Source organism: Paenarthrobacter histidinolovorans (assembly GCF_014647595.1).
Taxonomy (GTDB): domain Bacteria; phylum Actinomycetota; class Actinomycetes; order Actinomycetales; family Micrococcaceae; genus Arthrobacter; species Arthrobacter histidinolovorans.
Genome location: NZ_BMPM01000009.1, coordinates 1 through 56,050, shown reverse-complemented (window position 1 = coordinate 56,050; position 56,050 = coordinate 1). Strand labels below are relative to the sequence as shown.

Below are 56,050 nucleotides of genomic sequence, written 5' to 3'. Positions count from 1 at the left end.
GCGAATTCGCCCTGACCTTCCCGCTGCTCTCCGACGAAGACCACAAGGTGGCCCTCGCCTACGGCGCATGGGGAGAGAAGCTGGTTGACGGCGAAATCGTCGAAGGCCTGGTCCGCTCCACCGTAGTGCTCGACGGCGAAGGCACCGTGAAGCTCACCCAGTACCAGGTTTCCGCCCAGGGCCACGTCCAGGCGCTCAAGGAAGAGCTGGGCGTCTAACCCTCGCTCACGTTCCCCCCCCGCTTGAACCCGACGCTCAATCACATCCAGCGTGTTTTGAGCGAAACCCTCGGGCACATATCTGAACAAATCCTGTAACGCCCGCTCAACTAAATTGAGCGGGCGTTACGTTTGTCTTTACTAAACGTGACAAATAGCCAGCAGCATTAGTTAATGGAGCCATGGTCTCAACCTCGTCCCCTCGCCATGCTGTCGTCGTCGAAGATGACGCCGACATCCGTGGCCTCCTCGTACTGGTCCTTGAGCAGCTCGACTTCGTGGTGACCGAGGCACCCGACGGGCTCTCCGGCGTCGAGGCCGTCCGCAGGACCAACGCCGAACTCGTGACCCTGGACATCAACCTCCCGGACATCGATGGCATGGAAGTCTGCCGCCGTCTCCGCGAATTTTCGGACGCGTACATCCTGATGCTCACGGCCCGGGCGGACGAAATCGACCGCCTCAACGGCCTGGACACCGGCGCGGACGACTACATCAACAAACCGTTCAGCCCCAAGGAACTCCAGGCCCGCATCCGTGCCCTGTTCCGTCGGGCCCGCACGCCTGCCCCGGCCGCCGAAGACCAGCGCCAGACAGACGAACTCGAACGGGCGGCAGTTGTGCAGCAAAGCCTCCTCCCGCGCGAAACAGTGCGGCTGGACGGATATGACGTCGCTGGTGCCTTCCGTCCGACGCGCAGCGTTGGCGGGGACTTCTACGACTGGTACCAGACCCGCGACGGCATGCACCTGACCTTTGCCGATGCCATGGGCAAAGGAATGGGCGCCGCGTTGATCGCAGCCACCGTCCGTGCCGTGATGCGGTCCGTGGCCGACACACCGGCCATAGACGACGCCTTCGGCTCCGCCAGCCTCACCATCGCCTCAGACCTGGACCAGTCCGGCTCGTTCGCCACGATGTTCCACGCGCGGCTGAACAGTGCATCCGGGAAGCTCAGCTACATCGACGCCGGCCACGGACTCGCGCTTCACATCCCGGCGGAGGGGGCAGCGCAGCGGCTCGTCTCGGCTGGTCCGCCCGTGGGCATCCTGGACGGCCAGCACTGGCCAGCATCCGAACTGGAGTTGGAACCGGGCGATTCCCTGGTGATCGTCAGCGACGGCGTACTGGACGCCCACGAATCCTTGGAGGACTTCGTTCGGAACGTCGAAAAAGCAGCGCGCACTGGCGCTACCTCGGACGATGTCTGCGCCGCCCTTCTGGAGCTGGCACCAGCGGCCACAGCCGAAGACGACGTGACCGCCGTCGTCGTTCGCCGCAAACCTGACGCAACGCACTAGAGCCACAAAGGGGGGGATTGTGACACGTTTCTGGACCCGTTTGATCGTTGTTCTGACAGTGATCCTGGGCATCAACTATGTGGCGTGGCGGTGGATGGCATCGCTGAACTGGGAGGCGTGGTGGATCGCGGTTCCGTTGGTCATTGCTGAAACGTACAGCCTGATTGACGTGATGCTGTTCGGCCTGACGGTCTGGAACATCAAATTCCGCAAGCCGCCACCCCCTGCCCCGGCCGATGCCACCGTGGACGTCTTCATCACCACCTACAACGAGCCCTTGGATTTGGTGATGACCACGGCGCTGGCCGCCAAGAACATCACGTGGCCGCACAGCACCTGGATCCTCGACGACGGCGACCGGCCTGAGATGCGCCAACTCGCCGAATCGAACGGGATCGGTTACGTGACGCGCGGCGCGGACTGGACACCGGACATGCCGCGGCACGCCAAGGCCGGAAACCTGAACAACGCGCTGATGGTCACCTCGGGCGAGTACCTGTTGATTCTCGACGCCGACCAGATCCCCGAGCCGGACATCCTGGACAAGACGCTGGGCTACTTCAACGACGACCTCGTGGCTCTGGTCCAGACCCCGCAGTACTTCATCAACGTCCCCGCCGACGATCCCCTGGGCAGCCAGGCTCCCCTGTTCTACGGGCCCATCCAGCAGGGCAAGGACGGCTGGAACGCCGCGTTCTTCTGCGGCTCCAATGCGATCCTGCGCCGGGAAGCCCTCATGCAGTTGGGCCTGGTGGGCTATGTGAAGGCCACGGAGAAGAGTGTCCGCCGTGCCCTCGCTGCTTCGCGTACCGCCATCAAGAAGGCCCGCCGCTCGGCCGAGGCTGAAAACCCCTTGGTGGAGCAGATGCTCAACGAGGTGGAAGCCGCCACTGCAGCCGCCCAGCAGGAACTCGAAGCCGGCGCGTCCCTCAGCGAAATCACGTACCGGGTTCGCCGCAAGGTGGACGACGCCGTCCGCACCCTGGTGGCCGCCGACTTCTCAGCGCTCCAATCCGACCTCGAAGAAATCGCGGCAATGGAACTCGCCCACGTCGGAGAGTCGGGCGTCACCACTGTGGCGAGTGACGCCGTCGACCGCATGTCCGGACGCGACTGGTCCCCGCTGGGGGCGCTCGAGTCCGTCCACGCCGTCCTGGACGCCATCTCGGTGGAGCGCACCGACGAAGCCCAGCCGATCATGCCCCTGGCCACCATCTCCGTCACCGAGGACATGGCCACCGCAATGCGCCTTCACGGCCTCGGCTGGAAGAGCGTCTATCACCACGAAATCCTCGCCAACGGGCTGGCCCCGGAGGACGTCAAGACCATGCTGACCCAGCGTCTCCGCTGGGCACAAGGCACCATGCAGGTCCTTCTCCGCGAGAACCCGCTGGTGCAGCGTCGGCTCACGTGGGGCCAGCGACTCATGTACTTCTCCACCATGTGGACCTACCTGAGCGGCTTCGCTGCCGTGATTTATTTCGCAGCGCCCATCATCTACCTGACGCTCGGCATCCTCCCGGTAAACAGCATCAGCTTCGACTTCTTCATCCGCTTCATCCCGTTCATGGTGGTAAACCAACTGCTGTTCCTGGTGGCCGGACACGGGATCCCCACCTGGCGCGGGCAGCAGTACAGCCTCGCGCTGTTCCCCACCTGGATCAAGGCCTGCACGACGGCGGCACGCAACGTCTGGTTCGGCCGTCCCCTCGGGTTCGCGGTCACCCCCAAAGCCCGCCAGAGCGGTGGGCCGAGTTGGAGCCTCATCCGGCCGCAAATCATCGTGGCTGTTTTGCTGGCTATTGCGTTGATTGTCGGCCTTATCCGGCTGCTCGCCGGAATGTCCGAGCCCCTGGGCACACTGGTGAACGTGGCGTGGGTTGCGTTCGATCTTGTGGTCCTGAGCGTGCTGGTCAAGGCAGTTTTGTACAAAGGTTTTGTGCCTGAGGATGTTGGGCCGGAGCGCCCCGAGGAAAGGAATGCCGATGCAGTTTAGCTACGAGGTCAAAGACTCCTACGCGGAGGTAAAGAGCGTGGGCCGGCTGAACATGGTGGCCGCGCCCAAACTGCGTGAAGTGGTGGCCGAAGTTGTTGCCGGCGGGTCCAGCCGTGTTGTGGTCAACCTGGCCGGGACGGACTTCATGGACTCCTCCGGCCTTGGCGCGCTTATCGGTTGCCTCAAGGCTGCACGCCAGGCCGGTGGCGATCTGCGGATCGCCGAGGTCCAGCCACAGGTCAAAATGGTTCTGGAACTGACCAACATGGACCGGGTGCTCACGGCCTACCCCACCGCCGAAGACGCGTTCGGCGATGACTGACGTCGTCGCCCGCCGCGGTTTCCACGGGCCCTCCAACGATCAGGCAATTGACGCCATCCACGACGAGCTCGACTCACTGTGGGAGGACGCCTCCTTTGTGCCGGACATGGACCGGATGACCTTCGCCACGGCAGTGATCGAGGCCGCAGCGAACATCGTCCAGCACGCCCTGCCCGTGGCTGAGAAGCCGGTGGAGATCGACGTCGACATCAGCGTCCGGCCGACCCGCCTTATTGCCCGGGTCAGCGCACACAACGCCCGCGAACCCTTTGCCGACGACATGCAGGCCTCGATGCCCGACTCCGAAGCCGAGTCCGGGCGGGGTTTGGCGCTGATCGAAGCGTTGGTGACCACGGTGACGTTCGAACGCCAGGACGGCACGAACACCTGGATCCTGACCCGCGAAACCTGACCGTCCTCCACATCCCGAGTGCTTCCCCGGGTCCCACTCTCACAACTTCGGCTGTTGAGCATCAGCGCGATGTCTCAACCCCTCGCCCAGCGCAACGCGGCGTGAAAGCGGTCGGGGGATTCGCCGTCGAAGGTTCAACGACCGGGATGTGAGCTCATTTCGGTCAGGCTTTGGCGATCGCTTCCTTCAGCGCGCCGAGCACCAGGGTCACCGAGGCACTGTTGGCGTTCGGGCCCATCATGCCGATGCGCCACACAGTGTCGGCGAACTCCCCAACGCCCGAGCCGATCTCCATGCTGAAGTTCTCCAGAAGGTAAGCGCGGACGGCAGCCGAGTTGACGCCGTCGGGCACTTTGACCGTCGTGAGGCTCGGCAAACGGGAGCCCTCGGCGGCAAACAGCTCCAGCCCCATGTCCTGGAGCCCGTGCTGCAAAGCGGCCCCTGCGGCGCGATGCCGGGCCTGAACGTTCTCCAAGCCCTCGGCGAGAATCCGGTCCAACGCGGCCTCAAGTCCCGCGATCATTGTGACGGGCGCGGTGTGGTGGTAGGTCCGGGCCCCGCTGGCCGCGCCAACGTATCCACCAAGCAGGCCGATGTCGAGATACCAGGAGCGCGGGTCCTTGACGCGGCGTTCGAAGGCGCGGTCCGACACTGTGAACGGCGACAGCCCCGGCGGGACGCCCAGGCACTTCTGCGTTCCGGCGTATCCGACGTCGATCCCCCAGTCGTCCGCCAACAGCTCCAGTCCGCCGATGGACGTGACAGCGTCGGTGATCAACAGGGCATCCCCCTTTCCGGCTCCGAGCGCGGCGATGTCGGAGAGAACACCCACGGACGTTTCAGCATGGACAGCCGCGATCACTTTGGGATTGGGGTGAGCCGAAAGCACACGGTCGGCGTCCACAGGCCGGCCCCACTCGTGATCCACGCGAACCACTGTTGCCCCGCAGCGCCGGGCGACCTCGCACATCCGCGCCCCAAACAGTCCGTTGACAGCGATGACTGCCACGTCGCCGTCGGACACTGTGTTCACGAACGCTGCTTCCATGCCGCCGGAACCGGTGGCACTCAACGGAAGCGTGCGCGCGTTGGAGGTACCCCAGACGGTCCGGAGGCCTTCGCAGGTGTGGTCGAGGCGCTCGATAAATACAGGATCGAGGTGACCCAGCACGGGATACGCCAAAGCGGCCATGGCTTCGGGGTAGCAATTGCTCGGGCCGGGACCGAACAGGAACCTGGACGTCAGAATGTCTGGCATGGCGAACTCCTTCAGCTGGTTGAGGTCATTCTGCCCCAGCATGGCAAACGCCGCGAACCAAGGCCGTCCCCGCGGGCTTCCTGGCGCGCCGGACCCTGTCCGTACCCCACACCGCGAGCGCAAGGAAAGCGAAGACCGCCCCGAGCAGGCTGGCACCGGCCCAGCCCCAGGCGTCGAACACCGGCGCTACGGCGGCGGCCCCGGTTGCGCTGCCCACGGAGTAGAACACCATGTAGCTGCCGATGATGCTGCTGGCGGACTCCTCGGCTCCGGCCACGATCATGGTTTGGCTGCTGACATGGACAGCCTGAACGGCGGCGTCCAGCACGATGATTCCGGCTACGAACCACAGCAGCGACCAATCTCCCAGTAACAGGGCCACCCACGAGCCCAGGAGTGCAACGAGGCTCATCCCCGTGACGCGTTGCCCCCAGCCCCTGTCGGCCGCAGCACCGGCCTTGGACGCCGCCAGTATCCCCACCAGTCCCGCGAGTCCGAAAAGCCCAATAACGCTCGGCGGGAGGTTCCAAGCCGGGCTGCCCAGAAGCAGCGACATGCCGCTCCACAGCACCCCGAAGGACGCGAAAAGGAGCATGGTGATGAGCGCCCGGGTCCGGAAGATCGGGTTGCTGCGGGTCAACACCACAACGGACCCAACGGCACGCCAGTAGCGCACCTCGCCTCGGACCCGGTGGTCGGACGGCAGGGCGCGGAAGGCTGCGGTGGCGAGGACTGCCCCGGCTCCGGCTGCGAGGACGTAGACCGCCCGCCACCCCCACAGGTCCGTAAGGCCTCCCGCCACAGTCCGCGCCAGGATAATGCCACTCACGACGCCGGCAGTGACGGTACCGATGTTTCCTCCCCTTTGCGCCGGGGTACTTGAGGCAGCGGTAAAGGCCACGATGGTCTGCACGACGGACGATGCGAGCCCCAGTAACATGAAGCCGACGAGAAGGGCAACCGGAGAGGACGCCAAGGCCACCACACAGGCTCCCGCCGAGGTGGCCCCCACCTGCAGGGCGATGAGTGCGCGACGGTTCACGAGGTCGCCCAGCGGCACTACGAGGACCAGGCCCAGGAGATACCCGGTTTGGGCGGAGGCCACCACCCAGCCCACCCCGGCCATGGGGATTCCCATATCAACCCCGATGCTTTCCAGCAGGGGTTGGCCGTAGTAGAGGTTTGACACCATGAAAGCTGCGACGACGGCGAGCAACAAAAGCAGTCGACGGCTCAGTCCCTGCGTGGCGATGGTCTGAATGTTGCCGTTCATGGAGCGCCCCCACTGGTTGGTTTCAATATGCAACCAAATGAGCCTATGGCAGAATGGTTTCATGTTGCAACCAACCGAAATGGACTGGACGGACCCCGAGTGCCCCGTCGCCAGGGCCGCCGACCTGGTGGGCGACAAGTGGACATTGTTGATCGTTCGGGATTCACTCGACGGCAAACGGCGCTTTTCGGAGTTTGAGAAATCCCTGGGAGTGGCCAAGAACATCCTCTCGGACCGCCTGCGTCTCCTGGTGGAAAGAGGCGTCCTCACCCGGATTCCCAATGAGCGCGGCACGCGGAGTGAGTACGAACCCACGACCGCCGGACTGGACCTGTTCACACTGGTCCTCAGCCTCCGGCAATGGGGCGAGCGCAATGCCTTCGGCACCAACGAACGCCATTCCACCCTGGTCACCCCAGCCACGGGGCAGCCGGTGCCGCGACTGCGCCCTCTGGGCCCCGACGGCAGTGAACTCAAACCCCAAGAGACACTGCTGGTCAAAGTGGGCCATCCGGCAACGTGAAACGCCCACCAGGGTTCCCCGATCCCAAACTGCTAAGGTTACTCACCAACGCCGAAGCCGCCACGATAGGGGACGCAAGTGACGACTGAAGGAAACGAGCCCGCAGAAAAGGGCATACGGGGCGAGGTACACCAAGACCGCTTCGTTGCCGGACAGGACCTTACGCGCTGGAAGTCCCCCGCCGGGCGGACCTTGGCCCGGGGCGCCGAGTGGATCACCGGGCTCCTGGGCCCCTACGCCGCGCTCATCATCACGCTGGCGGTCGGTCTGGGCATCACCTTGACCCTGACCTGGGCATTCGGCGAAGTGTACGAGTCAGTGACTGAAGCGGATGGGGTCGCAGGCTTCGACCACCCCGTTCTTGATGCCGCCAAATCAGTCCGGTCCCCTGCTGCGGACGCGGTCATCACGGCTTACACAAATATCGGCGGCACCGTAGGCATGCCACTCATCGCACTGGGCATCATGATCTTCCTTGCTTTGCGGCGGCATTCCTGGACTCCGGTCATCCTGATGCTCTCGGCCGGCTTGGGGTCGCTCCTGATCACGGTCCTGGGCAAGCCGATCTTCGGCCGGACCCGCCCTGACCTGGCCGACGCGATTCCACCGTACGAGCACTCAGCTTCCTTCCCCAGCGGCCATTCCCTGAATTCGATCGTGATCGCCGGAATTGTGGCGTACTTGATCATCCTGAGGCTCAAGACCACCCGCTCGCGGGTGATCACGGTGGCCATCGCAGCAGTCTTTGCCCTCACCATGGGCTTGAGCCGCGTCTACCTTGGCCACCACTGGCTGACGGATGTACTCGCCGCATGGGCCATCGGCATCGCCTGGCTGGCCCTGGTCATCACGGCCCACCGGCTCTACCTGACGGTGCGCACGCGGCGTCATCGCGAGATAGTCTCTTGACACCGGGCAGGCCACTCGGCTTAACTGAATTACGTATGCTGAAATAACAGTTCCATGATGCGGAAGCTTGAGGCACAAGGCTTCCTCCGGCAACAGCAGGAGTTCCGCATAGCCCACACCATGGATGCCAGCATTTTGCACGAGGATGACAAGCATGGAGCTTGCAGTATTCAACACGGCTGACCGGGACGAGGCCATCAGGACCCTGACCCCCTGCCTGGACATCAGCCGCTGGGTGGAAACCATCGTGGACGCGCGCCCCTACGCCAGCGTCGACGAACTCCTGGGGCAGGCCCAAGGCGCCGCAGAGCCGTTCACCCCTGCCGAGGTGGAGTCAGCCATGGCCCACCACCCCCGGATCGGCGAACGCCCCAAGGCGCAGACCACCGAAGCCGCGATGTCGCGTTCGGAGCAGGCCGGCGTGGATCCCGGCGACAACCAGACCACAGCGGCGCTGGCCGAAGGCAATCGCGCCTACGAGGAAAAGTTCGGCAGGGTCTTCCTGATCCGTGCTGCAGGCCGTAGCGCGCAGGAGATGCTCGCCGCCCTCCAGGAACGCCTCAACCACACCCCCGAAGAAGAAGACACAATCGTGGCCGGCCAGCTGCGGGAGATCGCGTTGTTGCGCCTCTCGGGACTGATCAGCGAAGGAGTCAACGCATGAGCGTTTCACAAGTCACCACCCACATCCTCGACACCGGTTCCGGTCGCCCGGCGGCGGGTGTCGCCGTCGTACTTTACGTCCGCGACGGCGACGACTGGACCTTGGTAGGCAAGGGCGAAACCGACGCAGACGGCCGGATCAAGAATCTTGGCCCCGAGCGGATCCCGGGCGGCGCCTACCGGCTGAACTTCGCCACGGGCGCCTACTACGAAGGACTGGGCACGGAGACCTTCTTCCCGGAAGTGGACCTGAACTTCACAGTTTCCGACGCCGGTGAGCACTACCACGTGCCCCTGCTGCTGAGCCCGTTCGCGTTCTCGACGTACCGCGGCAGCTAAACCCACCGCCGATGTGCCAGATAATGCCAATGTTCCCCGCGAACATTGGCATTATCTGTCACTTGGGTGGAGAACGGTACGCTTGAAGGCATGGCTTCAGAGGACACCACCCCCAATTCCGCCCGTCGCGAGATCACGGTTCGCCGGGCACCCAAGTTCGTTCCCTTCATGATCTTGGGCGCGGTGGTGGGCGCAATCGTGGCTGCGATCATCGCGTACGGACGTCCCGCAGACCCCGCCTTCGATGCGGGCACGGTTTTCGGCTTTTTCCTGATCGTCTGCGCCGGCGGCGGCGTCATCCTCTTCTCGGTCCTGGCCCTGATCCTGGACCGCGTCAGCGTCAAGCGCTCCCAGCGTGCGGTGGTGGAAGCCGTCCCGGATTCGGTTCCGGACGAAGGACCGGAGAACGACGACGTCCGCTAAGTCGGGCCCCCGGCCCGCCTCTTTTGGGGGGAGCCAATGTGAGACACACCGCATTTTCGGGCAGACACGCCTGTTATGTACCGGTTGGCGGGGTCATATAGACCGCGGGGGAACGTACCACGGCCACAACATGAGACAATCGACCAGTGGCACGTGGCGACGGAAAACTTTCTCATGATCTTCTCCCCGGCGAAAAAGGCCCCCAGGACGCTTGTGGCGTCTTCGGGGTTTGGGCTCCCGGTGAAGAAGTAGCAAAACTCACCTATTACGGGCTGTATGCGCTGCAGCACCGCGGACAAGAATCGGCTGGTATTGCTACCAGTGACGGCAAGCGCATCAACGTCTATAAGGACATGGGCCTTGTGTCCCAGGTCTTCGACGAGACAACCCTGAACACCCTCACCGGGCACCTGGCCGTAGGCCACTGCCGGTACTCCACCACCGGTGCAAGCCACTGGGCCAACGCGCAGCCGACCCTGGGTGCGACAGCAACCGGCACGGTTGCCCTGGCCCACAACGGCAACCTGACCAACACCGCTGAGCTCCGGGAAATGATCCTCGAGCGCAACGACGGCCAGCTGACCGGTGAAATGAAGCAGGGAAACACCTCCGACACCGCACTGGTGACCGCTCTCCTCGAGGGCGAAGAGGGCAAGACCCTGGAGCAGACCGCACTGGAGCTGCTGCCCAAAATCAAGGGTGGCTTCTGCTTCGTCTTCATGGATGAAGGAACCCTCTACGCAGCCCGCGATACCTACGGCATCCGCCCGCTGTGCCTGGGCCGCCTGGAGCGCGGCTGGGTTGTCGCTTCCGAACAGGCCGGCCTGGCCACCGTTGGCGCCAGCTTCATCCGCGAGATCGAGCCCGGCGAATTCATCGCTATCGACGAGGACGGCGTCCGTTCCCAGCGCTTCGCCGAGGCAACGCCTGCCGGCTGTGTCTTCGAGTACGTCTACCTCGCCCGCCCGGATGCTGCCATTGCCGGCCGCTCCGTGTACGAGGCGCGTGTGGAAATGGGCCGCCAGTTGGCCCGCGAAAACACCCATGAGGCTGACCTGGTCATCCCCGTTCCCGAGTCCGGCACACCCGCCGCTGTTGGCTACGCAGAACAGTCGGGTATCCCGTTCGCGCACGGCTTCGTCAAGAACGCCTACGTGGGCCGCACGTTCATCCAGCCCTCGCAGACCCTGCGCCAGCTCGGCATCCGGCTCAAGCTCAACGCCCTGGAATCGGTGATCCGAGGCAAGCGCATTGTGGTGGTGGATGATTCGATCGTCCGCGGCAACACGCAGCGCGCCATTGTCCGGATGCTGCGTGAAGCCGGTGCTGCCGCTGTGCACGTGAAGATCTCCTCTCCCCCGGTCCAGTGGCCTTGCTTCTACGGCATCGACTTCGCCTCCCGCGCAGAACTGATCGCCAACGGTGCCACCATCGAGGAGATCTCCCAGGCAATCGGCGCCGACTCGCTGGCCTACATCTCAGAAGATGGCATGATCGGCGCTACCCAGCAGCCGCGCGAACGCCTCTGCACGGCCTGCTTCACCGGCAAGTACCCGATCGAGCTGCCCCACGCGGACAAGCTCGGCAAGAACCTGCTGGAACGGACCGACCTTGGCGGACTGGAACCGGCCGCTCAGTCAGAATCCGTGGACGATTCCGAGGACCCCGCCGAGAAGCCGGGTGCCACGGGTTGTGATCCCGGACCCGACGCCGAATTCGAAAACCTGCTTACCGACGCTGATCGTTTGACCGACGCCGACAAGAAAGAGTCTGTATGAGCTCCGCAACACCCGCCGCTGAGAATAACTCCGGTATCACCTACGCCTCCGCGGGTGTCGACGTCGAAGCGGGAGACCGCGCCGTCGAACTCATGAAGGGCGCCGTCAAGGCGACCCACAACTCGTCGGTGATTGGCGGCGTCGGCGGTTTTGCCGGCCTGTACGACGTCTCCAAGCTGCTCACCTTCAAGAAGCCCCTGCTGGCTACGTCCACTGACGGTGTTGGCACCAAGGTCGCCATTGCGCAGGCCATGGACATCCACGACACCATCGGTTTCGACCTCGTGGGCATGGTGGTGGATGACATCGTCGTGGTCGGTGCAGAACCGCTGTACATGACGGACTACATCGCGTGCGGCAAGGTTGTCCCGGAGCGCATCGCGGACATCGTTCGCGGTATTGCCGCAGCCTGCTCCGTCGCCGGTACCGCCCTGGTGGGCGGCGAAACCGCTGAGCACCCGGGCCTGCTGGGTGAGCACGAGTACGACGTCGCTGGTGCCGCCACCGGTGTTGTCGAGGCTGACGCGCTGCTCGGCCCGGACCGGGTCCGCGCCGGCGATGTCGTGCTCGGCATGGCTTCCTCCGGCCTGCACTCCAACGGCTACTCCCTGGTCCGCCGCGTCATCAACCACGCCGGCTGGGCCCTGGACCGCCAGGTTTCCGAGCTTGGCCGCACGCTGGGTGAAGAGCTCCTGGAGCCGACCCGCGTCTACGCAGCAGACTGCCTGGACCTGGCCCGCGCCTTCCCGGTGAACTCGGCCAACGCGGTTCACGGCTTCAGCCACGTCACCGGTGGTGGCCTCGCCGCCAACCTGGCACGCGTCCTCCCGCAGGGCCTCGTCGCCACGGTGGACCGCAACACCTGGGAGCTCCCCGCCATCTTCAAGCTGGTCTCCGAGCTCGGCAACGTCCCGCTGGCCGACCTTGAGCGCACGCTGAACCTCGGCGTGGGCATGGTGGCCATCGTTTCCGCCGAAGCAGCCGACGCCGCAGTGGCACGCCTGAACGAGCGCGGCCTGCCGTCCTGGATCATGGGTACCGTTTCGGCTGACAGCGACTCGATCGACAAGACCGGCCCGGATTACGTCCAGGGTGCCAAGGGCGTCGACGGCGGCGCTGTCCGTTTGGTGAACGCCTACGCCTAAGCGTCTCTTACGAAAAGGAGCGGCCGGGCAGGTCTTACTGCCCGGCCGCTCCTTTTTTGTTGCGTGTCAGTAGTCCGTAGCGACACCCATATTCGTTGGCGCCCAGGATCCGGACACCCGACACCCACATCCGGGCAGCGGCAATCCATTTCCGCGGCCTCAGTGAATATGCGCGTCGTGCTTCACACCTGGATCAGGCTCAGCACGCCGCCTTGCGGATCCTGGATGGTGGCCAGGGAACCTGTCTCCGGCCGGGCGTCCGGCTCCACCAGGAGCTCTCCCCCGGCCGCCACGGCTGCATCGGCGGCCTCCCGGACATCGGCCACCCCAAAGTACACCTGCCATCCAGCGTCCTCACCCTCCCCGGCAGGAACGACGCCGGCCACTTCCTCACCGTTCACCATCAGCGTGCTGTAACTGCCGCCGTCGTCCTGGGGGTATTCGGTGACCTCATATCCGAACAGCTGCTGTAAAAATCCGACGGCGGCCTGCGGCTCAGGCGTCAAAAGTTCCGCCCATGCCAACGCGCCAGGCTCGTTGTAGAGGTGGCTGCCGAGGTGCGTTCCGGCCTGCCAGATACCGGTGGTTCCGCCACCCGCTGCCTCGATGAACGCGAGCACCCCGGTATCTGCAACAGCCTCCGGCCCGAACTGCAGCTTCCCGCCGGCATGGGCGGCGTCCTCGGCCACTTCCTCCGTGTCCGTTGCCGCAAGGTAGATGTTCCACTGGCCGTGCGTTCCGGCGGCCTCCTGCAGAGGGTTCTGCGGGGCGATCACCGCCACCAGCTGATCCTTCACGAAAGCCTGGGAGTAGCTGCGCCCATCGGGGGTGGGCAGGTCCTTGTAGGTCCAGCCGAAAACGCGCTGGTAGAAATCCTTGGCCGCCGCGACGTCCCTGGTCTGCAGATCCGCCCAGCACGGCTCTCCGCTGGCGTAATGGTTTCGGGTGGTCATGCTGCCTGTGTGCTCCTGCTTCCATACGTGCGGGGTGGTTGGCCCAGCGGAAGGCATGCTTTCCTTCACTGCGCTGGAAACTCCAGCCTACGCAGAAAAGGACCCCCAGGGTACGCCAAAGTGCGGCGTGCCCTGAGGGCCCTCTTCGAAAGATATACGGCATCCGGGGATGCGCGATGACCTTGTGTACGACGGCGGTACGCAACTCAGTGCCAGCGGCACCTGTTGGTTGCGACAGCTATACGATACGGCGGGTGTCTACCTCGTCGTCATCATCTTCCGCGTACTTGTCCTCGTAGGCCGAATAATCCGGCTCCGGGGGATCGTCGGGGAAGTGGCTCTTGACACGACTGGACGGACCCGTGAGCTCCCGCTCAAGTGCCGAATAGTCAGTGTTCGGGGAGTAGTACTTGATATCCCGAGCCTGCTTGGTAGCTTTTGCCTTTTGACGGCCGCGCCCCATGGCGTGACCCCCTTTTGTACTTGGACCGGAGGTGGTCACCTTGGCTATCGGTGAGGCCCCGGAATGTTTGGTCAATTTGTCGTATGTCTAGATTACATGCTTTCAGGGGTGCCTGTGCGCCACTCCAACCCCGAGTCCGGGGCCGACACCGTCAAAACCAGCGGCAGACGCCTCCAAGCAGGCCGAAAATTGGGTAGAGTCGGCCTCAATGCGGCTCCACAGCAGGAAAGGCACACCCCGGAATATGAGCCAGGACAACACCTCACCGCGTGATGGTTCGCCACACGATCAAGGCAAGGATGGTGCATCTGCCGCGCCTGAAACACCTCCGCCGGCATCCGGTGAGCAGCCACAAGCAACCCCGCTGACACCACCATCAGGCCTCCAGCCGGATCCCGCACCAGAACTCGATCCTGACTTCGTACCGAATCCGGGCGACCAGCCGGACCCCGCGCTGCCACCGGAAAGTGGGAAGACTCCCGAGGCTGCTGAGGACAACGCTCCAGTCGCTGCTGAATCGCCCGCTGGCGGAGACCCGCACTACCCATGGCAGCAGCCGTATCCGCCGCAACAGCCCTACCTAGGCCAGCCCTACCCAGGCCAAGCAAATCCAGGCCAGCCGTACCAAGGCCAGGCCTACCCAGGCCAGGAGCCGGTCCCGGGCCAGGAATGGCAACCGGAGCAGCACGGAGACCCGATCAAACGTCAACGCCTTGTCATTGGCGGGATCGTGCTTGGTGTCCTGGTTCTGATCGGGGTAGTGATCTGGGTCCTGCTCAACCTGCTCGGCAGCCGTCCGGAAGCCTCCGTGGCCAGCCCCAGCGCAACCTCTACCCCCGGCCCGCTCCCCCGCGATACAAACGCCAAGGACTTCCAGGTTGGCGACTGCTTCGCCAGCTTCGACCCCAAAGCCACTGAAGCCAGGGCCGTGGAGTGCGATACCGAACACTCCGCCCAGCTCGGTGCAGTCTTCAGCTACGGGGCAGATGAGTCTTTCCCCGGCGCCACTGCTTTGCGGGACAAGGGCAGGGAAGTATGCAAAACCGTGAAACTCAACGCGGCGTCCGCCAACTACATCCTGCTCCAGCAGAACGTGTACCCCAGCAGCAGCAGCTGGGATCGGGGCGACCGCCGCGTTGATTGCTTCATCGTGGTGGACTCCGGCAACACCATCAAGGAAAACCTCCTCGACAAGTAGCGCCGGACAAGTAGCGCCGGCCGGACTTACTTCCTGCGGACGGTGAGGCCCGTGCCTGCGGGCGCACCGCCGTCGGGGTTCGAGAGCGCCTCAAGACCCGCAATGGTGAGCTCGTCCACATCAGCGGCGGTATCAACCAGAACGGTATCGCCGTCACTGATCTCCCCTGCCAGGATTTCCTTGGCCAGGCGGTCACCGATCTCGCGCTGGACCAGGCGGCGCAAGGGCCGGGCGCCATAGGCGGGATCGTAGCCGGACATCGCCAACCAGGCGCGGGCGCCGTCGGTAACCTCCAGGCTGAGGCGGCGATCGCGGAGACGGTTCCCCAATTCAGCCACGTGCAGCTCAACGATCCGGGCAAGTTCCTCAACGGACAGCGGATCGAACAGCACGATCTCGTCCAGACGGTTCAGGAACTCGGGCTTGAACGACGCCTGGACAACGGCCATGACAGCCTCGCGCTTGGCCCTGGCATCCAGCGACGGGTCAACCAGGAACTGGCTTCCGGAGTTGGACGTCAGTACCAGGATGGTGTTGCGGAAGTCCACGGTGCGGCCCTGGCCGTCGGTGAGGCGACCGTCGTCGAGAACCTGCAGGAGGATGTCGAAGACCTCGGGGTGGGCCTTTTCCACCTCGTCCAGCAGAACCACGGAGTAGGGGCGACGACGCACAGCCTCGGTGAGCTGGCCGCCTTCTTCGTAGCCGACGTATCCCGGAGGGGCACCGACCAGGCGGGCAACTGCGTGCTTCTCGCTGTACTCGGACATGTCGATCCGGATCATGGCGCGTTCGTCGTCGAAGAGGAAGTCAGCCAAAGCCTTGGCCAGCTCCGTCTTACCCACGCCGGTGGGGCCCAGGAACAGGAACGAACCCGTCGGACGATTGGGGTCACTGATGCCGGCGCGGGCACGACGAACAGCATCGGACACGGCCTGCACGGCCTTGCTCTGGCCGATCAGGCGCTTGCCAAGCTCTTCTTCCATGTGCAGCAGCTTCTGGGACTCGCCTTGGAGCATGCGGCCGGCAGGGATACCTGTCCAGGCCGAAATGACCTCGGCAATGTCGTCGGCGGTGACATCCTCGGCCACCATCAGCTCAGGCTTCGAACCGCCACGCGCGGACTCTTCCTCGGCAGCGGCGCTCAGCTCCCGTTCCAGTGCGGGCAGTTCGCCGTACAGAATCCGCGACGCCGATTCGAGGTCACCTTCGCGCTGGTGCTTGTCCGCGGCCGAACGAAGCTCGTCGATCTTGGCCTTCAGGTCACCCACGCGGTTCAATCCGGCTTTCTCCGCCTCCCACCGGGCGTTAAGGGCGTTGAGTTCTTCCTTCTTGTCCGCCATATCGGCGCGGATTGCGGCGAGCCGCTCCACGGAGGCGGGGTCGGTTTCGTTCTGGAGGGCCAGTTCTTCCATGGTCAAACGGTCGACGGCGCGGCGGAGCTGGTCGATCTCTTCGGGCGCCGAATCGATTTCCATGCGGAGCCGGGACGCGGCTTCGTCCACCAGGTCGATGGCTTTGTCAGGCAGCTGCCGACCCGAGATGTAGCGATTGGAGAGGGTCGCGGCTGCCACCAAGGCTGAGTCTGCGATGGCTACCTTGTGGTGTGCCTCGTAGCGTTCCTTCAGGCCGCGGAGGATGCCGATGGTGTCCTCGACGCTGGGTTCGCCAACGTAGACCTGCTGAAAGCGGCGCTCCAGCGCAGGGTCCTTTTCGATGTTTTCGCGGTATTCGTCGAGCGTGGTGGCACCGATCAGCCGCAGCTCACCGCGGGCCAGCATGGGCTTGAGCATGTTGCCGGCATCCATGGCGCTGTCACCGGTGGCTCCGGCACCCACTACCGTGTGGATTTCGTCGATGAACGTGACAATCTGCCCGTTGCTGTTCTTGATTTCCTCAAGCACAGCCTTGAGCCGTTCCTCGAATTCGCCGCGGTACTTGGCGCCGGCCACCATGGAGGCGAGGTCCAGGGCGATGAGGGTCTTGCCGCGCAGGCTCTCGGGTACGTCGCCGGCAACCATGCGCTGCGCGAGGCCTTCGACGACGGCGGTCTTGCCGACGCCGGGCTCACCGATCAGGACGGGGTTGTTTTTGGTACGGCGGCTCAGCACCTGGACCACGCGCCGGATCTCGCCGTCACGCCCGATAACGGGGTCCAGCTTGCCCGAACGGGCCACGGCGGTCAGGTCCGTGCCGAACTTCTCCAGGGCCTGGAAGGTGTTTTCGGGATCCGGGGAGGTGACGTTTCCATTCCCGCGGACGCCTGGCAGGGCGGCGAGAAGCGCCTCGTGGGAGGCACCGGCGTCGCGCATTAACTTCCCGACGGCGTCACTTCCGGCAGAAAGCCCCAGCAGCAGGTGCTCGGTGGAAACGAAGGAATCGCCGAGTTTGTCGGCCTCGTTTTGTGCGGCCTGGATCGCCTGCATGGACTGGCGGGACAGCTGCGCCTGCTGCACGGAGGTGCCGGACGAGGACGGCAGGGCTTTGATGGCCGAGCTTGCCTGCACGCTCACCGCGTCGGGATCGGCTCCCGTGGCACGCAGAAGAGCCACGGCAACACCCTCCCTCTGGTCCATGAGGGCCTTCAGCAAGTGCGCCGGCTCCAGCTGGGGGTTCCCGGCCGTTGAGGCGTTCATGGCGGCCGCAGAAAGGGCCTCCTGGCTTTTGGTAGTGAATTTGACGTCCAAAGAGTGCTCCCTTTCTGGAGTGTGACCAATACTTTCAAAGTTGAGTCTACTACGCTCAAGTTTGATTTCGGGGTCATTGCTTCCATGTTTGCCCACGGCGAAACCGGTGTCCATAGCCGCACGGTTAGGCTGGGGGCATGGACACCATCTCCACCGCTGCTGAACTCGAAGCTTTGATCGGATTGCCCCTTGAGCGTGTGCGTAAAAAGGTCCGCACGGCGCTCAGTGACTTCGACCGGCAATGGCTTGCTGCCAGCCCTTTCTGCGTGCTCTCGACGACGGACGCGCACGGCCGCGTGGATGCCTCACCCAAGGGGGACCCCGCCGGCTTCATCCACGTCCTGGACGAGCACACCATCGCCATCCCCGAGCGCCCGGGCAACAAGCTCGCGTTCGGTTTCCACAACATCCTGGAGAACCCCAACGTCGGCATCCTCTCCGTGGTGCCTGGCCGGACGGACACCCTGCGGATCAACGGCACGGCACGGATTGTGCGCGACGCGGACTTCTTCGATCAGATGGTAGTGAAGGGGCATAGGCCACGCGCCGCCGTCGTGGTGTCAGTGGAGGAAGTGTTCACACACTGCGGCAAGGCCTTTATGCGGAGCGGGCTGTGGGAACCGGAAACATGGGAAGCCGAAGACCTGCCCAGCATCGCAACGCTCGCCCAGGCCTACACCCAGCCCGAAACGCCTTTGGAAGAGCTCGAGAGCTACTACGGGCCGTCCTATGCGGAGCGGATGTACCGGGACTAGGACTCACGCCGGGTAGACCGACACCAGTGCGGACTTCACCACGAACCGCACCTCCATCCCGGGGGCAAGGCCGAGGTCTGCGGAAGCTGCAGGCGTGATATCGGCGGACAACGTGCCGTCGGTGCCGGCGCTGGCGCGTACCCGGATCTGGTCCCCGTGCGGTTCGAGGTCGGTGATGGTCACCGCATAGGAGTTGCGCGGGCTTCCGTGCACATCACCCAGGAAGACGGAAACGCTCGACGGCGGGAACGCCGCCACGCCTGCCTGGCCGGGCACAGGTGACCAGTCGGGATCGTGCTGTCCGGCGAAAACCCGGCCATCCGGCGTCGTGATCCCTTCTTGACCCAAGGTTCCGCCGACGAGATTCAGACCCGCAAGTCCGGCGGCGAAGTGGCTTCTGGGCCGTTCCAGGACCTGGCGCGTGGGACCTTCTTCGACAATCCGGCCGTTTTCCACCACAACTACCCGGTCTGCCAGCATGTAGGCGTCCAGGACATCGTGCGTGACGATGATGGCCTTCCGGTCCTTCAACACGCGTTTCAGGACACGGCGCAGCAGGGGTGCCGCGTGGATGTCCAGGGCAGCCATGGGCTCGTCCAGGAGCAGCAGTTCCGGCTCGGCGGCAAGGGCACGCGCCACGGCAACCCGCTGCGCCTGGCCTCCGGAGAGCTGGGCGGGCTTCCTGTCGGCCAGTTGCAGGGCGTCCACTTCCGCGAGCCAACGCTGCGCCGTTTCCCGGGCCGCAGCTTTGGGAGCACCGGCGCTGCGGGGTCCAAAGGCGACGTTGTCCACCACGCTCAGGTGCGGGAACAGCAGCGCCTCCTGCGCCAGGAGGGCCGTGCCGCGCAGGTGCGGGGCGTCCCAATGGCGCGTACCGGCGTCGAGGTTGAACAACTGCCGCCCGGCAATCCTGGCTGAGCCGGAATCGGGCCGCAACAGCCCGGCGATCACTGCCAACAACGTTGATTTGCCCGCGCCGTTGGGACCGAGAATGGCAACGGTTTCATGGTCCGTGAGGCTCAAGGACATCTCGAAATTTCTGGCCTGGAGGCTGGCCTGCAGTTCGAAGCTCATGACTGGACCGCCGCAGGTGTGCGCCGACGGCCACCGTAGCTCAACCCCACCACCGCGACTGCCACGGCAACCAAGACGAGGGAAAGCGCGACGGCGGCGTCGGCGTCGGTCTCGCGCTGGAGGTAAATTTCCAGCGGCAACGTCCGGGTGACCCCTTCCAGGCTGCCCGCAAACGTCAAGGTGGCGCCGAACTCCCCCAGGCTGCGCGCGAACGACAAGACAGCCCCGGACGCCAAACCTGGCAGGACCAGCGGAAGGGTGACGCGGCGAAGGACCGTGGTGGGTTTGGCCCCGAGCGTCGCAGCCACGGCTTCGTACCTGTTTCCCGCCGACCGCAGGGCGCCCTCCAGACTGACCACCAGGAAGGGCAGGGCCACGAACGTCTGCGCCAGGACCACCGCAGTGGTTGAGAACGCGATCTGGATCCCTGCGGCTTCCAGGGACTTCCCCAGCAGGCCCTGCCGCCCGAAAGTGTAGAGCAGCGCAATACCCCCGACCACCGGTGGCAGCACGAGCGGCAGCAGGACGAAGGACCTCAGGAGTTTCTGCCCCGGGAACTCGCCGCGTGCCAGCACCAACGCCAACGGCACGCCCAGCACGATGCACAGAACCGTGCTGGCTGCAGAGGTCCGCAGACTCAGGCCCAACGCCGCGAGGGAAGACTCCGAGGTGATCAGCGGAATGAACTGCGGCCAGTTGACGCGCAGCAGCATGGCCGCCAGCGGAAGGACCACCAGGAGGCCGCCCGCTGCTGCCACGGCATAGATCCATCGAGGGACGCCGTGGTAGCCGGTGGTGGTCTTCATGCTCTCCCTACGGTGCGCCGAAACCGGCGTCTCCCAGAACCTTCCTGCCCTTGTCGCTGGTCACAGCGGCAACGAAAGCCGCCGCCAGCTCCTTGTTCTTGCTGGAGCCTACCGTGGCGATCGGGTAGGTGTTGACGGCCTTGTCCGATTCAGCGAACGGAATGCCCTTCACCTTGTCGCCGGCTCCCTTGACGTCCGTCACGTAAACCAGGCCGGCGTCGGCCTCGCCGGAGGTGACCTTGCCCAGGACATCGGTCACAGAGGACTCTTCACTGACAGGGGTCAAGGCCACGCCGCTGGCTTTCTCGACGGCGTCGGCTGCCGCACCGCAGGGCACCTGGCTGGCGCAGGTGACCACCTTGACGCCCGGTTTGGCGAGGTCTGCGAAGGAAGAGATCGACGCCGGGTTGCTGGGTGGGACGGCAATCTCAAGGACATTCGTAGCGAAGTTTGTCGCGGTACCGTCCACCAGCTTGGCGTCGGCCAGCTTGGTCATGTTCTTGGTGTCGGCGGAGGCAAAGACGTCGGCCGGGGCGCCCTGGGTTATCTGGGTCACCAGATCCGAGGAACCTGCGAAACTCAGTTTCACCTTTGTGCCCGGATTGGCCGCCTCGAAGTCCTTGGCCAACTGGGTGAAGGTGGTTTTGAGGGAGGCTGCCGCAAACACGGTGATCTCGCCGGACAGCGAAGACGTGGGAGTGGCCGTGGCGTTGGTGCCTGAACCGCATCCGGCCAGGGCTGCCGCCAATGTGCCGGCCGCCAGGATTGCGGTGAAGTGTTGACGGCGGATGCTCATATGATGCTCTTTCCCTGAGGTGTTTCGATAATGACTGTGGTTGCCTTGACCACGGCGGTGGCCACCGAACCGAGCTCAAGCCCTAGTTCCCGCACGGCTTCGCTGCTCATGAGGGACACCACACGGAACGGACCACACTGAAGCTCAACCTGCGCCATCACCTTGTCAGCCGTAATTCCGGTGACCAGGCCGACGAAGCGGTTGCGGGCCGAACTGCCGGGACGGGTGGGGTCCTCCGGCAGATGGGACTGGCCGCGCGCAAGAGTGGCGAGTTCCAGCCCATCAACAGCCAGGCGACCTGCTGAGTCCTTCTGCGGCGTTAGCGTCCCGTTCTCCGTCCAACGCCTCACGGTGTCGTCACTGACGCCAAGGAAGCGAGCGGCTTCGGAAATTCGTATTTGCGGCATGGAATCAGTGTAGGCCCGCAAATGCGTTCAGTTGCACGCCGTTCACTCCGCAAACGCAATATGACTGGCGCTGGCGGTTGTTTTCCTCAGCCCCTCGGACGAACTTGCTCCCCCGACTGGATGAACCCGGGTCAAACGGCGCCCGTGCCCGGGCGGCTCCCCCTAGGGTTGAAGCATGTCACCGAGAATCCTGGCGCTTCGCCCAGCAGCCGCACCATTGGCAGGACTGGGCATGCTCGCGGCACTCATGATTCTCGAGGAACGCACCTTCGATTCCGCGAGCGCGGTCCTGATCGCGTTCACGGCCGCAGTTGCCGCGGCCGAACTGGTTCCCGTCCCTGCCGTGATCTTTGCGTTCGCAGCCCTGGGTTTCCAGGCGTTTGGCATCTTCCCGAGCGTCATGCTGTCTGGGGCCACCCCTTACGTTTGCCTGCCGGCGCTCTTCTTCTTCGCCACTCTCGGCTGGAAGGAACGGCAGCGTTGGCCCCTCCCGGTCGCGGCCCTGACCGCCGCCTGCATGGTCACCGTGAATTGGTTCGCCGACACAACGTGGATCAACTTTGTTTTCGGCAAACAGCTGACCGAAGCGAGCCCGTTCCGTATTGCTGTATACGCCTTCCTGGTGTTCGCCTCATTCTCGGCCCTCAACCTCGCTGGATGGGCTGCCGCCGCATCGGGCCGCCAGGCCGCTGCCAACCGAATGGCGAAGGAGCGGGCGGAGTCCCGGCTTGAATCAACGGCGGGTGCGTTGGTGATCGAGCAGGAGCGCAACAGGATCGCCCGGGAACTGCATGACGTCCTGGCCCATTCCCTCGCCGTCATCACAGCCCAGGCCGAAGGTATCCGCTATGTCCACAGGACTGAGCCGGAGTTGGTGGAAGAAGCGGCAAACGTCATTGCGTCCTCAGCAAGGGGCGCCCTGCAGGAAACGCGGCGGCTCGTGCAAAGTTTCGGCGCAGAGTTGGAAGGCCCTGCCCCGGGGGCCGCTGAACTGCCCGCCCTGGCCGAACGCCTGCAGAGCAGCGGAATGCCCGTTGAACTTCACACCACCGGGCTGGAGGGGCTCTCGCCGGTGGAGGACCTCACCGTCTACAGAATCGTCCAGGAAAGCCTGACGAACGCGTTCAAGCACGGAGATCGCCCGGCTGGCGCGGTGGTGACGGTTGCCCGCGACCCCGGCGGCCTGCGCCTGAAGATCCGCTCGAGGCTGGCCGACGGCGTGACGGAAGTGCCGCCGTCGGGAACCGGCCGCGGTATACCCGGTATGCGTGAACGCGCGACGGCGGCAGGCGGGCGGCTTACGACGCTCACCAACGGTCAACTCTTCGAAGTGGAGGCAATCCTGCCATGAACGAAACCCCGATCCGCGTCGCCTTGGTGGACGATCAACCCCTGTTCAGCGCGGGTTTGAAGATGATCCTCGGGAGCCAAGCAGATCTCGATCTGGTGGGTGAAGCCACTGACGGTGAGCAGGCGGTGGAACTGGCCGCGAGCGCAGAGCCTGACGTCATGCTGATGGACATCCGGATGCCTGTCATGGACGGGATCACGGCCACCCGCCGGATCACCGAAAGCACGAGCCGGACCAAGGTCATAGTGCTCACCACCATCCAGCACGACGAAGCAGTGGTCCGCGCCATCCAGGCCGGCGCCGGCGGCTTCCTCACCAAGGACGCGACGCCGGAATTCCTGCTCGCCACCATCCGCACCGTCCACTCGGGCCACGCAGTCATGGCGCCATCGGCCACCAATGAGCTGCTCAGGGACTACACCACACCCGCAGAGGCCAACACGGCAGTCCTGGCACCTTTGTCGGCCCGGGAGCACGATGTCTTCATGCTGGCCGCCAAAGGCCTGGCCAACGGAGAGATCGCCGCGTCCCTGGTCCTCAGCGACGCCACGGTGAAATCCCACATCGGGAACATTTTGTCCAAGCTCAAACTCAAGAACCGGATCCAGTTGGTTGCCTTCGCGTACCAAAACAGGCTGATCGGCTAAATCTCCACCCTTCAACCAGGCCCTGGAACACCAGGGCCGGCCACTGCATTGCCAAAAACCGACCATAATTCGTCAAGAAGGAGAAACTGTGAAAAAGAAGACCATTGGGGCCCTGATTCTTGCTGCCGGCGCTGCCGCAACATTGGCAGCCGCCGCCACGCCGGGAGTTTCCTCCATGCTCACAAAACCCGCGGACCACCCCGTGTCCGGAATGACCTTGACCGCGGAGCAGTTCGCCTCCGCGGACTCTGTGGCCGAAAAGGGGGTGGCTGAAGCCGTGCGTCGGTGCATGGCCAAGGCCGGATACGACTACACACCGGCTACGGGGCAACAGTCCGTGGATCTCAAACACCACGTAGGCTTCGATACGCTCAGCGTTGAGACTGCGCGGGCTTCGGGATACGCATCAACCAAGTCCAAGGGACCGGGTGAGCCCGCCCCTGACTCCGAGCTTGGCAAACTCATGGCGGACCCCGCTTTTCAGCAGGCCCTCAACGGCAGTGGGTCGCCGGAGCAGAACGTAGTCCAGTCCTCAGCAGGTACGGGGATGCTGTGGGGAGGTTGCAAGGCCGAGGGCATTACGGCCATCTATGGGACTGCCGACAATTACATGAGGGCCACCGCATTGGCTTTCAACTCCCTGATGGTCGCCACCAACGCCGCGGGCCAGGACGCCGGGATCCAGTCCGCCGTGGACTCCTGGAAAGAATGCATGTCCACCACGGCCTTCCCTTACAGCCACCCCGGTGAAGCTGTCTCGGCAGGACTCGACGCAGGGGGCCAGAAAGAGTTGAAGATCGCCGTCACGGACGCAACATGCCGGGAGAGCACCGGCTTCGACGCGAAGATCACCACCGTGCTGGACAAGTACTTGACCACGCGGATGAAGGAGCTGGAGACCGAGGTGGCAGAAGTGAAAAAGATCCGCCACGACGCTTCGGAGCGCGCCCGACTCTTGCTGGGGTAGTCCGCGTTGAAGGGTTCACGTCCGGGACTACACTTTGGCCATGGCCATCTACGTCGATCCGCCCCTGTGGCCAGCGCACGGAACCGTCTTTTCGCACCTGGTGTCGGACACGTCGCTGGATGAGCTGCACGCCTTCGCGGCCGCAGCCGGAGTGCCGGAGCGTGCCTTCGACGGAGATCACTACGACGTACCGGAACGCCGCTACGACAGCCTTGTCCTGGCCGGTGCCATTCCCGTGGAAGCCCGGATCCTGGTGCGCAAACTGATCGCCAGTGGTTTGCGCATCCCGGCCCGGGAACGCAGCAAAGCCTTGACCGTGCCCCTGCTGGAACGCTGGAACGCCATTTACCCCGGGCACGAGGAACTGGGCCTTGAACTGCTGGAACGGTGGGGAGAGGACGGGCGGAAATACCATAGCCGGACCCACCTGTTGTCGGTCCTTGAAGCCCTCGACGTCCTGACCGAGCCGGCCCTGCCCGCCCGCACCGTATCGCTCGCCGCGTGGTTTCACGATGCCGTCTATGAAGGCGTAGCCGGTCAGGACGAAGAAGAGTCAGCCCTCTTGGCCGAGCATCGCCTCACGGCTGCCGGCCTGGCCCCCGCCGATGTTGCCGAGGTTGCCCGCTTGGTCCGGCTCACGTCCAGTCACCAGCCGGACCCCGGCGACCATGCAGGGGCGCTGCTCTGCGATGCGGACCTTTCTGTGTTGGGTGCGGATGAGCAGTCGTACGCACGATATTTGGCTGCCGTCCGCGAAGACTACGCCCACGTCAGCGACGACGACTTCGCAACGGGGCGTGCCGCCGTCGTTCGCCAACTGCTGGAGCTGGACCCGCTGTTCCACAGCGAACGCGCACAAGGCCTCTGGCTGGACGCCGCCCGCCGGAACCTTGCCGGCGAACTCGCGTGAGCGGCGTGCTCAGCGAACCCGGCGCGCCGCAGCGGCAACTGCCGTACTCGGTCCGGTTTGAATGGGGGCTCGACGGCGCCCGTGCGGTGGTGCCCGGAGCTGACCTTGCGGTGGTGGTTGACGTCCTTTCGTTCACCACGTGCGTCAGCGTTGCGGTGGATCGCGGGGCGGTGGTGTTTCCTTATCCGCTGCGGGACGCGGGCGCGAGCGAGTTCGCGGCCCACCGGCGGGCCACGCTGGCAGGGCCGCGGGGTTCGGAAGGGCTGAGCCTGTCGCCTGGGAGCCTCCGTTCTGCGCCGTCACTCGATCGGGTGGTTCTCCCCTCCCCCAACGGTTCAACCATCAGCCATGAGTTGGCCGGTTCAGCCCGTCAGGTGGTGGCCGTTTCGTTGCGGAATGCGGCCGCCACGGCAGATTGGGTGCATGCCACGCTGCCGGATGATGCCGTTATTGCGGTCATTGCTGCGGGTGAGAAATGGGGCAACGGGCACCTGCGGCCGGCGCTGGAGGACCAACTCGGAGCCGGGGCGTTCATAGCAGGTCTCGCGGCGGCGGGGCGTCACAACTTTTCACCGGAGGCGTCGGCCGCAGCTGCTGCCTTCGACGCTGCAGAACCTCATCTTGCGGGTGTTTTGCGGGGGTGTTCCAGTGGCCGTGAACTGATCGACGGCGGCTACGGGGACGACGTCGTCATCGCAGCAGAGCTTGACGCCGGTTCCGACGTTGCCCTCCTGCGGGACGGTGCTTACCGGGGAGTGTCCAGCTAGCATGGAGGTGTGACCTCCTACCTCTTGGGCTCTTCCAGTTCTGCCTTCCCCCTTGCCGTCCCCGATGCCGAACACGTCCTGGCGACGCGCGGCGTGGGCGGTTACCGGCAGTACCGCATCCCGGCTTTGGCCGTCAGCATGCGGGGAACAATTTTGGCCGCCTATGATGGCCGGCCCAACCTGGACGACCTCCCCAACCCCATCGACCTCCTGCTCAGACGCAGCTTCGACAACGGAGTTACCTGGGAGCCACAACAGCTGGTCCGCACGGGCGCCGGGCTTCAGGGTTTCGGCGACCCAAGCCTGCTGGTGGACGCCGATACCGGGCGAATCTTCATGTTCCACGCGGCCGGAACACACTCGGGCTTCTTCGAAGCCGTTGCGGGCTTGGAGCCGGAGGACGACGTGCAGCATGCGGACGTCAGCTACTCCGACGACGACGGCGGCACCTGGCAGCACCGTCGGCTTACCGCGCAGCTGAAAAACCCTGGAATCACCGGCCTTTTCGCGGCCGCCGGGCAAGGCATCCAGATCCACACCGGTCCTTTTGCGGGCCGGTTGGTGCAACAGTACGTGCTGCTGATGGAGGGCTCCATCATGGCCGCCTCCGCGTTCAGCGACGATCACGGTGAGACGTGGCAGTTGGGCGAGCTGATCGGTCCGGGCACCACAGGCGTGGGCCCGAACGAGAACAAAGTAGTGTGCCTGGATGATGGCCGGCTGCTCCTGCATTCGAGGGCCACACCATGCCGGCTGTCCGCCGTGTCCGAGGACGGCGGCCAGACATGGAGCCCACTGCAGCCCGTTCCGGACCTGCCGGATCCCAGCGACAACGGCTCCCTGGCCCGCTTCGACGGACAGCCTGCTGTTCATGCGCCGGGTTCGGCGGAGACCTCAACCTGGCTGCTCGCGAGCAACAACCACGACCCTCACCTCCGACGAAACACCGTGCTGAGCCTCTCCCCCGACAACGGCGCTACTTGGCCCGCAAAGTTGCTGCTGTGCCCGGGAAGCTCGGCCTATTCCACTGTGACGCGGCTACCGGACGGGAACATCGGCGTGCTCTACGAACGGGACGGGTACAGGGAAATTGTGTTCGCTTCGATTCCGGCGGGGCAGCTGACCGGATTGCTTTCCGCGCGTCTGCCAGCTGCTCCGGAGCCTTCGGGCCTGGTCTTCGACATGGAGTTGCGGTCCGTTACCCCCGGCAGGCCCGCTGTGTGGCAGAACGCCGGAGACTTCCACGTGATCCCATCCACCAGCGACGGTCAATGGGATGTCCAAACATGGAAGGAAATCGGGCAAGGCTACGCCGGCGACCAGGTTCTGGGCACCCGGGAAGCGCAGGACCTCAACTACGGGCCCATCGTCCCGGGGTACAAAGCCGGGGACATCCTCGCTTTCACCGGACGCGTCCGGAACCCGGGCACCCAGCCGGCTACCGGCGTCGTACTTCTCGGACCGCACCACAACGTAGGCGATTTCCCGCCCACCACCCTGTTGCCCGGCGAGCACGTCCTCTACTTCACGCCGAGCTACACCATCACGGCGTCGGACCTTGAGCGCAGCACGTTGCAGATTCTGTTCACGGCAGAGGCCGACGGCGGCAGGGTGCGTATGGAGCGGACGTTCCGTTTCGATCTGCGCACCGGGGCGGTGGCTGCGGACTAGCGGTACGTGCTGACGAACGGCTGGTTGGTAGGCACAATCTGCTTGCCCAGGGGCATGAGCGAAACCGGGATGAGCTTCAGGTTGGCGATGGCCAACGGGATGCCAATGATGGTGATGGCCATGGCAAACGCCGTAACCACGTGGCCGATGGCGATCCAGATGCCAGCCACCAACAACCAGATGACGTTGCCCAGGAGAGCGAACACCCCAGCGCCGCCCGGCTTCTCAACCACCATCTGCCCGAAGGGCCACAGGCAGTAAGCCCCGATCCGGAACGAGGCGATGCCCCAGGGGATCGTCACGATGAGGACGCAGCAGATAATGCCTGCCGCAAAGTAGCCCAGGGCCAGCCAGAACCCACCGAAGACAAGCCAGATGACGTTAAGGATCGTTTTCATGTCCTCATTCTCTCCTGTCGGCCCGACAAAATGCCTAGGGGTATGCCCTGAATCTTCCCTGACTTCAGCCGCACGGCCCGATGCCCTCACATCCCCAGGGGTTCCCACCAAGGGTCCAGCTCAAGCAGGCGGGACGTGAGGAAGGGTCAGGCTTTGGCGGCTGCGACGAAGGCGCGGATCTTGGCCAGGTCCTTCACGCCGCGGGACGCCTCAACACCCGACGAAACGTCAACGCCCCACGCCCCGGCAGCAGCCGCAGCGAAGGCCACGTTGCCCGGTTCAAGTCCCCCGGCAAGGAGCCACTCCCGGCCATCCAGCCCTTTTGCTTGGACGGACCCGTAGTCCCAAGACTCCCCCGACCCCGGCACAGCGGCGTCGATCAGGAATACGTCCTCGCCCAGGTCGGCGAACTCGTCCTTGGAGGCACTCATGGTGACGGCGCGGATGAGCCGCATCCCGGCGTCGTGCACTGTGGTGACGTCCGCGGCGGTCCGGCGACCGTGCAACTGCACCCACTCCAGACCCGCCGCCTGCGCAACAGCCACGGCGTCAGCGGCAGATTCGTGCCGGAAAACACCCACCGCATGCACGCCGGCGGGCACCAGCGGGAGCAGAATGCGGACCTGGTCCGGGCTGACCTCACGCGGGCTGGCGGTGAGGACGAAACCGACGGCGTCAGCACCGGCGTCGACGGCTTCACGCACTGATTCGGGCGTGCTCAAGCCGCACACTTTGACGAACATCCAGCGCCTCCCGCAATACCAGCAACAACGTTTTCCACATATGACGTTAGCAAGCCGCGTTGCCGTCAGAGAACCCGGGTCCACCATTAGGCTGGTCGGATGGAGATTATCCGTTTTGCTGACATCCGTCCCGAACCGTGGCGCAACGGGGGCGGGGTGACGCGCCAGCTCGCAAGCCACCCGCAGGCAGCCTCCGCACAGGACGGCGCGTGGGATTGGCGGGTCAGCATTGCCGACGTCTCGAAAGCGGGCGATTTTTCCGTGTTCCCGGGCATGGAACGGGTCATCACCATCATCGACGGCGAGCTGCTGCTCCTCACCGTCGACGGCTCGGAGCACCCGCTGGAGAAGTACCGTCCGTTCCGTTTCTCCGGCGAGGCCGCGTCCTCGGCGACTCTCCCCACCGGCGACATCCGGGACCTCAACGTCATCGCACGCGAAGGTGCTTTCAAGGGTTACACGTCGATCGTTGAGATCTCCAAGAAGCGCGCCCACCCGGTGTTCGAGGGCCAGTTGGCGGTGTTGTTGGAAGGCAAGGCGACGGTTGCGCCCGGAGCAGCTGCGGAGGAAGAATCCGACGGCGGCGAGCCCGCTACCAGCCCCGGCGAACCTGTTGAGCTGTCCCGCTACGACGCCGTCGTGGGTTCGGACACCCGCAGCCCTGAAATCTCCGGGCGGGGCTTTGTCGCGGTGATCTCGATCGACCATGTGGAGCCCACCCACGCCTGAGGTGGTGACGTTAACCACCGGAAGTAGCCACCCCGCGCCGGAGTTGCTAGCCTGAAATGAAGGTTCCCCTCTGGAACCTCCGGACGACGGTTCAGTACCCGGCACGCGACAAGACTGGCCAAAGGAAATGTCATGTCGTGGTTAATCCTCATCCTTTCCGGTGCGCTCGAGGCCGTATGGGCCGCAGCTCTGCACCGTTCCAAGGGCTTCCGCAAACCCGTGCCCACAGTGGTCTTCCTGGTATCCGTGATCGCCAGCATGGGTGGCCTCGCAATTGCCATGCAAACCATCCCAACCGGCACCGCATATGCCGTGTGGGTCGGTGTTGGCGTAGTGCTGACCGCGACTTACGCGATGGTTACCAAGGTTGAACCTGCGACGACGGCCCGGCTGCTCCTGCTTGCCGGCATTGGCGCATGCGTGGTCGGCCTTAAGGTGGTGGCATAGCCATGACGACACAAACCAAGAACACCGGTAACGGAATCTTCTGGGCGATCCTCCTGGCTTCTGCCCTCCTCGAAGCCGTCTGGGCAACAGCTTTGGGGCTCTCCGATGGCTTCACGCAACTCATGCCCACGTTGGTCTTCGCTGTGACCGCAGTCCTGAGCATGCTCGGACTGGGTATCGCCGTGAAGCGCATCCCCCTCGGCACTGCGTACGCGGTCTGGGTGGGCATCGGCGCGGCATTGACCGTTGGCTGGGCCATGATCACGGGTGTGGAATCCGCGAGCCCGCTGAAGCTGCTCTTTATTGCCGGAATCGTAGGCTGTGCCGCTGGTTTGAAGGCGTTGCCTGCCGGGAAACCTGCAGCCAACGCCGAGTAGCTCCGGCTTCGTACCGCTCCGATTCGATGCTTAGCTGCACACCGTACCTCTCGCACGGCACGTCCTGCAGCTAAGCATCGAATCGGGCAGGGCAACTGGAGGAATTCCCCGGGAATACCCGCCGACAACAGCGGGTTCACGCCTTCAAGAGCACCCAAACGCGCATTGGAGAAGTTCATGACTGCAGTTCAACTCGGAGATGGCCTCACTGTCAGCCCACTCGGTTTCGGTGGAATGGCACTCACCCCGGTTTACGGCGGAATCGATCCGGAGGAAGGCCTGCAAACACTGAGGCATGCCGTGGACGCGGGCATCACTTTCATCGACACAGCGGATGTTTACGGCGCGGGCAGCAACGAGGAACTCGTGGGCAGGCTCCTGAAAGAGCGCCGCGACGGGATCCAGGTGGCCACGAAGTTTGGAATTGAGGGCAACCCCGCGGACGGGTACACGGGAGTCCGCGGGGATGCGCCCTACGTCAGGCAAGCAGCGGAAGCGAGCCTCCGCCGCTTGGACACTGACGTGATTGACCTCTACTACCTGCACCGCCGTGACCTCCGCGTTCCGATAGTGGAAACCGTGGAGGCCATGGCGGAGCTGGTCCGTGAGGGCAAGGTCCGGCACCTCGGACTGTCCGAAGTGACAGCCGAGGAGCTCAGGCAGGCCAACGCCGTCCATCCCATTGCCGCGGTCCAGAGTGAATGGTCAATCTGGAGCAGGGATGTTGAGCTCAACGTTGTTCCTGCAGCCAAGGAGCTTGGCGTTGGGTTTGTGCCGTATTCTCCGCTGGGCCGCGGATTCCTCACAGGAACCGTTAGCGCGGGCGACCTTGGCGAGAACGACTTCCGCCATAAGATCCCCCGTTTTGGCGACGAGGCACTTGATGCAAACCAGGCCGTCGTGGCCGCAGTTCGCGAGGTAGCCAGCGGGCTGGATGCAACTCCTGCCCAGGTAGCCCTGGCTTGGCTGTTCACCCAAGGTCAGCGCCTCGGGATTTCTGTGGTTCCCATCCCCGGCACGCGCAAAACGCACCGGATCGACGAGAACCTGGGGGCACTGTCCCTGCAACTGGGGACAGCACAACTTGAGGTACTCGACCAAGCCGCGAACGCCGTCGTGGGTTCACGCTCCGCAGACCCCAACTGGGTCTCGCAGGGCCGCGAAGCCAACAACGTAGGCTGATTCGCATGGATTCGCTTATTCACTCACTCCGTGACGTCACCATCCGCAGCATTTCGGTCAGCGAGATGAACAACAACGTGTACCTGTTGACTTCAAAGTCCACCGGTGCGCAAGTGCTGATCGACGCCGCCGACGACCTTCCGGCCATTCAGCAGCTGCTGGACGAGAGTTCCGTTGACTCGCCGGAACCCACCAAGTTGGTCAGGATCGCCACCACCCACCAGCACTGGGACCACGTCCGTGCGCTGGCGGAGCTGGTAGAGGTCGCCGGGGCCACCACCTCAGCAGGAGCGGACGACGCCGATGCGTTGCCGGTTCCGGTGGATGTCCGGCTTGGTCACGGCGACGTTGAGCGGTTCGACGACATCGAGCTCACGGCGGTCCACCTTCGTGGACACACCCCGGGTTCGATCGCGTTCGTGTACCAGGATCCGGACGGGCCTGCCCACATTTTCAGTGGCGACTCGTTGTTTCCGGGCGGCGTCGGCAACACACAGAACGATCCTGCACGCTTCACTTCTCTGTTGAACGACGTGTCGGAACGACTGTTCGACGCTTATCCGGACGAAACCCTGGTGCACCCGGGCCATGGATTGCCCACAACCCTCGGTGCCGAGCGGCCGCACCTTGAGGAGTGGCGCGCCCGAGGCTGGTGACTTGCGGGGCCTGCTCTGCGTCCTAAACCCAAGGAATAGCGCGCAAAACGGGCCTCACAACGATACGGCTTGGAGTTGCGGGGCCTGCTCTGCGTCCTAAACCCAAGGAATAGCGCGCAGAGCGGGCCTCACAACGGGAGGTTAGCGGCCGCGACGCTCGTTCGAGGCCGGAGCCGACGCGCGACGGGGGCCGCTGCGTGCCGGACGGCCTGCGCCGGAGCCACCGCGACCGGAGTTGCCGGAACCCGAACCGTAGGATCCGCCGGACGTCGCGCCCGTAGCTGAAGACCATACGGCCTTGTTCCCGCCGGTGCGCGTCGAGGTGGTGGATGCCGTGCGCGGAGCCGAAGCTGCGCGCTGGCCGGTAGCCGGACGACCGCTGCGGCCGCCCTGGCCCTGCGAGCCGGGAACGTCGTTGCGGTGGGTGGCACCCGACTTGCCGCGGCCGCGTGAGCTGCGGGCGACGTCGTCGTTCATTGCTGCACGACGCTCGGCGCGGTTGACGTCGGTGCGAACCGGCTCAGCCGCGACCTTGCCGCGTCCGTTCCGACCACCGCGGCCACCGGCTGTGGGTGCAGCCTGGGTGGAACGGCGTGCACGCTTGCGCTGTGCGTTGGCGCCGGTGGACGTGCCGCCACCCTGCGGAGCTTTCGCCGCGAGGAGGGCTGCACGGGTGCGGGGGTCAACCTTGTCGGCGATCTCGCCCACCAGGTCAGCAACCAATGGGGAGTTGGCCGTGACGCGCTCGAACGAAACGTCGACGCCGGCGGCCTTCATGAGCTTCTTGACGTCGCTCTGCTGCTCGGGGAGCGTCAGAGTGACCACGGTGCCGTCGGAACCTGCACGGGCCGTACGGCCGGAGCGGTGCAGGTATGCCTTGTGCTCTGTGGGCGGGTCCACGTGGATGACGAGTTCGACGTCGTCAACGTGCACGCCGCGGGCTGCGACGTCGGTAGCCACCAGGACGCGGACGTCACCGTTGGAAAACTCGGCAAGGTTGCGGTCGCGGGCGTTCTGCGACAGGTTGCCGTGAAGGTCGACGGCCGGGATGCCGGCGTCGGTGAGGGTCTTGGCAAGCTTGCGGGCGTGGTGCTTGGTCCGCATGAAGAGGACGCGGCGGCCGGCGCCGGAGGCCAGTTCAACGATGAGCTGCTTCTTGACTGTCTGGTCGTTGACCACCAGGACGTGGTGTTCCATGGTGGTGACCGCGGCCTGGGGATCGTCCACGGAGTGCGTCAGCGGGTTGGAGAGGTAACGGTTGACCAGCTTGTCAACACCGTTGTCCAACGTCGCGGAGAAGAGCAGGCGCTGACCCTGGGTGGGGGTCATGTCCATGAGCTTCTTGACCACCGGGAGGAAGCCGAGGTCTGCCATGTGGTCGGCCTCGTCCAGCACGGTGACCTCAACAGCTTCGAGGGTCAGGATGCGCTGGCGGATCAGGTCTTCGAGGCGGCCCGGGCAGGCGATGACGATGTCGACGCCGGCGCGAAGCGCCTTTTCCTGGCGTGCCTGGGAGATGCCGCCGTAGATGACCGTGGTGTTCAGGCCCATGGCCTTGGCCAACGGTTCGATGGTGGCGTTGATCTGGGTGGCCAGTTCACGTGTCGGTGCAAGGACCAGGCCCATGGGGCGGCCCGGCTTGCGGAAGTGCTTGGCTTCGCGCTCGGCCAAGCGGGCCACCAGCGGGATGGCGAAAGCGATGGTCTTGCCGGAGCCGGTGCGGCCGCGGCCCAGGACGTCGCGGCCTGCGAGGGTGTCCGGGAGGGTCTTCACCTGGATGGGGAATGCCTCTTCGATGCCATCTGCGGCGAGGGAATCAGCAATGGCCTTGGGCGTGCCAAGGGCAGCAAAAGTAGTCATAAACTTCATGTCTTTCGGGCGGTGTCCAGTTGCGGACATCGGCCCCCGACGCCGGTTGGGCCAGGGGTTCGCCGAGGAAAAGTCAGGTGGTCTACCGGTTCGCTGCAACAGCGGTGGCCGGGACCAAATAGAACGCGTTCATCGACGCAGGATGTGCCTCTCACATGAAAAATGCCCCGCCGCGCAGCCTTTCAGGCCACCTGCTTCAGGGCGTCACCGCACATCAAGTGTTCCCAGCTTAGCAGTGTTTCTCCTGCGGGCCCGCATCGGGGCTGGTCAGGCCGCCGTCCCACCCTGCGTTGCGAGGCCCGATCTGCGCCCTTCCGGGCGACAATACCCTGCAAAGCGGGCCCCACAACGAGTCAGTTGGGTTGGGTGAGCGAGAGCTCCGGTTCCGCGCGCCCGGACTTGGTTGCGGCCGCACGGGCGGCGACCCTCGGCGCCATGGCAACCCCGACGACGGCGATGATCGCCGTGAGTGCGAAGACCGCCGCAAACGGGTTCGTCGTCGTAAATGCCGCGAAGACCAGTCCCGTCGCGGCGAGGGACAGCGCGCCGCCCAGGGAGTCCGAAATCGACATGGCAGCGCTGTTGAAGCCCTGGTTCTCCTCGGTGGACAACGCCAACGTCATGACGGACAGGCGCGGGTACATGAGCCCCATGCCGCCGCCGGCAAGGATCCACCCGGCGATGGCAACGGCCGGGGACAGTGCAAACGTCGCGGTCACCAGGGTCAGGACAATGGCCACCAACACCAGTGAGGCCCCGATCCTGATGGCGAGGTCGTCAGCCAAGCGGGTCCCCAACCGCCCCTGAATCGCCGAGGCCCCGGCCCACGCCAGTGCCGCGCCGGTGAGGGTCAGCCCGGCGAACGTGGGCGTAAACGAGTAGCGTTCCGTCAGCAGATACGGCAGGTAGACCTCGGCCCCGAAGAATGCCGCTGATGCCAGGCCGCGGACCAGGATCACGCTGGGAAGCCCCCGCCGCGCCGTCAGAGTTCCGCGCGGCACCAGCGGGCGGACAGCCACCAAGGCAAGGACAAGCGCGACGACGGCAATCACCCCGCCCACGCCGGGCACCTCCGCAGACAGGTTCAGTCCGAGGACCGCGATGGCCGCGAGCGCCGCCCACCCCATGCGCCCGAATGCCCACGGAACCGTTTCTGCCGCAGGCTCGGAATCCATCCCCCGCACGGCCGGGACAACCATCAGCAGCGCGGGAACAACCAGCCCCACAACCCCAAGGAACACCCAGTGCCAGCTGCTCAACTGGGCCACGACACCTGCGGCGAACGGACCCACCAGGGATGGAACCACCCAGGACGCGGCGAAAGCGGCAAAGATCTTGGGATGCAGCTCCGGCGGGTACACGCGGGCCACCAGCACATAGAGAGCCACGGTCATCGCGCCGCCGCCCAAGCCCTGCACCAGCCGGCCCAACACCAGGATTTCCATGCTTCCGGCCATGCCTGCGATCAGCAGTCCTGCCACGAACAGCGCCACGGAGGAGTACAGGGGCGCAGCCGGACCCCGTCTGTCGGACCAGTTGCCCGCCGCCACCATGCCCATCACGCCCGTGGCCAAGGGTCCGGCGAATGCCAGCGCGTAAAGGCTGGCTCCGTCCAGGTCCCGGCTCACCAGCGGCATGATGGTTGTCACTGCGAGGGACTCGAAAGCGCTGAGGAATACCAGAGCGCAGGCCCCCACGGTGGCAAGGAGGTATGGGCGGCCCAGAATCCCGGCCGTTGAGGTGTCAGAGGTCATGGACGCCAGCCTAGAACCTCAACTAATGTTGAGGTCAATCCAGCACGCCCCAACCGGAAGCAGTTCATGCCCACCGCCCCCGCCCACCGGCCACTGACCATTGGTGAGCTCTCCGAGCGCAGTGGAGTTTCGCCGTCGGCCCTGCACTTCTACGAACGCAACGGGCTCATCGAAGCGGAGCGGACAGCCGGCAACCAGCGGCGATACAGGCGCGACACCCTCCGGCGCGTCGCGTTCATCAAAACCTCGCAGCGGGTGGGTTTGCCGCTCAAGGACATCCGGGAGGCCCTGGATTCGTTGCCGGAAGGCCGCACGCCCACAAAGCGGGACTGGAGCAGGTTGTCGTTGCGTTGGCGCGAGGAGTTGGACCAGCGGATCGCGGCTTTGCAGCACCTGCGCAATGACCTTGATGGTTGCATCGGCTGCGGCTGCTTGAGCTTGAAATCGTGCACACTGCAGAACCCTTCGGACGAACTCGGCGCTTCCGGGGCGGGGGCGCAGCGCTGGACTTTGCCGAAATAGCAACAGCCATTGCCTTCCGGCAGCGCGTCACGGCACGCTTGAGTCATGACTGAACAAACACACGACGCCGGCACCCACCACGAGCACGGCCACCAGCACGAAGGCGTCCAGCAGGGCGGACTGAACCTGCACAAAGATGCGGACAACGCCGTGGACATGTGGGACGGAATGTACCGGGAGCGGGCGAAGATCTGGAGCGGGGATCCAAACCCGCAACTGGTAGCCGAGGCCAAGGACCTGAAGCCCGGCAAGGCCCTGGATTTGGGCTGCGGTGAGGGCGGTGACGCCATCTGGCTCGCGAAGCAGGGCTGGACTGTCACCGCGTTGGACGTTTCCGCCGTCGCGCTTGAACGCGCAGCTGAGCACGCCGAAGAGGCGGGTGTCGCTGACCGGATCACCTGGCAGCAGCAGGATCTCACCGAATGGCAGCCGCAGCCGGAGTTCGACCTTGTCTCAGCACAGTTCCTTCACTCGCCACTCCTGCCGTGGCGTGATTCGGTCACTTCTGCGGCCGCAGCCGTGGCGCCCGGCGGGACGCTGCTGGTGGTGGGGCATCACCCGCATGGCCTGCCCTCCTGGAGCCGGCACCACCATGAGACAGACCTCTTCTTCACATCAGAGCAACTGGCAGGGGCCCTGCGGCTGGATAGTGAGCCGTGGTCCGTGAACGTCCTGACGGACAGGGGACGAACCGTTTCAGGTCCCAGTGGCGAGTCCGGCACCACACTGGACACCGTCCTGAGGGCGACGAAACACGCCTAGATGCCCTCGGGCAACAACTCGCCGTACGGCGGCACCACGACTCCCGTGGCGGTCGAGTCCGGATTCAGCATCCATCCCACCCGTTTCGCGGTATTGAGCATCACCACGCTTTCCACCAGTTCGATGCCAGGAATCCGTTGCTGGATGGTGAGCTCCATTTCCATGACGTCGGCCAGGGAACGCAGCCACATGATCATGGTGAAGTTGGTGCGCCCTGTGGTGGATGCGGAGAAGCGGATGTTGCGGATGGCCCTGAGTTCGGTTGCCGCGGCCTCATGCTGGCCCGCCGGGACATTCGCGAACCATTGGACGGTGATGGGGAAGCCCGAGAACTGCTGGGCTATTTCGCAGCGGAAGGACAGCATCCGGCTGGCCAGCACCCGGCCCAGTTGACGCTGGACGGTGGCCGGGTTGCGGTTCAGCGCCCGGGCGATCTCAGCCGCGGTGACGCGGCCGTCCCGGGCGAGGAACGGGATGAGCGCCAGGTGCGTTTCGGGAAGTGGGGCCACTACGGTGTCGGGCGCGGAGGGGTTGGCGGATTCCGGGCCCGCGAGCGCCCGGAGCGCTTGTTGTTCGGCCTTGCTGAGGACGTTGAGCCGCCACGCGTAGCCGCTGGTGTGGATCCGAGTACAGAGAGCCGTGTGGTACTTGGTGAGCCCCCGCACTTCCTTCAGGCGCGGCAGCACGTGGGTGCTGAACTGTTCCAGGTCCTGGGTGATGACCGTCAGTGTGAGGTCGCGGTTGCTGGCGGCTTCCTCCACAGTGATGACTTCGGGGAGTTGGGCCACTGATGCGGTGACGTCCGGCCTGAGGTGCATCTCGCAGTCGATATCCACCATGGCCAGGCACATGTCCTTGGGGTCGCCCATGAGGTGTGCTGTGGTCCAGGCGGCTCCTGCTGCCCTGAGGCGATCCCAGCGTGAGGCGAGCGTGGTGGCGTGGACGCCCAGGACGCTGCCGGCGTCGGACCAGCTGATCCGGGGCGATATCTGCAGTGCGTTGATCAGGCGCAGATCTTCTTCGCTGACTTCCATGAGTACATTCTCCAGGAACGACGCATGAATTCTGCAAATTCCTGGTAGTTGATGCATATTTACAGTTGTTTCTGCGTATGTGAAGCAGGTCACCACAAAATGGCATAAGGAACACATCGCCTTAGAGACCAGGAGAACCAATGACCATCGCCGCCGACGCCAAGGAACTGCGGGAGGACATCGTCCACCTCCGCCACGACCTCCACCGCGAACCGGAGATCGGCCTGCAGCTCCCCCGCACGCAGGAAAAAGTGCTCAAGGCGCTGGACGGGCTTCCGTACGAGATCACCTTGGGGAAGGAAACGACGTCGGTCACCGCGGTTCTGCGGGGCGGCGCGGCACACGCTTCGGCCGAGAAGCCCGTGGTGCTGTTGCGGGCCGACATGGACGGCCTGCCTGTCCAGGAGACCACCGGCGTTGACTACACCTCCCGTGTGGATGGCGCGATGCACGCCTGCGGCCACGACCTCCACACCTCCATGCTCGCCGGCGCTGCCACCCTGCTGGCCGAACGCAGGGACCAGTTGGCCGGTGACGTCATCCTCATGTTCCAGCCCGGTGAAGAAGGCTTCGACGGCGCCAGCTACATGATCAAGGAAGGTGTCCTGGACGCCGCTGGCCGCCGGGCTGACACCGCCTACGGAATGCACGTGTTCTCTTCCCTGGAACCGCACGGGCAGTTCGTCACCAAGCCCGGCGTCATGCTCAGTTCCTCGGACGGGCTCGTGGTGACTGTCCTGGGCGCAGGAGGCCACGGCTCAGCCCCGCACTCCGCCAAGGACCCCGTCACCGCTGCCGCGGAGATGGTCACGGCACTTCAGGTCATGGTCACCCGGCAGTTCAACATGTTCGATCCCGTAGTGCTGACAGTCGGCGTCCTCCACGCCGGAACCAAGCGCAACGTGATCCCCGAGACCGCCCGCATCGAAGCCACCATCCGGACCTTCTCCGAAGAGTCCCGCCGGAAGATGATGGAAGTAGTCCCCCGGCTGCTCCACGGCATCGCCGCAGCCCACGGGTTGGAAGCCGACGTGCACTACCAGGAGGAATACCCCCTCACCATCAACAACGACGACGAGACCACCACCGCTGAAAAGGTCATCGCCGGGATGTTCGACGAGTCCCGGTACACCCGCATGGCCACCCCCCTGAGCGGTTCGGAAGACTTCTCCCGCGTCCTTGCTGAAGTCCCCGGCACTTTTGTGGGACTCAGTGCTGTTGCCCCCGGCGCCGACCACACGACTTCGCCGTTCAACCACTCGCCGTACGCCACGTTCGACGACGGCGTCCTCACCGACGGTGCCGCGCTTTATGCGGAGCTCGCCGTATCCCGTATCGCAACCCTCTCCGGCAACTAGCCTCCCCACCCCTTGGAGAACCACATGACCACCACCGTTGGAACGTCCCCGGACGTCAAGGTCCACAAGTCGCACGTGCGCACACTGGTCGGCACCGGCATCGGCAACGCCGTTGAATGGTACGACTGGGCCATCTACGCCACGTTCTCGCCGTTCATCGCCAGCGCGTTGTTCAGCAGCGCCGACCCCACCTCAGCAGTGCTGTCCACGTTGGCGATCTTCGCCGTCGGGTTTGTCGCCCGGCCGTTCGGCGGTTTCGTTTTCGGCTGGATCGGTGACCGGATCGGCCGCAAGACCTCCATGACCGTGGCAGTTGCCCTGGGTGCTGTGGGCAGCCTCCTGATCGGTATTGCGCCCACGTTCGAATCTGTTGGAGCTTTCGCCTCGGTCATGCTGCTGGTTGCCCGGCTCATCCAGGGCCTCGCCCACGGTGGTGAGTTGCCGTCGTCGCAAACGTACCTGTCCGAGATGGCACCCAAGGAACACCGCGGCTTCTGGGCGACCCTCATCTACACCTCCGGCACCGCCGGTATCCTGGCCGGTACGCTGCTGGGAGCCATCCTGACCGCCGTCCTGAGCAAGGGCGACATGAGCGCCTGGGGTTGGCGCATCCCGTTCCTGATCGGTGGCGCACTGGGCATCTACGCCCTGTTCATGCGGGCCAAGATGAAGGAAACCGAGGCGTTCGAGGCAGAAGCTCCCCAGGAGAAGCGCGTGGCCATTTGGCCGCAGATCGTGAAGTACCGCAAGCAGGCCCTGCAGGTCATCGGCCTCACCGTTGGTCTTACTGTTGTGTACTACATCTGGGGTGTCGTGGCTCCGAGCTACGCAGCAACCACGTTGAAGATGGACCGTGGCGCAGCGCTCTGGGCTGGCGTGATCGCCAATGTTGTGTTCATCGCAGCCCTGCCGTTCTGGGGCAAAATGTCGGACCGCATCGGCCGCAAACCGGTGCTCATCGTCTCCTCCGCCGGCGCCGCTCTGCTGCACTTCCCCATGATGTGGCTGCTGAAGGACTCGCCGTGGCAGTTGGCCGTGTCCATGTCGGTGATGTTGTTCTTCATCGCCGGAAGCGCCGCGATCGTCCCTGCCGTGTATGCCGAACTGTTCCCGACCCACATCCGCACCATCGGCGTCGGCGTCCCGTACTCCATCTGCGTCGCGGTCTTCGGCGGAACGGCCCCATACCTGCAGACCTGGCTGGGCACCGTGGGACAGGGCTACCTCTTCAACGTGTACGCCGTGATCCTGTTGCTGGTGGGCATCGCGTTCGCGTTCTCCATCCCTGAGACGAAGGGCAAGGACCTGACCGTCTAGGTTCCCTCACCTATCGTTGCGAGGCCCGCTCTGCGCTTGTCCCAGGCTTTTTGGGATGCAGAGTGGGCCTCACAACGTTAAACGAAGCGGTCGCGACCGGCCCGGTACCCGAAGAACGCGGCCAGGGAACCGACCACCAGGAACAGGATTCCCGCGGCTGCGAACCCGCCGGTTGCCTGGTGGAGCTGACCCACCATCAGTGTCCCGACGGAACCAACCCCGTAACCAACGCCCTGCATCATGCCCGAAAGATGCGCGGCCGTGTGTGCGTCGCGAGTGCGGACCATGATCATGGTGAGGGCCACTGCCGTGAGCGAGCCCTGCCCCAACCCGTTCAACCCCGTCCAAACCCAGATCAGTTCGGTGGGACCGAAGATCGTCAACGCGAAACCACCACCGGTCATCAGCGCCACCACCATATTGATGATCCGCTGGTCCTTGAAACGCGTGGCCAGGGCCGGGGCAAACAGGGAGCCGAGCATCTGCAGCACGATCGACACCGAAACAATGAGCCCGGCCGTACCGCCGTCGATGCCCCGGTCGCGCAGGATCGGCGCCATCCACGCGAACACGCTGAACGACATCATCGCTTGCAGCACCATAAACAGCGTCACCTGCCACGCCACGGCCGATTTCCATACGTTCACGCCACCACGGACGGCTTGGTGCCTTACCGACGGCTGCCGGATAGCCAGCGGCAGGAACAGCAAGAGCACGACGGCGGCAGGCACCACCCAGAACCACAGCGCCGAAGTCCACTGGCCGGTTGCCGTAAAGACCGGATACGTAAACCCAGCTCCCAGGGCCGCTGACGCGCAGATCGCTGTGGTGTAAAGGCCGCCCATCAGGCCAAGGCGGTGCGGGAAATCCCTTTTGACCACGCCGGGAAGGAGTACGTTGCACAGCGCGATCGCGGCACCACAGGCCGCCGTGCCCGCCAGAAGCCCCGGGAGATGGCCCGCTCCGGGGACGTCCAGGGGCCTGAGCAGAAGGCCCCCAGTGAGGACCGCCATGGCACCCAGGAGCACCCGTTCCGCGCCGAACCTGCGGGCCAGGATGGGGGCAAGCGGCGCGAAGACACCCAGCAAGGTGACCGGCACAGTAGTGAGGACCACCAGCGACCAGCCCGGCAGACCGGCGTCGGACGTTATTTCCGGAAGGACCGCGGAGAAGCTGGAGAAGACCGTGCGGAGATTAAGCCCGATCAGTACCAGGCAGATGCCCAGGTAGACCAGGCCTCTCCTGCCCCTGAGCTGCGTGGGGTCGGCAGCAGGTTCGTCATCGATCTCTGCATCGGCCGCAATCTCGGGGAGGACTGATTTCTCTGGGTAGCCGGGCGTCTTGGAGGAGGTCACACGTCCTATTCTGTCACCGGCGAGACAAGCTTGTTCACATGTAAATTTGGGCACGTCCCGGCCTCCGGCGGAGAGCTTTTTAAGTGAAGGCCGAGATTCCCGAAATGGACGGACTCTTAATCTCTTGTGTGTGTGAATGCGGATACTCTTTAGCGCCAGAATGCATGCTAAAGGAACCTCGGAGAAATGCGCAAGCCCATAATGCATAGCCCGACTTAAGACAGTTTATGCGCTCTCCGCCACAGCCTTTTAACACTTGCTGGGCCATAACTTCGCATTATGTTGTGCATATACTCTGCCATCTACCGGGGCGGACTACCTCCGTGCATGATCAGTTCATGTTGTTGGAAGCGGGACTACGGTTCAGCATCGGGAAACGGCGAACTGCTCATCGAAAAGAGGATTTATGAAACTCATTACCTACACACATGGGGGTTCCACCCATGTTGGTGCTCACGCCACTACTGGTTCCACGGTTGTCAGTTTCACTCAGGCGTCCGGCGGTGACCCGCGCTTCACCAGCATGCTCGCCCTGATCCAGGCAGGTGAAAAGGCACTGGATGACGCCCGGTCACTGCTTGATTCACCCCCCAAAGAGGCAATTCATTCATTTGATGAAATCACCCTCCGCCCGCCTCTTCCCAACCCGCCGCGGGTCCGGGACTGCTCTTTGTTTATCGAGCATCTTCAACCAGCATTCCTCAATATGGCGCGAACACTTGCTGCGAAGTCTGATGATCCGGAAGCCGAATACGAACGCCTTATCGCCACAGGCAACTTTGACCTTCCTAAAGTATTCGCCGAGCAAGTCATCTATTACATCAGCGATCACACCGCAATCAGCGGGCCAGACGAACTCATCATCGCTCCCCCGGAAACCCGACAACTCGATTACGAACTCGAGTTCGCAGCCGTCGTCGGCACCACCGCCAAGAATGTAGCCCCCCAGGACGCCGAAAAAGCGATCTTCGGGTACACAATCCTCAATGACTGGAGCTGCCGCGACGTTCAAGGCCGCGTCATGGCATCCCAGATCGGACCTGCACGCGGCAAGGATTTCGATGGATCAAACACCCTGGGACCATGCATCGTCACTGCAGACGAGATCGGCTCGCCATACGGCATGACAATGACCGCCCGCGTCAACGGCGAGGAATGGTCCCGAGGCTCAACCTCGACAATGCACCACACCTTTGCCGACGCCATCACCTACCTCTCCAGCGCACGGACCATCTACGCCGGCGAAGTGATCGGCAGCGGAACAGTGCTCAGCGGAAGCCCCTTCGAGATCGGCAAACGACTCAAGAACGGCGACGAGATAGAGCTCGAAGTGGCCGGCATAGGCATACTCCGCAACCGTATCCAGCTCTCCTACTGAAAGAAGGACAACAATGACACCTCAAGCTGCGATCCCCTATACCAAGGGCCTGCACAATTTAACCGAGCATTGCCATGCATGGCTTGTACCCGACGGAACCTGGGGTTGGAGCAATTCCGGGCTGGTGACCGGATCCGGCGAGTCTTTGCTGGTAGACACCCTCTTCGATGTGGCGATGACCCGCGAAATGCTCGACGGCATGAGTTCTGTAACCGAAGAACATCCGATCCGGACGGTGGTCAATTCCCACGCTAACGGGGATCACTGGTTTGGAAATGAGCTGCTGGCCGACTGCGAGATCATTACGTCCCAGGCCACCGCGGACGAGATGGCAACCAACGGCCCGGAACTGATCCGGGGATTGCTCGGTCAGGACGGCCCCTCGGGAGAGTTCGCCCGGCACATCTTTAAACCGTTCGACTTCTCCGGCATCCAACCGACCGTTGCCACCCGCACATTTGTGGACGAGCTGACAGTTGACGTCGGTGGAACCGAAGTCCAGATCATCAACCTCGGCCCCGCCCACACCGAAGGTGACAGCGTGGTCTTCGTTCCCTCCGAACGGGTCCTCTACAGCGGTGATCTGCTGTTCATTGGCGGCACCCCCATCAGCTGGGCCGGCCCCATCTCCAATTGGGTCACAGCCTGCGACCGGATGATCGCCCTCGAACCGGAGTTCGTAGTACCCGGCCACGGCCCGGTGGTTGAGGCTGCGGGAATTCACCAGGTACGCGACTACCTCACCTGGGTCCAGGACGAGGCAACCCAGCGCCATGAAAAGGGAATGTCACCCGAAGACGCGATGCGCGACATCAACCTGGGCCGCTTCGCCGCGCTGGACGAACGGGGACGGATCGCCCAGAACATCCTCGCCGTCTACTACGAGCTCGATCCCACACTGGAGCGGGTGGACACTCTTGAGGTCTTCCGCCGCATTGCCGACCTTGAAGGCTTCGCCTAAACACAGCAAGGGACGGAGCCGGAATTATCCGGCTCCGTCCTTCCCGTTTTTCTGTTAATGCCGTGTCCAAGGCTGAACATCGGATCTGCGGTGTCAAAGCTGGTCACAGGTGTCCTTTGGCGGCGATTGCTACGAGGTCATCGATGGGTGGGCGCAGCTTGTCCTGCCTGCGCCAGATGGCCCGCAGCGCCCTCCGCAGGTCCAGGGTCACGGGGACACTGACCAGCGCCCCGCCCTCGAGTGATTGCCGGACGGCAACTTCGGACACGACGGCGGGACCCACGCCATTGAGCGCGGCCGCGATGATCACATTCGTGGAGCCCGCCTCAAGGACGACTTTCGCCGTGGTGCCCAAAGCCCGTTCAAAGGTCTCGCGGGTTCCACTTCCCGGCTCACGAACCACAAAGGACGTGGCAGCAAGTTCGTCCCGGCCTATGGGTGCCTTCGCAGCTGCCCACGGGTGATCCGGTGCAACCACCACCGCAAGGCGATCGGAGCCCACCCTGCAGGAATTAAGATCTGGCACCTTCACGGCGCTCTCAATGAAACCAAGTTTGACCTGACCGTCCCGGACCATCGACACAACCTCGGTGCTGTTCACCACCAGCATGCCAATGTGCATTGCGGGTTGGGAGCGATGGAGATCAGCCAACCAGCGCGGCAGGAAGAACTCTGCGATGGTCAGACTGGCCGCGATCTTGAGGTCGCCACGGCGTTGCGCACTGAGTGCGCCGAGCCCGATTTGAACCCGGTTGAGTTCATTCATCACGTTGCGCGCCCAGGCGCTGACGGCCTTGCCGTCTTCCGTCAGGAGTGAGCCCCTGGTGGAGCGGCTGACCAACGAGAGCCCGTACCTGGCCTCAAGGGTGCGAAGACGCGCGCTTGCGGCGGGTTGGCTGATGGCCAGCTCCCGGGCGGCCGCCCCCAAGCTGCCATGTTCGTCGATCAGCAGCAGCAATCTGAGCGATGCGACATCGGGCAATTCGGTCATAACCTCACCTTATGTCCTGGGGTTGGATTGGCGTCTACCGGGGAATATCCCCGGCGTAAATGCTTGAATCATGTATCAGAACCCCTCATCCCCAGTCGTCGTCCGATGGTTGCTGCCCGCGATAGCGGGGGTGGCCGCATGGGCACTCGGCCAGTGGATGCCCTTGGCGAGTCCACTGCTGGTGGGGCTCGCCCTCGGAGTGATTGTGGTCAACAGCCCCATAGGCCGGCTTCGAATCTTCACCGGGCACCAGGCTGTCACCAAGACCATGCTTCGGCTGGGCGTGGTCTTGCTCGGGTTGCGGCTTTCCCTGGCGGACATCGTGGCTTTGGGCCCAAGGGCGTTGGTGATTATTGCGGCTTCCGTGACTATCACGTTCGTCGCAACAGTCCTGATAGGTGACCGGCTGGGGCTGGACCGCGGCCTGGTGACGATGATCGCCGTCGGCTTCTCCATATGCGGTGCCGCAGCGATTGCCGCCGTCGAAGGTGGCATCAGACGAAAGAATGAGGATGTGGCAGTTGCCATCGCCATGGTCACTCTGTTCGGTACTGCCATGATAGTGCTCCTGCCTTCGGCGTCCGGGTTGCTGGGTTTGTCCTCGACCCAACTTGGGGTGTGGGCCGGCGCCTCCATTCATGAGGTGGCCCAGGTTGTTGCTGCTGCCACCACTGCCGGCGCAGCTGCCGTGGCAATCGCCATGACGGTGAAGCTGGGCCGGGTTTCGCTCCTGGCCGCTGCGTATGTTGCTGCCCGACGCCGGGACGGCGGGCAGCCGGTTGACGGCGCGAAGCCTCCGGTCATTCCGTGGTTCGTCGTAGGCTTCATAATTTCCGCAGGACTGGCAACACTGCGGATTCTTCCGGAGCCCGTTGTACACATCGCGGATCTCGCCACCACCATCCTCCTTGCTTCAGCAATGTTTGGCCTCGGTTTGGGAATGCACCTAAAGACCTTGTTCCCGGTTCCGTTGCGCGTGCTGGGCCTGTCAGCCGCCTCCACGGCGACTGCCGCCACCGTTTCCCTGGGCTTGACCGCCATGCTCTTCTGAACGGCCGGCATCCAAAGTGATTGCACCTAACGGCATCAGCACCCATTGACCCGAATAAATCAAAATTCTATAGTTCAGACTAAAGTTATACCCGAGTATAATCAAGGATGCGAATACTATGTTGATAGATACCCACACCCACCTGGGCGGATTTCAAGCGATTGAAGAGCTTGCCGGCGTCATGCGGACGCGCAACGACGTCGCCAGCTGGCGAACAAAGTACCCAGAGATATTCGAGCGCATGCAGCGGGAGGAACCCTCGGACAACTCAGCAGCACTGCTGGAGGCCATGGACAAGAACGGCGTCGATGTAGCGGTGGTGCAGCCCACAGTGGGAATCTCGAATGAGTTCATCAGCGCCATAGCCAAACGACACCCCGGCCGCTTTGTGCCATTGGCGACGGCGACCGGGTGGCCCTGGGCGCCCGATCCCCTCGCCCCGCTTCCGGACGCCAGCGTGCCCGTACATGTCGCCGGCATTGCTGATCGGGCGGTCAACGAACTGGGCTTCGCGGGCATCGGAGAGACCAACACCCAGATCCTGACTGCGCATGTGGACCCGCGCCTTGTGGCCGCCGACTTCGCGCCACTCATGGACGTCCTGGCCCCCCGGCACCTTCCCATCCAGCTCCCCACGGGTTGGACGCAGTTCCCCGGCAACCTTCACTACCAGGACCCGATGTGGGTGGATGAACTGGCCGCCCGTCATCCGGGCGTTCCAATCATCCTGACCAAGATGGGCCGCAGCATCCAGCGCTACTTTGATTCCTGCCTGACGGTCGCGCTTCGAAACCGCAACGTCTACCTGGACGTCGTGGGAACGTCAGCGGACCACCTGCGGACCGCATTGAACGCCTTGGGCCCGGACCGGATCATGTTCGGCACGGACTGGTCCTACACCTGGCGCTACCTGACAGCGCCGGATGACGTGCACAGCACTGCGATGCGGATTGTGGAAGCCGCGAAGGTCACCAAAGACGAGGCTGCCGGGATCTTCGAACGCACCGCCCGAACGGTTTTCGCCATCGACTAACGCTGCAACGTCAGGACCCCGCCATCCGCGCAGGAAGGTGGGGTTCTGTTGTCATGAAACCGGACCATCCTCCAGGTGCTCGAGCAGTGCAGCCAAAGACATCCGGGTCTCGTGATATCGCGACGCGCCAATCAGTGACTCGTATCGCCGTTCTATCGCTTGGACAATCTGCCGGCACTGCTCCGTCGCGACCTTCCCCCGTGGGGTGAGCTCCAGGATTCTCGCGCGCCGATCGCTGGGATCCTGCGCGCGGCCAAGGTAGCCGGACCGCTCCAAATCATCGATCAACTCACCCATGGATTGCTTGGTCATGTCAAAGCGCGCGGCCAGCGCTGCCGCTTTGGCGCCGTCGGCCCCTACCGCATCAAGAACAGAGAGTTGGCGCATGCGGATGTCCGGATATCCTCCGGCTTGAAGCCCCTGAATCAGCTCGCGCTCGAGGCTACGTTGAAGACGCAAAAGGATCACACCAAGGGGATCAGCGACGTGCGGGATTGGCATTACTCCAGCCTACTTCACCCATGAGTATAGTAAGGAGTCCTGATCGTCAGGTATCCTGACTAAGTACATTCATCCAATGAAACGGAGTTTCCATGATCGCCCTCGACACCATGCTGCCCGCGTTTGACGTCAACGACGCGAGTGGCCGCGCCTTAAAGCTCACCGACTTCATGGGTCAATCCAACGTCCTCATCTACTTCATGCGAACCAGCACGTGCCAGGTCTGCGTCAACCACGTCCGGGACCTGGCCAAACACAAGGCCGAACTTGACGCCCATGGAATCACGGTGCTGGTGGCTATTCCTGAAGGAGCCGAAGCCGTTGCGCGCTGGCAAAAGAAGTCCGCCTCACCCTTCATCGGCATCTCAGCACCGTCCGGTTCCACGCACGCGGAGTTCGGATTGAACAAGAAGCTCTTCGGTTCCATGCAGGAGACGGGCGTGGTTCTCGCGGACAAGACCGGAAGGGTTCGTTACACGCGCGGTGCGGTGATTGCCACGGGCGCCTACAACTGGCAGGAACTGTACTCAGCCATGACGGAACACCTCCCCGTGGCCGCATAAGGTCACTGCCCAGCACTAAAAGCGCCTCCCTGCCGACCCGAAACACGGGTTGGCAGGGAGGCGGCCTTTAAGAAGAATCCGTGGGCGCTACGCCCGCCCCGTTGATGCGGGGTTGGCCGACTCAACAGGATCCGGCCAATCATCTACCGCGTATTCGGGCTCACAGTAGTCATTCATCTTGTTGAGGTGCAGCGCGCTGTCTTCGGCAAACAGCGTGCCAATCACAGCCGTAGCCGCATGGGCGGCCACCGCAGCGGCGCCAATGACACTGACAGCGCCAACCCCTTGGCTCGGTATCGCGGCATCCGCCAGGACAAATACATTTCTCAGGCCGGGGCAGGTACCGGGAACTGCTTCCAATATCCGGTAGTCCCGGTCCACCGCCGGATGGTGGGCGAAAGCTTGACGCGCCCGCTCCGGCAGTTCCGGATCATCACCCACAAACTTCATGCTGGGCAACAACCGCTGCCACTCGGGACGCCGACGCCCGTCCACCTCAAAGCCAGTTGCAGAGATAAGGAAGTCCAAGCTGTGCGGCTGTCCGTTGGCCCACAAGGTGAGCGAGTCGCCATCGGCATTGACTGCCGTAATGTCGGATCCAAGGTGCAGCCGATGAGAACCGGCCTCACGCAACCGCTGGACGCTGTGGGCAGGAGGCGGCGCACCATCGGCCTGGAGAAGTCTCAGGAACTCAAACCGCGTTTCACCTTCCATGTATCCGAAGCCTTCAATACAGCCGACGTTAATCAGCGCTTTGGCCCTGTGCAGCGTGGGAACCGACCGACGGCGCACATAGAAGTCCACGGAGGCAGCTCCATGCTCCAAGGCGGTGGAGGCGTTGTCGATCGCAGAGGCACCCACACCAAGGATGCCAACCCTGAGCCCCTCCAACGCCCGGAAGTCGATGCTCTCCGATGAATGCGCATACAGCTTCTTCGGTAGATCCTGGAGCACGGCCGGCAGCCTGGCCCCTCCCCATCCGCCGTAACCCGTGCACACGATGACCCGCCGTGCAGTCACAAGGCGCGTGACGCCGTCGACCTCTGCAGTAAGCCGCAGCCAGCCATTGGAGAGCGCCTCTACGTCCACAACATCCGCGTTGTTCTGTACGGGAAGGCCCAATACCTCCTTGAACCAGCGGAGGTATTCCACCCAGTCGTTGAGCGGAAAGAACGTAATGTCCTCCCACGCTTCAGCGCCGTATGTTGCCTCGTACCAAGCCCTTGGGCTCAGGGAGGGGACGCCCGGAGTTGGACCCATCCCGGATTTGGCGGTTCGCAGGGTTTTCATGCGGGCTGACGTTGCCCACGGACCTTCAGCCCCTGGCGGGTTTCTGTCCAGGACGAGCAGCTTGCTGACTCCCCGCAGGAGCAGCGAGGACGCTGCCGCCAATCCGGTAACACCGCCCCCAATAACGACGGCGTCCAGCACGTCGCCATTGTTGGGATCGCCTTGCGGCGGAATCCAGGGTGCGTGCGGCATATCAAGAAGCGAAAGCTCCCTGGCCACTCTGGCTTCGAGCTCAGCGAGTACAACAGATGGCCTGGCAGGTTGGAATTCTGAAGAAACTGGTGACACGTGGTCTCCCTTGTTCATGGGGGGTGATTGGCAGATGGCTAAGGAGCTGTTGTCAATCGCGCCTCCGACCACACCATGCCGCTGGTCTCCACAGGGCTCTTCAGGTCGCCCATCTCAAGCATGGCCTCCATGTTTGCGTTGATGGCATCCTTATTGACCTCGACGCTGAAGTATCGAGGCATAAGCTCTTGGAGTTCCGAATAGAAACCGCTGGGGTCAACTCCGGCCGGGACCGGCAGGTATTTCTGCATGAGGGCCAGCAAAGCTTTGGAGTTGGCCGGATCTGTTGCCCAGGCGTGGATCTTTCCCTGCGCTGTGACGAAGGCCCTGAAGTCCGCCGTCTTCTTATCCAAGGCCTTTTGGGTGGTCCAATAGGCTTGGCTCATGGCCCCGGCGGCATCCGCCGCTTTTCCGCAGCTGGCAATCGAGCAATCCAACAGGACAGATCCCTTCCCGGCTATCTCGGCCGCAATGGCCGGGTTGAACGCGTCCATCAGGACATCAATCTGTCCGGCATCCAACGCGGTGGCACCCTGTCCGGGGCCGCCCACCGGAACGAACGTGGCAGAGTCAGTGGGGAGGCCTGCGCCATTGAGCAGTAGTTTGCCCAAGCGGTCAATGGAGCTTCCCAGAACGTACGTTGACACCTTCTTGCCGACGACATCCTGCATGACAGCGGGGTAACCGTCGCTGATATGCGGAAAGTCGGCCTTGTCCTTGACAACGAGTTGAAAGAGTGGCTTTTTCAGGTTTCCGGCGATGACTATGGAGTCGAATCCCTGCTGTTTTGCGTTCAATGCGTTGTCCGGCGAATTAAGCATCACATCGATGCTCCCTGATGACAGGGCAGCGGTGGCCTGGGGCCCTGCAGTGGTTTCCACCAGGGTGACGTCGAGTCCTTCGTTCTTGTAGAACCCTTCGCTGGCACCGATGTAGGCATAGAGGCTAACGACGTTGCCGGCATAGACGGCCACGTTGAATTTCTCCGACGCATCTGCTGAGGACGTTGGACCAGCGCAAGCCGCCAAGGTGGTGCCCAGCAAGGTCAGGGCACTGAGGGCCGCCACGGCGCGGCCACCTCGGAATTTCAATCCAGGCATATTCTTCTTCTTTCGTTGCAAAATGTGGGCCGCCGTAAGTTCGGCAGATGATGAGGGGCGCTGAGCGGCAATGGCCGCTACTGCCACCGGAGGAAGTAGTTCTCGACGGCGCGCATCAACGCCACCGCGGCTGAGACCAGAACGCCCAATACCAGGAGAATTCCAAACACCGCGTCCATACGCAGCACACCTGAGTAGTAGGCGATCTGCTGTCCGAGCCCACTGCTGGAACCGATCATTTCGCCCACCACCACGGCCAGGAATCCGTAGATGAGGGCCAGCCGGAGCGAGGCGGCAATGCTGGGCAAGGCGTTGGGGAGCACCAACTTCACGAAATGCTGCCGTCGGTTGGCTCCGAGCTGGCGCGTAATGGTGTTCAAATCCGAATCGACCTGGGTCAGGCCCACCAGTGCACCACTGAGCACTATGAAGAAGCAGAGGCTGAACGCAAGGACGATCTTGGAGGTAATTCCGAGCCCGAACCACACCACGAACAGCGGTGCGAAAGCCACACGCGGCATGCTGTTAAAGAAGGTAAGAATAGGATCCACGACGTCGTGAAGGTGCTTGCTCTGGGCAAGGACAAAGGCGGCGACCACACCCGCAATGCTGGCAAGGACGAAGCCGATCAGCGTTGCCAGCACGGTGGCCTGCACGTCGGTCCAGAACTTCCCGGTTCCGAGGTTTTCCAGCAGGAATGCGCCCACAGCTTGAGGGGAACTCACAACAAAAGGGTCCAACACTCTGGCATTCACCAATGACTGCCAGAGGAAGAGGGCTCCGCCAATCACTACCAGGCGAAGCACCCACACGGACAATCCGTGCCGGAGCCGTTGGGCTGATGCGGCCCGCAGCTGGGATCTAACCCACGCATCCGGGTCAATAGCGACCGGCGCCATAGTGTTTTCAGACATTGCCCATCACACTCCAAATGTGCTGATAGAGCTCGTGATACTCGGAGTTCACCTGAAGGGAGTTCAGGTTCCGCGGCCGGGGCAGCGGAATGGGAATATCTGCGGCGATATGTCCTGGTTTTGGTCTCATGACGATGACCCGATCCGCCAAGGCGATAGCTTCGTGGAGATCGTGCGTGACAAACATGACTGAGCGCTTGTTCTGTTCCCACAAGCTGAGCAGAAGCTCGCCGAGCTGGATCTTCAAATGAGAGTCCAGCGCACCGAAAGGCTCGTCCATCAGAAGAATCGACGAATCGAGGGCAAACGTTCTGGCCAGAGCCACGCGCTGACGCATTCCATGGGAAAGCTGGGATCTATAGGCGTTTTCGTAGCCGGACAAACCCACGGCGGCAAGGAGTTCTCCGGCTCGGTGGCGCCGCTCCTTCTTTGCGACACCGTTCAGTTCCAACCCGTATTCAACGTTCCGGATCGCGGTCCTCCACGGAAGAAGCGCATCACGGGCCAACATGTAGGCAACGTTCTTTTGCCCGGCCTGTGGGACTGCACCATTGACTCTCGCTTCGCCAAATTGCTGTTGGACCAGGCCCGCAGCAATGTTGAGCAGGGTGGTCTTTCCGCACCCGCTTGGACCCACGATTGCCACGAATTCGTGTTTCTGGATCTCGAGGTTCACATCGTGAAGAGCCTCAATGGCACGGGCGCCGGATTTTTCGCGCAGCAGAAAATACTGGCCCACATGGCTGAAGGATATGGCGGCTCCGGAGCCCTGTTGTTTGCTTGCGCCGTTGAGGGGCAGTCCCTGGGTGGTCCCGGCGGGAGTTTGCGCCTGCTCAAGCCCGCTTCTGATCCCCCCGCTCTTTACGGGCATTCCGTCATCACCGCCTTTGCAGGTGCCGTGGGCGACGTGGGGCACTTCCGGTAAAAATTGGGCCGTCTTGTTCTGGGCACTATGGCCTACCTCTCGCCGCTCGACCACTAAATCGACGGGTTGATGGACTTCCTGCGGAGCTTCGTTGCACAGCAGGGGCGAGATTCATGTCAGATGCGCTGATGAGCCTTGGATCCGGGGTCTTCAAATACGGAGCATCGTAGTGGCATCATTTTGAACTCCAATATAGAATCGATCACGAGTCCGAAAGTGTCAATAGGTCCAAGAGTTTTTGGAAGAGGACTCTGATGTAATCTGACACTCGAGCTCAATCAGGAGGATCCGTGTCTGCACCAAACACATCAGCCTTGCCCCGCGTCGAGAGGCGCAGACGGGATATGCGTGATCGGCTCTATGAGGCTGCAATCCAGCTGTTCCAGAGCCAGGGCTATAACCAGACCACCATGGATGAGATCGCAGAGCTTGCCGACACCGCGAGAGGAACCGTGTTCAACCACTACCGGACGAAAAGCGACTTCATCAAAGAATGGGCAAGCCGTCGCCGGGGGTCTGCAACACAAGCGATGATGGCCATCCCCGCCGAACCCGGGATGACAATCGCCGAACGGGTGCGAGCCTATTTCCGCGTCATGGGTCGTTTGAACGCCGAAAGCTACGAACTGACCTTGGCCATGGGGACCGGCTGGGTTTCATCCGGAGGGCCCATTGACGACCAGCCGTGGCTGGCGGACGAGCTGATGGAACTTTTCCGCGAGCTTCACGCCGAGGATGCTTTCCGGCCAGAGGTGGACCTGAGCGACCTGGCGCATCTACTCCGCGATGCTTACCTAGGCCTCATGTTTCGCTGGCTGCGGAACAAGGACGAGCATTTTGACTTTCCACAGGCACTCGATCGGGTCATTGATCTGATTCTGCTCGGCGCACTCCCGGCGGCCCCGAAGGACGAATCGGCACCCGCCCGCTAGCATCGACGGTCATACCTACGAGCCATAGACCGCTCCTTCCTGCAGCTCCCCCTGACTAGGCCGACTTCGGGCAGACATTCGTCGGGGCCATGCCGGCACCTTGGCTCGCTGCGGGATGGACGCCTCGGGCGATAACTCCGCAAAGGGGGACACCCTTGCCTGCCCGGGGACCGAAACATGCCTTCCTTCGGCCCGCGGCCCTCTATGTCACCCTTACGCCATATGCGCGCCCAAGTGATTTAGGTCACTAAATAAAGTTTTTGCGACATGATTCCCTGGCCCATTGCACATAGCCCTTGGTAGAGGCACCAAAAGCGGAAGTCCAGCTACCCGCGCAGAGCTAAATGGGCCCAGCTGTTGGTGCCACTCCCGTGTTGGAGTTGCAGCTCATCAAACCGAAGGAAATCATGCTTAGAAAAATCGTCGCAGCCTTAGCTGCGAGCACCGTCCTCGCAACGGGGGTGTTTGCAGCACAGTTGACCATGTCCTCGCCTTCAGTGGCGTCCACGCCGCCAGTGGCTGCATCGTCATTTGACGCGCCCGCCTGTCCAGGAACCACTACACCTGTTGCCAACCCTGACACCACGGTCGAGGGCGAGAACCTGGCGAACTACAACAAGGGCTTGGTTGTTGAGCTTTACAACGTCCGGGGTTACGACGTAGACGGTCTTTCCGTGATTCCCCCCTTGTGTGGAGTCCGGTACGCGACCGAGGAGGAAGGCGGACCGGTGGGTGGCGGACCCGTCAGCGCTTGGATGTTCTGCACCGATTTGGTTCTTCACTCCTGCTTCGACGGTCGGCCACTTGACGAGCACCCCGAGAAGAACGCCAACATGACCGACTTTCAGCGTCGGGTCTTCGCATACATCGTCCAGAACGGTTTCCAGTACAACAACGGAACCATCAACACATTCGTCACTGCCGATCAGGATACTGACTCACGGGTCAGGCTTCAGGACCTCGCCTGGTGCGTCAAGGACTATGACGCTATGAGCATCAACGGGCGGAAGCCATGCGACAACGGCGGATTGAGCCCCGACAAAATTGCCGAAACGTTCGCTTTCCTCGCTCAGCCGTACGTCCCGGCTATCAGCATCACTCCGGCTTCGCAGCAGCAGACGGTGGGCCAACAGTCCCAAGTCAAGCTGTCCACGAACGTAGCCGAGACACCAATTGAGCTGACAACCTACAACGGCACTTTCGAACTCTGCGCCGGCGAATCGGATGCCAGCCTCAACGGCGGAATTCTCACCGTGAACAACCCGGCAACTCCGGGCAGCACTGTAGACGTAGATCTCTGCACCACCAGCGCTTCAGCCGGAACGGTGAACATTTCCGCGTCGGTTATCCCGATCACGGAAGACAGCCTCAACTGGTACCACAACGGCGATTCCGACTGCCAAGTGTTCGCTGTCTTCGCACGTGTAGAAGCACAGACGATCAAGGCTTCGGCTCAGATCACCTTTGAGGCCGCTCCTCCCGTGGTCGGTTCCTTCAACGTCACCAAGACCCTCGTCAACGACGGCGGCCTCACCCTCCCCGGTGACTACACCGTCACCTACGACTGCACCAACGGAACCACAGGATCACTGAAACTGATCCCCGGCACCT

The 56,050-nt window shown here is 63.5% G+C and carries 57 protein-coding genes and 1 riboswitch (1 of these 58 cut by a window edge); of the genes, 36 read left to right on the top strand and 21 right to left on the bottom strand.

Features of this window, described 5'->3' with window-relative positions; translation table 11 throughout:
- From bcp to IEY62_RS18095, 5 genes are all read left to right on the top strand, one after another.
- On the top strand, window positions 1-218 hold the 3' end of the coding sequence (gene bcp / locus IEY62_RS18115) for a thioredoxin-dependent thiol peroxidase (RefSeq protein WP_189020478.1). Its footprint begins 250 nt before the window's first position; only the last 218 of its 468 coding nucleotides appear in the window; the start codon falls outside the window, past its left edge; the stop codon is at window positions 216-218.
- Between the two features lie 182 nt (window positions 219-400).
- A complete protein-coding gene (locus IEY62_RS18110) occupies window positions 401-1,519 on the top strand; it encodes a PP2C family protein-serine/threonine phosphatase (RefSeq protein WP_189020475.1) in 1,119 nt (372 codons plus the stop codon).
- Window positions 1,520-1,538: 19 nt separating this feature from the next.
- Complete coding sequence (locus IEY62_RS18105; RefSeq protein WP_189020473.1) at window positions 1,539-3,515, top strand: glycosyltransferase family 2 protein; 1,977 nt, start codon at window positions 1,539-1,541, stop codon at window positions 3,513-3,515.
- Window positions 3,505-3,837: an STAS domain-containing protein gene (locus IEY62_RS18100; protein ID WP_189020471.1), complete on the top strand. Its 333-nt coding sequence runs from the start codon at window positions 3,505-3,507 to the stop codon at window positions 3,835-3,837. The genes IEY62_RS18105 and IEY62_RS18100 overlap by 11 nt, the downstream gene beginning before the upstream one ends.
- Window positions 3,830-4,249, top strand: a complete 420-nt coding sequence (locus IEY62_RS18095) for an ATP-binding protein (RefSeq protein WP_189020469.1) — start codon at window positions 3,830-3,832, stop codon at window positions 4,247-4,249. The genes IEY62_RS18100 and IEY62_RS18095 overlap by 8 nt, the downstream gene beginning before the upstream one ends.
- Before the next feature lie 163 nt (window positions 4,250-4,412).
- Here the strand turns inward: IEY62_RS18095 and IEY62_RS18090 are convergent, their stop codons facing one another.
- A complete protein-coding gene (locus tag IEY62_RS18090; protein WP_189020467.1) occupies window positions 4,413-5,507 on the bottom strand; it encodes a pyridoxal-phosphate-dependent aminotransferase family protein in 1,095 nt (364 codons plus the stop codon).
- 25 nt (window positions 5,508-5,532) lie between these two features.
- Window positions 5,533-6,780, bottom strand: coding sequence for an MFS transporter (locus IEY62_RS18085; protein WP_189020465.1), 1,248 nt, complete (start codon window positions 6,778-6,780; stop codon window positions 5,533-5,535).
- Between the two features lie 61 nt (window positions 6,781-6,841).
- Between IEY62_RS18085 and IEY62_RS18080 the strand changes: the two genes are divergently transcribed.
- From IEY62_RS18080 to purM, 7 genes are all read left to right on the top strand, one after another.
- Window positions 6,842-7,303, top strand: a complete 462-nt coding sequence (locus tag IEY62_RS18080; RefSeq protein WP_189020463.1) for a winged helix-turn-helix transcriptional regulator — start codon at window positions 6,842-6,844, stop codon at window positions 7,301-7,303.
- A gap of 78 nt (window positions 7,304-7,381) precedes the next feature.
- The gene (locus tag IEY62_RS18075; protein WP_189020460.1) at window positions 7,382-8,212 is read left to right on the top strand and encodes a phosphatase PAP2 family protein; all 831 of its coding nucleotides are present in this window, start codon (window positions 7,382-7,384) and stop codon (window positions 8,210-8,212) included.
- A gap of 154 nt (window positions 8,213-8,366) precedes the next feature.
- On the top strand, window positions 8,367-8,876 hold the full coding sequence (gene uraD, locus IEY62_RS18070; protein WP_189020458.1) for a 2-oxo-4-hydroxy-4-carboxy-5-ureidoimidazoline decarboxylase: 510 nt from the start codon (window positions 8,367-8,369) through the stop codon (window positions 8,874-8,876).
- Window positions 8,873-9,214, top strand: coding sequence for a hydroxyisourate hydrolase (gene uraH / locus IEY62_RS18065; RefSeq protein ID WP_189020456.1), 342 nt, complete (start codon window positions 8,873-8,875; stop codon window positions 9,212-9,214). The genes uraD and uraH overlap by 4 nt, the downstream gene beginning before the upstream one ends.
- A gap of 90 nt (window positions 9,215-9,304) precedes the next feature.
- Window positions 9,305-9,637: a hypothetical protein gene (locus IEY62_RS18060; protein ID WP_189020454.1), complete on the top strand. Its 333-nt coding sequence runs from the start codon at window positions 9,305-9,307 to the stop codon at window positions 9,635-9,637.
- Window positions 9,638-9,783: 146 nt separating this feature from the next.
- On the top strand, window positions 9,784-11,415 hold the full coding sequence (gene purF / locus IEY62_RS18055) for an amidophosphoribosyltransferase (protein ID WP_189020452.1): 1,632 nt from the start codon (window positions 9,784-9,786) through the stop codon (window positions 11,413-11,415).
- Entirely contained in the window at window positions 11,412-12,560 is a 1,149-nt protein-coding gene (gene purM / locus IEY62_RS18050) for a phosphoribosylformylglycinamidine cyclo-ligase (RefSeq protein ID WP_189020449.1), read from the top strand. The genes purF and purM overlap by 4 nt, the downstream gene beginning before the upstream one ends.
- A gap of 182 nt (window positions 12,561-12,742) precedes the next feature.
- Here the strand turns inward: purM and IEY62_RS18045 are convergent, their stop codons facing one another.
- Together IEY62_RS18045 and IEY62_RS18040 are read right to left on the bottom strand one after the other, a co-directional pair.
- Window positions 12,743-13,513, bottom strand: a complete 771-nt coding sequence (locus tag IEY62_RS18045) for a VOC family protein (RefSeq protein WP_189020447.1) — start codon at window positions 13,511-13,513, stop codon at window positions 12,743-12,745.
- Between the two features lie 238 nt (window positions 13,514-13,751).
- The gene (locus IEY62_RS18040) at window positions 13,752-13,976 is read right to left on the bottom strand and encodes a DUF3073 domain-containing protein (protein WP_018778327.1); all 225 of its coding nucleotides are present in this window, start codon (window positions 13,974-13,976) and stop codon (window positions 13,752-13,754) included.
- A gap of 244 nt (window positions 13,977-14,220) precedes the next feature.
- On the opposite strand from IEY62_RS18040, the gene IEY62_RS18035 reads away from it, so the two are divergent.
- A complete protein-coding gene (locus IEY62_RS18035; protein ID WP_229785427.1) occupies window positions 14,221-15,174 on the top strand; it encodes a septum formation family protein in 954 nt (317 codons plus the stop codon).
- Window positions 15,175-15,200: 26 nt separating this feature from the next.
- Here the strand turns inward: IEY62_RS18035 and clpB are convergent, their stop codons facing one another.
- The gene (gene clpB / locus IEY62_RS18030) at window positions 15,201-17,858 is read right to left on the bottom strand and encodes an ATP-dependent chaperone ClpB (RefSeq protein ID WP_189020445.1); all 2,658 of its coding nucleotides are present in this window, start codon (window positions 17,856-17,858) and stop codon (window positions 15,201-15,203) included.
- A 137-nt stretch (window positions 17,859-17,995) separates the two neighbouring features.
- Between clpB and IEY62_RS18025 the strand changes: the two genes are divergently transcribed.
- Window positions 17,996-18,613: a pyridoxamine 5'-phosphate oxidase family protein gene (locus IEY62_RS18025; RefSeq protein ID WP_189020443.1), complete on the top strand. Its 618-nt coding sequence runs from the start codon at window positions 17,996-17,998 to the stop codon at window positions 18,611-18,613.
- A gap of 3 nt (window positions 18,614-18,616) precedes the next feature.
- On the opposite strand, the gene IEY62_RS18020 is transcribed toward IEY62_RS18025, so the two are convergent.
- The 4 genes from IEY62_RS18020 to IEY62_RS18005 are packed head-to-tail and all read right to left on the bottom strand — an operon-like array spanning window position 18,617 to window position 21,696.
- Window positions 18,617-19,687, bottom strand: coding sequence for a sulfate/molybdate ABC transporter ATP-binding protein (locus IEY62_RS18020; protein WP_189020441.1), 1,071 nt, complete (start codon window positions 19,685-19,687; stop codon window positions 18,617-18,619).
- Complete coding sequence (locus tag IEY62_RS18015; protein ID WP_189020439.1) at window positions 19,684-20,493, bottom strand: ABC transporter permease; 810 nt, start codon at window positions 20,491-20,493, stop codon at window positions 19,684-19,686. The genes IEY62_RS18020 and IEY62_RS18015 overlap by 4 nt, the downstream gene beginning before the upstream one ends.
- A 7-nt stretch (window positions 20,494-20,500) precedes the next feature.
- Window positions 20,501-21,289, bottom strand: coding sequence for a molybdate ABC transporter substrate-binding protein (modA, locus tag IEY62_RS18010; RefSeq protein ID WP_189020437.1), 789 nt, complete (start codon window positions 21,287-21,289; stop codon window positions 20,501-20,503).
- On the bottom strand, window positions 21,286-21,696 hold the full coding sequence (locus IEY62_RS18005; RefSeq protein ID WP_189020434.1) for a TOBE domain-containing protein: 411 nt from the start codon (window positions 21,694-21,696) through the stop codon (window positions 21,286-21,288). Before IEY62_RS18005 ends, modA begins: the two co-directional genes overlap by 4 nt.
- A gap of 175 nt (window positions 21,697-21,871) precedes the next feature.
- Here IEY62_RS18005 and IEY62_RS18000 point away from each other — a divergent pair, with 175 nt between their 5' ends.
- The 6 genes from IEY62_RS18000 to IEY62_RS17975 all read left to right on the top strand — a co-directional run bounded on the left by IEY62_RS18000 (window position 21,872) and on the right by IEY62_RS17975 (window position 28,009).
- Window positions 21,872-23,047 carry a sensor histidine kinase gene (locus tag IEY62_RS18000; RefSeq protein ID WP_189020432.1) on the top strand — a complete coding sequence of 392 codons (1,176 nt, stop codon included), beginning with the start codon at window positions 21,872-21,874 and terminating at the stop codon, window positions 23,045-23,047.
- Entirely contained in the window at window positions 23,044-23,694 is a 651-nt protein-coding gene (locus IEY62_RS17995) for a response regulator (protein ID WP_189020430.1), read from the top strand. Before IEY62_RS18000 ends, IEY62_RS17995 begins: the two co-directional genes overlap by 4 nt.
- An 88-nt stretch (window positions 23,695-23,782) precedes the next feature.
- On the top strand, window positions 23,783-24,661 hold the full coding sequence (locus IEY62_RS17990) for a hypothetical protein (RefSeq protein WP_189020428.1): 879 nt from the start codon (window positions 23,783-23,785) through the stop codon (window positions 24,659-24,661).
- A 40-nt stretch (window positions 24,662-24,701) separates the two neighbouring features.
- Window positions 24,702-25,571 (top strand): DUF4031 domain-containing protein, encoded by an 870-nt coding sequence (locus IEY62_RS17985; RefSeq protein WP_189020426.1) that lies wholly within the window; start codon window positions 24,702-24,704, stop codon window positions 25,569-25,571.
- Window positions 25,568-26,338: a 2-phosphosulfolactate phosphatase gene (locus IEY62_RS17980; RefSeq protein ID WP_189020424.1), complete on the top strand. Its 771-nt coding sequence runs from the start codon at window positions 25,568-25,570 to the stop codon at window positions 26,336-26,338. The genes IEY62_RS17985 and IEY62_RS17980 overlap by 4 nt, the downstream gene beginning before the upstream one ends.
- Window positions 26,339-26,347: 9 nt before the next feature.
- Window positions 26,348-28,009 carry a sialidase family protein gene (locus IEY62_RS17975; protein WP_189020421.1) on the top strand — a complete coding sequence of 554 codons (1,662 nt, stop codon included), beginning with the start codon at window positions 26,348-26,350 and terminating at the stop codon, window positions 28,007-28,009.
- Here IEY62_RS17975 and IEY62_RS17970 read toward each other — a convergent pair.
- Window positions 28,006-28,407, bottom strand: a complete 402-nt coding sequence (locus tag IEY62_RS17970; protein ID WP_189020419.1) for a YccF domain-containing protein — start codon at window positions 28,405-28,407, stop codon at window positions 28,006-28,008. The genes IEY62_RS17975 and IEY62_RS17970 overlap by 4 nt on opposite strands.
- A 146-nt stretch (window positions 28,408-28,553) precedes the next feature.
- Window positions 28,554-29,150 (bottom strand): phosphoribosylanthranilate isomerase, encoded by a 597-nt coding sequence (locus IEY62_RS17965; RefSeq protein WP_189020417.1) that lies wholly within the window; start codon window positions 29,148-29,150, stop codon window positions 28,554-28,556.
- Between the two features lie 99 nt (window positions 29,151-29,249).
- On the opposite strand from IEY62_RS17965, the gene IEY62_RS17960 reads away from it, so the two are divergent.
- The 5 genes from IEY62_RS17960 to IEY62_RS17940 all read left to right on the top strand — a co-directional run bounded on the left by IEY62_RS17960 (window position 29,250) and on the right by IEY62_RS17940 (window position 32,541).
- Window positions 29,250-29,879, top strand: a complete 630-nt coding sequence (locus IEY62_RS17960) for a HutD/Ves family protein (protein ID WP_189020414.1) — start codon at window positions 29,250-29,252, stop codon at window positions 29,877-29,879.
- A 57-nt stretch (window positions 29,880-29,936) separates the two neighbouring features.
- Window positions 29,937-30,002, top strand: a riboswitch (guanidine-III (ykkC-III) riboswitch).
- A gap of 9 nt (window positions 30,003-30,011) precedes the next feature.
- Window positions 30,012-30,326: a DMT family transporter gene (locus tag IEY62_RS17955; RefSeq protein ID WP_189020412.1), complete on the top strand. Its 315-nt coding sequence runs from the start codon at window positions 30,012-30,014 to the stop codon at window positions 30,324-30,326.
- Between the two features lie 2 nt (window positions 30,327-30,328).
- On the top strand, window positions 30,329-30,703 hold the full coding sequence (locus tag IEY62_RS17950) for a DMT family transporter (RefSeq protein WP_308424493.1): 375 nt from the start codon (window positions 30,329-30,331) through the stop codon (window positions 30,701-30,703).
- 177 nt (window positions 30,704-30,880) lie between these two features.
- Window positions 30,881-31,885 carry an aldo/keto reductase gene (locus tag IEY62_RS17945; protein ID WP_189020409.1) on the top strand — a complete coding sequence of 335 codons (1,005 nt, stop codon included), beginning with the start codon at window positions 30,881-30,883 and terminating at the stop codon, window positions 31,883-31,885.
- A 5-nt stretch (window positions 31,886-31,890) separates the two neighbouring features.
- Window positions 31,891-32,541, top strand: coding sequence for an MBL fold metallo-hydrolase (locus IEY62_RS17940; protein ID WP_189020407.1), 651 nt, complete (start codon window positions 31,891-31,893; stop codon window positions 32,539-32,541).
- Between the two features lie 141 nt (window positions 32,542-32,682).
- Here IEY62_RS17940 and IEY62_RS17935 read toward each other — a convergent pair whose 3' ends face one another.
- The gene (locus IEY62_RS17935) at window positions 32,683-34,401 is read right to left on the bottom strand and encodes a DEAD/DEAH box helicase (RefSeq protein WP_018778305.1); all 1,719 of its coding nucleotides are present in this window, start codon (window positions 34,399-34,401) and stop codon (window positions 32,683-32,685) included.
- 362 nt (window positions 34,402-34,763) lie between these two features.
- Entirely contained in the window at window positions 34,764-36,164 is a 1,401-nt protein-coding gene (locus IEY62_RS17930; RefSeq protein WP_189020405.1) for an MFS transporter, read from the bottom strand.
- A gap of 66 nt (window positions 36,165-36,230) precedes the next feature.
- Between IEY62_RS17930 and soxR the strand changes: the two genes are divergently transcribed.
- Together soxR and IEY62_RS17920 are read left to right on the top strand one after the other, a co-directional pair.
- The gene (gene soxR / locus IEY62_RS17925) at window positions 36,231-36,686 is read left to right on the top strand and encodes a redox-sensitive transcriptional activator SoxR (RefSeq protein ID WP_189020402.1); all 456 of its coding nucleotides are present in this window, start codon (window positions 36,231-36,233) and stop codon (window positions 36,684-36,686) included.
- Window positions 36,687-36,731: 45 nt separating this feature from the next.
- Window positions 36,732-37,448: an SAM-dependent methyltransferase gene (locus IEY62_RS17920; protein ID WP_189020400.1), complete on the top strand. Its 717-nt coding sequence runs from the start codon at window positions 36,732-36,734 to the stop codon at window positions 37,446-37,448.
- On the opposite strand, the gene IEY62_RS17915 is transcribed toward IEY62_RS17920, so the two are convergent.
- On the bottom strand, window positions 37,445-38,482 hold the full coding sequence (locus tag IEY62_RS17915) for an Lrp/AsnC family transcriptional regulator (protein ID WP_189020398.1): 1,038 nt from the start codon (window positions 38,480-38,482) through the stop codon (window positions 37,445-37,447). The genes IEY62_RS17920 and IEY62_RS17915 overlap by 4 nt on opposite strands.
- 140 nt (window positions 38,483-38,622) lie before the next feature.
- Between IEY62_RS17915 and IEY62_RS17910 the strand changes: the two genes are divergently transcribed.
- Complete coding sequence (locus tag IEY62_RS17910) at window positions 38,623-39,840, top strand: M20 metallopeptidase family protein (RefSeq protein ID WP_189020396.1); 1,218 nt, start codon at window positions 38,623-38,625, stop codon at window positions 39,838-39,840.
- A 24-nt stretch (window positions 39,841-39,864) separates the two neighbouring features.
- The gene (locus tag IEY62_RS17905) at window positions 39,865-41,157 is read left to right on the top strand and encodes an MFS transporter (RefSeq protein ID WP_189020393.1); all 1,293 of its coding nucleotides are present in this window, start codon (window positions 39,865-39,867) and stop codon (window positions 41,155-41,157) included.
- 77 nt (window positions 41,158-41,234) lie between these two features.
- On the opposite strand, the gene IEY62_RS17900 is transcribed toward IEY62_RS17905, so the two are convergent.
- Window positions 41,235-42,512 carry a CynX/NimT family MFS transporter gene (locus IEY62_RS17900; protein ID WP_189020391.1) on the bottom strand — a complete coding sequence of 426 codons (1,278 nt, stop codon included), beginning with the start codon at window positions 42,510-42,512 and terminating at the stop codon, window positions 41,235-41,237.
- Window positions 42,513-42,918: 406 nt separating this feature from the next.
- Here IEY62_RS17900 and IEY62_RS17895 point away from each other — a divergent pair, with 406 nt between their 5' ends.
- Both IEY62_RS17895 and IEY62_RS17890 read left to right on the top strand, forming a co-directional pair.
- Entirely contained in the window at window positions 42,919-43,890 is a 972-nt protein-coding gene (locus IEY62_RS17895) for a fumarylacetoacetate hydrolase family protein (protein WP_189020389.1), read from the top strand.
- Window positions 43,891-43,903: 13 nt separating this feature from the next.
- Complete coding sequence (locus IEY62_RS17890; RefSeq protein ID WP_189020387.1) at window positions 43,904-44,851, top strand: MBL fold metallo-hydrolase; 948 nt, start codon at window positions 43,904-43,906, stop codon at window positions 44,849-44,851.
- A gap of 103 nt (window positions 44,852-44,954) precedes the next feature.
- On the opposite strand, the gene IEY62_RS17885 is transcribed toward IEY62_RS17890, so the two are convergent.
- Window positions 44,955-45,842: a LysR family transcriptional regulator gene (locus IEY62_RS17885; RefSeq protein WP_189020384.1), complete on the bottom strand. Its 888-nt coding sequence runs from the start codon at window positions 45,840-45,842 to the stop codon at window positions 44,955-44,957.
- Window positions 45,843-45,912: 70 nt separating this feature from the next.
- Here IEY62_RS17885 and IEY62_RS17880 point away from each other — a divergent pair, with 70 nt between their 5' ends.
- Window positions 45,913-46,893: a YeiH family protein gene (locus IEY62_RS17880; RefSeq protein ID WP_189020382.1), complete on the top strand. Its 981-nt coding sequence runs from the start codon at window positions 45,913-45,915 to the stop codon at window positions 46,891-46,893.
- A 118-nt stretch (window positions 46,894-47,011) separates the two neighbouring features.
- The gene (locus IEY62_RS17875; RefSeq protein ID WP_189020380.1) at window positions 47,012-47,926 is read left to right on the top strand and encodes an amidohydrolase family protein; all 915 of its coding nucleotides are present in this window, start codon (window positions 47,012-47,014) and stop codon (window positions 47,924-47,926) included.
- A gap of 51 nt (window positions 47,927-47,977) precedes the next feature.
- On the opposite strand, the gene IEY62_RS17870 is transcribed toward IEY62_RS17875, so the two are convergent.
- Entirely contained in the window at window positions 47,978-48,427 is a 450-nt protein-coding gene (locus IEY62_RS17870) for a MarR family winged helix-turn-helix transcriptional regulator (RefSeq protein ID WP_189020378.1), read from the bottom strand.
- A gap of 92 nt (window positions 48,428-48,519) precedes the next feature.
- On the opposite strand from IEY62_RS17870, the gene IEY62_RS17865 reads away from it, so the two are divergent.
- Window positions 48,520-48,990: a redoxin domain-containing protein gene (locus tag IEY62_RS17865; protein ID WP_189020376.1), complete on the top strand. Its 471-nt coding sequence runs from the start codon at window positions 48,520-48,522 to the stop codon at window positions 48,988-48,990.
- An 87-nt stretch (window positions 48,991-49,077) separates the two neighbouring features.
- Here IEY62_RS17865 and IEY62_RS17860 read toward each other — a convergent pair whose 3' ends face one another.
- From IEY62_RS17860 to IEY62_RS17845, 4 genes are all read right to left on the bottom strand, one after another.
- A complete protein-coding gene (locus tag IEY62_RS17860; RefSeq protein WP_189020374.1) occupies window positions 49,078-50,472 on the bottom strand; it encodes an FAD/NAD(P)-binding protein in 1,395 nt (464 codons plus the stop codon).
- A 134-nt stretch (window positions 50,473-50,606) separates the two neighbouring features.
- The gene (locus IEY62_RS17855; protein ID WP_189020372.1) at window positions 50,607-51,668 is read right to left on the bottom strand and encodes an ABC transporter substrate-binding protein; all 1,062 of its coding nucleotides are present in this window, start codon (window positions 51,666-51,668) and stop codon (window positions 50,607-50,609) included.
- A gap of 77 nt (window positions 51,669-51,745) precedes the next feature.
- Complete coding sequence (locus IEY62_RS17850) at window positions 51,746-52,582, bottom strand: ABC transporter permease (RefSeq protein WP_189020370.1); 837 nt, start codon at window positions 52,580-52,582, stop codon at window positions 51,746-51,748.
- On the bottom strand, window positions 52,575-53,258 hold the full coding sequence (locus IEY62_RS17845) for an ABC transporter ATP-binding protein (RefSeq protein WP_407671503.1): 684 nt from the start codon (window positions 53,256-53,258) through the stop codon (window positions 52,575-52,577). Before IEY62_RS17845 ends, IEY62_RS17850 begins: the two co-directional genes overlap by 8 nt.
- Before the next feature lie 539 nt (window positions 53,259-53,797).
- Here IEY62_RS17845 and IEY62_RS17840 point away from each other — a divergent pair.
- A complete protein-coding gene (locus tag IEY62_RS17840) occupies window positions 53,798-54,439 on the top strand; it encodes a TetR/AcrR family transcriptional regulator (protein WP_189020365.1) in 642 nt (213 codons plus the stop codon).
- A 407-nt stretch (window positions 54,440-54,846) separates the two neighbouring features.
- The coding region (locus tag IEY62_RS17835; protein WP_189020363.1) for a hypothetical protein at window positions 54,847-56,050 on the top strand (1,204 nt) is incomplete at its 3' end.

Bases quoted from the DNA above. Each gene is read 5' to 3' on its own strand.
- IEY62_RS18080 (WP_189020463.1), top strand. From the start codon at position 6,842: ATGTTGCAACCAACCGAAATGGACTGGACGGACCCCGAGTGCCCCGTC.
- IEY62_RS17950 (WP_308424493.1), top strand. From the start codon at position 30,329: ATGACGACACAAACCAAGAACACCGGTAACGGAATCTTCTGGGCGATC.
- IEY62_RS17955 (WP_189020412.1), top strand. From the start codon at position 30,012: ATGTCGTGGTTAATCCTCATCCTTTCCGGTGCGCTCGAGGCCGTATGG.
- IEY62_RS17850 (WP_189020370.1), bottom strand. From the start codon at position 52,582: ATGTCTGAAAACACTATGGCGCCGGTCGCTATTGACCCGGATGCGTGG.
- IEY62_RS18090 (WP_189020467.1), bottom strand. From the start codon at position 5,507: ATGCCAGACATTCTGACGTCCAGGTTCCTGTTCGGTCCCGGCCCGAGC.
- IEY62_RS17965 (WP_189020417.1), bottom strand. From the start codon at position 29,150: ATGTTCGTCAAAGTGTGCGGCTTGAGCACGCCCGAATCAGTGCGTGAA.
- IEY62_RS17930 (WP_189020405.1), bottom strand. From the start codon at position 36,164: ATGACCTCTGACACCTCAACGGCCGGGATTCTGGGCCGCCCATACCTC.
- IEY62_RS17890 (WP_189020387.1), top strand. From the start codon at position 43,904: ATGACACCTCAAGCTGCGATCCCCTATACCAAGGGCCTGCACAATTTA.
- IEY62_RS17985 (WP_189020426.1), top strand. From the start codon at position 24,702: ATGGCCATCTACGTCGATCCGCCCCTGTGGCCAGCGCACGGAACCGTC.
- IEY62_RS17905 (WP_189020393.1), top strand. From the start codon at position 39,865: ATGACCACCACCGTTGGAACGTCCCCGGACGTCAAGGTCCACAAGTCG.
- IEY62_RS17960 (WP_189020414.1), top strand. From the start codon at position 29,250: ATGGAGATTATCCGTTTTGCTGACATCCGTCCCGAACCGTGGCGCAAC.
- IEY62_RS18060 (WP_189020454.1), top strand. From the start codon at position 9,305: ATGGCTTCAGAGGACACCACCCCCAATTCCGCCCGTCGCGAGATCACG.
- IEY62_RS17860 (WP_189020374.1), bottom strand. From the start codon at position 50,472: ATGCCGCACGCACCCTGGATTCCGCCGCAAGGCGATCCCAACAATGGC.
- uraD (WP_189020458.1), top strand. From the start codon at position 8,367: ATGGAGCTTGCAGTATTCAACACGGCTGACCGGGACGAGGCCATCAGG.
- IEY62_RS17940 (WP_189020407.1), top strand. From the start codon at position 31,891: ATGGATTCGCTTATTCACTCACTCCGTGACGTCACCATCCGCAGCATT.
- soxR (WP_189020402.1), top strand. From the start codon at position 36,231: ATGCCCACCGCCCCCGCCCACCGGCCACTGACCATTGGTGAGCTCTCC.
- IEY62_RS17875 (WP_189020380.1), top strand. From the start codon at position 47,012: ATGTTGATAGATACCCACACCCACCTGGGCGGATTTCAAGCGATTGAA.
- IEY62_RS17885 (WP_189020384.1), bottom strand. From the start codon at position 45,842: ATGACCGAATTGCCCGATGTCGCATCGCTCAGATTGCTGCTGCTGATC.
- IEY62_RS17970 (WP_189020419.1), bottom strand. From the start codon at position 28,407: ATGAAAACGATCCTTAACGTCATCTGGCTTGTCTTCGGTGGGTTCTGG.
- IEY62_RS17910 (WP_189020396.1), top strand. From the start codon at position 38,623: ATGACCATCGCCGCCGACGCCAAGGAACTGCGGGAGGACATCGTCCAC.
- IEY62_RS18040 (WP_018778327.1), bottom strand. From the start codon at position 13,976: ATGGGGCGCGGCCGTCAAAAGGCAAAAGCTACCAAGCAGGCTCGGGAT.
- IEY62_RS18005 (WP_189020434.1), bottom strand. From the start codon at position 21,696: ATGCCGCAAATACGAATTTCCGAAGCCGCTCGCTTCCTTGGCGTCAGT.
- IEY62_RS18045 (WP_189020447.1), bottom strand. From the start codon at position 13,513: ATGACCACCCGAAACCATTACGCCAGCGGAGAGCCGTGCTGGGCGGAT.
- IEY62_RS18020 (WP_189020441.1), bottom strand. From the start codon at position 19,687: ATGAGCTTCGAACTGCAGGCCAGCCTCCAGGCCAGAAATTTCGAGATG.
- IEY62_RS17945 (WP_189020409.1), top strand. From the start codon at position 30,881: ATGACTGCAGTTCAACTCGGAGATGGCCTCACTGTCAGCCCACTCGGT.
- IEY62_RS17915 (WP_189020398.1), bottom strand. From the start codon at position 38,482: ATGGAAGTCAGCGAAGAAGATCTGCGCCTGATCAACGCACTGCAGATA.
- IEY62_RS18015 (WP_189020439.1), bottom strand. From the start codon at position 20,493: ATGAAGACCACCACCGGCTACCACGGCGTCCCTCGATGGATCTATGCC.
- IEY62_RS17920 (WP_189020400.1), top strand. From the start codon at position 36,732: ATGACTGAACAAACACACGACGCCGGCACCCACCACGAGCACGGCCAC.
- IEY62_RS17865 (WP_189020376.1), top strand. From the start codon at position 48,520: ATGATCGCCCTCGACACCATGCTGCCCGCGTTTGACGTCAACGACGCG.
- IEY62_RS17895 (WP_189020389.1), top strand. From the start codon at position 42,919: ATGAAACTCATTACCTACACACATGGGGGTTCCACCCATGTTGGTGCT.
- IEY62_RS17870 (WP_189020378.1), bottom strand. From the start codon at position 48,427: ATGCCAATCCCGCACGTCGCTGATCCCCTTGGTGTGATCCTTTTGCGT.
- IEY62_RS18110 (WP_189020475.1), top strand. From the start codon at position 401: ATGGTCTCAACCTCGTCCCCTCGCCATGCTGTCGTCGTCGAAGATGAC.
- uraH (WP_189020456.1), top strand. From the start codon at position 8,873: ATGAGCGTTTCACAAGTCACCACCCACATCCTCGACACCGGTTCCGGT.
- IEY62_RS18095 (WP_189020469.1), top strand. From the start codon at position 3,830: ATGACTGACGTCGTCGCCCGCCGCGGTTTCCACGGGCCCTCCAACGAT.
- purM (WP_189020449.1), top strand. From the start codon at position 11,412: ATGAGCTCCGCAACACCCGCCGCTGAGAATAACTCCGGTATCACCTAC.
- IEY62_RS18000 (WP_189020432.1), top strand. From the start codon at position 21,872: ATGTCACCGAGAATCCTGGCGCTTCGCCCAGCAGCCGCACCATTGGCA.
- IEY62_RS17880 (WP_189020382.1), top strand. From the start codon at position 45,913: ATGTATCAGAACCCCTCATCCCCAGTCGTCGTCCGATGGTTGCTGCCC.
- IEY62_RS18035 (WP_229785427.1), top strand. From the start codon at position 14,221: ATGAGCCAGGACAACACCTCACCGCGTGATGGTTCGCCACACGATCAA.
- IEY62_RS17995 (WP_189020430.1), top strand. From the start codon at position 23,044: ATGAACGAAACCCCGATCCGCGTCGCCTTGGTGGACGATCAACCCCTG.
- IEY62_RS18085 (WP_189020465.1), bottom strand. From the start codon at position 6,780: ATGAACGGCAACATTCAGACCATCGCCACGCAGGGACTGAGCCGTCGA.
- IEY62_RS18025 (WP_189020443.1), top strand. From the start codon at position 17,996: ATGGACACCATCTCCACCGCTGCTGAACTCGAAGCTTTGATCGGATTG.
- IEY62_RS17855 (WP_189020372.1), bottom strand. From the start codon at position 51,668: ATGCCTGGATTGAAATTCCGAGGTGGCCGCGCCGTGGCGGCCCTCAGT.
- modA (WP_189020437.1), bottom strand. From the start codon at position 21,289: ATGAGCATCCGCCGTCAACACTTCACCGCAATCCTGGCGGCCGGCACA.
- IEY62_RS17935 (WP_018778305.1), bottom strand. From the start codon at position 34,401: ATGACTACTTTTGCTGCCCTTGGCACGCCCAAGGCCATTGCTGATTCC.
- IEY62_RS18100 (WP_189020471.1), top strand. From the start codon at position 3,505: ATGCAGTTTAGCTACGAGGTCAAAGACTCCTACGCGGAGGTAAAGAGC.